Consider the following 55,200-nt stretch of genomic DNA (forward strand, 5'->3'; position numbering starts at 1 on the left):
TGCTGTTGGGGCGTCTTTTGCCTCGCGGTCCATCTGCTCCTCTCCTCGCCCCTTCCCCCCCCCCCCCCCCCCCCCCCCCCCCCCCCCCCCCCGAGCCAGCGGCTCCCGAACCGGATCATGGGGACTGCGGTGCGGCGCTCATGTCTTACGGCGGTGCTGGCGGTGCGGGTGCGCTGGGTACTGCGGGTGGTGCGGTGGTGCGGGCCGCCGTGGGGCTGCGGCTCAGTGCGCCACGGCGCGCGCCATCGAACCATGACGCGGTTGCATCGGAACACCGCGCGCGGTCTCCGGTGCGGACCTGACGCCGGCGGTGGCCGGACGGCCTGCCGGTGCCGGGCTGCGGCGTGGCTGTGCGGCCACACCGTTCTGAACGTCCATCACGGCGTGCGCCACGAGGCCGCCCATGGGGTCGTGCCTGATCAGGTCCCGCAGCCGGGAGCGGGACGAACGTCCCTCGTTCCCCGGATACAGGTGCTTGCCGAGACCGACCGCATGGGCCAGCGCGGCGAGCGCCGCGGTCCGCGGGTCCGGCGGGACGCCGGTGCGGATCGCGTTGTCCAGCCGGGTTCTGATCTCCCGGCTGATATCCGTGTCCGTCGCTTGATAGCGAGTCGTCGGAAGCACCCCGCACATCTGGCCTGCCACGGCATGGACCATGCCGCACCTCTCCAGATGCGAAAGGTAGGTCTGGCGAAGCCCCAGGCGGGGTCCGCCAATCCAGTTGACCGCGCGTACGGGTGCTCCGCGTCGGCGAAGCAGTTCCAACGCACAGTCCAGTGTTGGATCTCCGGTCGGCCGTGGCACCACCACGGCGATACGATCCCCGTCTGGGGCTATCCGTCCGGCCAGCGCCAGCTCCACTAGCTGTGCTCCGGCCAGACCGAGGTCGAGCGACTGCGGCTGCGCGGTGGTACCCGTGGCCGGGTCCAACGCCAACAGCAGAAGCTCCTCCGGAATTGTTCTGCGGCTCTTGCCCATCCATGCCTCCCCGCGTGGATGAATGACAGGGTGACCCCTCTCACATTGGTCTGTCGAGGGCGCGTGACCGGAATATGAGGGAACCGGCAGGTATGTCGTTCTCGTCTACCGCAAGGGTCAAGCCCTCACACAGGACACTGGTACATGGTTCGGACAGCGGTGTCCGGGCGGCGGTTCAAGGGTTTGACGGTTCGTTTCGGCGCGCGGAGGGCGTGCGCCGCATGGAGGAGGCATCGGTGGCGGGCGAGTCCCCCGACAGGTCGAAGCAGCACGAGTCGTCGGCGTCGTCGGCAGAAGCGACGCCGGTGACCCCGGCGTCGGTTCCGAGTCCGGCGCGGGCGGGCGCGCCGGCGTCGACCCAGAGCTCGGCTTCGGCCGACCCCCGTATGGCGATGGCCCGTGAGAGGGCCGCCACGGTACGGGTGGATCAGGCGACGGCGGTGTTCTCCACGAAGGCGCTGCCGGAGACCTCCCGCACGGCGGACGTCTCCCACACGGCGGAGGCATCCCACACGGCGGAGTCCGAGCGGACCTCGGAGTCCGCCGCCGACGCGGGCGCGGTCGGCGCGTCCGGCGGCAGGACCGCCGAGGGCGACACCCGGCTGCGCGCGGCGGTGGCCGCGTGGGTCGCCGGATCGGACGAGCCCGCTCCGGCGGACACGACCGACGCCGACGCCGACGCCGGATCCGCGGGCGGTGACGGACCCGAGGGCGGTGACGGCGCTACGGGCGACGCCGAGGGCACCGACGGGGCCGACGCGGCCACGGACGACGCAGAGTCGACCGGGGACGCCGACGGCGGCGACGGGACCGATGTGACCACGGGCGGCGCAGAGCCGGCCGGGGACACCAGCGACACCGACGGGGCCACGGACGACGCAGAGTCGACCGGGGACGCCGAGGACGGCGCGGGCGACGACGCTGAGGCGGCGTCTGGCGAGGAGCCGGGCGAGCCCTCGACGTCCGAGGGCGCCTCCGACGCCTCCGACGAGGCCCACGCCTCCGACGAGGCCGACGTGGCGCCCGGCGCGGCCGAGGAGGCCGCCGCCGACCTCGACCTCGACACCGACGAGGAGCCTGAGACCGACCAGGAGCCGGAAGCCGACCAGGAGCCGGAAGCCGACGAGGAGCCGCAAGCCGTCACCGGCGAGGCTCCCGTCGCGGACGAGCCCGAGCCCGGCCCGGCGTCAGCGCTGGACGCCGCTCTCGCGTCCCGAGCTGCCTCCCAGGCCGCTTCCCGGGCCGCCTCCAAGGCCACGCCCGCGGACGAGCCCAAGAACGGGCCCGCGGCCGAAGACGAGATCCAGGCCGACCCCGAGGACGAGCCCGAGCTCGCGCCGGACGACGCGCCGGACGACGAGCCGGAAGACCGGCCCGCAGCACCCTCCGCCCGAGCGGCCGTGCCCACGACCGAGTCCGTGCCCGAGTCCGCCACCGGCAAGCTCAAGGCCGCACCCCAGGGCCGACCCGACAGCGACTCGGATTCCGGCTCCGGCGACGAGACCTCGGACACAGAGGCCGACGAGACCTCGGACACAGGGACCGACAGGACCCCGGACGCGGACTCCGCCCCCGAGCCCCCCGTCGATCAGCCCACCGCCGTCTTCAAGGCTCCGCGGCCTCCGGCCGTGGACCAGCCCACCACCATGCTCAAGCTGGGCGGCGCCACCGGGCGCCCGGCCACCGGGAAGCCCGCGGCCGGGCAGGCGGACGCCTCCGCCAAGCCCACTGAGCGGCCCACTGAGCGGCCCACTGAGCGGCCCACTGAGCGGCCCACTGAGCGGCCCGCTGACGAGCGCGGCGCCAAGCCCACCGCCAAGCCCACTGAGCGGCCCGCTGCCGAGCGCGGCGCCAAGCCCGCTGCCAAGCCCGCCGAGCGGCCCGCTGACGAGCCGGACGCCAAGCCCGCCGGTGATCCGGAGCGCACCAGCAGATTCGTCGCCCTCAAGTCGCTCGACCAGTCCGCCGCCCCGGCGCAGCCGAAGCCCGCTTCCGCCCCGGGGACCACCGACAAGCCGGCGGCGGCCACCGCGGCGATCCAGCAGGTCGGCCCCGAGCGCACCACCCAGCTGCCGCTTCCGCCGAAGCCCCCGCTGGACCTGCTGGCCGAGCTGACCAACACGCCGCCGCCGCCGCAGACCCCGGTCCGGACGCTCGTGCGGCGGGTCAAGATCTGGACGCCGCTGGTCCTGCTGCTCGCGGTGATCTTTGCAGTCGCGCAGGCCTTCCGTCCGCTGCCGACGCCGGGTCTCACGCTCAGCGCCGACCAGACGTACACCTTCGGCGGTGGCACCCTCGACCTGCCCTGGCCCGGCCAGGGCCAGTCCGCGATCGAGGTGGACGGCGTGGGCAGCCTCGGGACCGACGGCAAGCAGACCCCGTCCCCCACGGCGAGCGTCGCCAAGATCATGACGGCGTACGTGATCCTTCAGGAGCACCCGCTGAAGGGGAACGAGGACGGCGAGAAGATCACCGTCGACCAGCAGGCCGAGGACGAGTCGAAGCTGCCGGACGAGTCGACGGCGGCGATGTCGAAGGGCCAGCAGTTCACCGAGCGCCAGATGCTCCAGATGCTGATGATCCCGTCCGGCAACAACGTGGCGCGGCTGCTGGCCCGCTGGGACTCCGGCAACGCGAGCTTCGTCGCCAAGATGAACGCCGCGGCCAAGGACCTCGGCATGACGAACTCGACGTACACGGACCCGAGCGGTCTGCAGAAGACGACGGTCAGCACGGCCACCGACCAGATCAAACTGGCCAAGAAGGTCATGAAGAACGACGTGTTCCGCAGCATCGTCGGGATGGCCAGCGCGAAGATCCCCGGGCTGGCCAACCCGATCTACAACAACAACGACCTGCTGGTGCAGCAGGTCGGCGTGATCGGCCTGAAGACCGGTTCGTCGACGCCCGCGGGCGGCAACCTGGTGTGGGCCGCGACCAAGAACGTGGACGGCAAGACGCAGACGATCTACGGCGCGGTGATGAACCAGAACGCCGGCACCGGCAAGGTCTGGGACAGCCTCCACCTGGCGCTCACCAACAGCCAGAAGCTGATCGACAAGGTCCAGAAGAGCCTGATCACCGCCACGGTGGTCAAGAAGGGCCAGGTCGTCGGTTATGTGGACGACCAGCTCGGCGGCCGGACCCCGGTCGTCGCCACCAAGAACATGACGGCGGTCGGCTGGCCCGGTCTGAAGACCGAGCTGAGGATCGGCGAAGGCGGGACGGCGGTGCCGCACACCGGCAAGGCGGGCACGGTCGTCGGCGAGCTGAAGGTCGGCGACGGTTCCAGCGACGCCGTGACGATCCCCGTCGCGCTTCGGTCCGACCTCGCCGAGCCCGGCCTCGGCGCGAAGCTGACCCGCGTCGGCTGAGCGGACACGCACACCGGTGACGTACGCGCGCACACATCGGTGACGTACTGCGGGGAGCGGCACCCGCATCGCGCACTCCGCCGGGCGGCGCCCCACACGGGAGCCGTCCGGCGGCGTGCGTGCTAGCGTCGCGCTAATCGGGGCTGCTCGCGAGCCGCGGGTCCCGGCCCAGAATGGAAAACGGGACACGGGGAGTACCTTGCAGTGGCGACAGCGGAGCCGACACACGCCGACGACGCCGATCCGGACCCGGGAACGGGCCCGCGAATACCGCTGCACGGCAGCACCCGCGAGGCGGTCCGTGACGTAGGCGCAGATGTAGACGTAGACGTGAGCGGAGATGCGGCCGGAGGCGGAGACGTAGCCGGAGCCGGTGGCGACGCCGAGGGTTCCGGTGGGGCCGGACCGCTCGCGGCGTGGGGCGGCGCCAAGGTGCTGGACCTCTTCCGCCGCTATCCCGTCCTTCTCTTCACCGCCCTCGCCGGCGTGCTCCACATTGTGTGGTTCTTCACATTCGCGAACAGTGGCGGCGACCTGGCGGCGCAGGACGCGTGGGCGGAGTTCGTCGGCCGGCACCCGGACTCGGCGTACAACCTCGCCTGGTACGGCGGAATGCACCCGGTCTCGTACAGTGTGGTGTCGCCGTATCTGATGTCGGTGCTCGGCGTCCGCACGACGATGATGATCGCCGGGACGCTCTCGGCCGGCCTGCTGGCGATGATCCTCGTCCGCAGCCGAGCCATCCGGAACCCGATGGCCGCCGCGCTCGCGGGTGTCTTCGCACTGCTCTGCAACGCCATCTCGGGCCGCGTGACGTACGGCCTCGGCACGATGTTCGCGCTCGGCGCCGTCGCCGTCGTCTTCTGCTGGCCGCACCGCTGGCGCTACAAACGCTGGGCGAAGGCGCTGTGCGCGGCGCCGCTCGCCGCGCTCGCGACGGCCGCCTCGCCGGTGGCCGGACTCTTCGTGGGCCTGCTGGCGGTGGCCCTGTTCCTCCAGAAGCGGCGCCCCGGCGCCTACGCGCTCGGTATCGCGCCGGCGGTCGTGGTCGCCCTGTCGGCCTTGCTGTTCCCCTTCTCGGGCACCCAGCCGATGACCTTCTTCTCGGTCATCCTGCCGTTCGCGTGCGCCGGCTCGGTCTACTTCCTGGTCCCCAAGGAGTGGACGACGGTACGGATCACGGCGGCGGTGTACGGCCTCGCGGTGCTCCTCGTCTGGCTGATCAGCTCCCAGATCGGCTCGAACATCACGCGCCTGGCGATGCTCTTCGCGGGCGTCGCGCTGATCGCCGCGCTGCCCTTCACCGTGCCGAAGTCGCGCAAGTGGTACGCCGTCGTCGTCGCCTTCGTCGGGTTCAACGGATGGATCGGCTTCAAGACGGTCGACGACATCGTGCACACCACCCCGGCGGCGTCCTGGGCGCGCGAGCTGGCCCCGCTCGTCAACCAGCTCCAGCAGGTGAACGCCGAGAAGGGCCGCGTCGAGGTGGTCCCCGCCCGCTCGCACCGCGAGGCGTCCGCCCTCGCCCCCTACGTGAACCTCGCCCGCGGCTGGAACCGTCAGGCCGACATGGAGCGCAACCCGCTCTTCTACGACGACACGCTCAACTCCGCGAACTACCACGAGTGGCTGCAACGCTGGGCCGTCCACTACGTCGTGCTGCCCAAGGGCGAACCGGACGGTGACGGCGGCCAGCGCGAACGCGAGCTCGTCCAGCGGGGCATGCCCTATCTCCGGCAGATCTGGGGCGACGCCAACTGGCAGCTCTTCACCGTCACCGACCCCACCCCGCTCGCCGAGCCGCACGCCGTCGTCGACCTGGCCGAGCAGGGCGAGCTGACCATCGAGGTGAAGGAGGCGGGCCGCATCCTCATCCGCATCCCGTACTCGCCGTGGCTGAGCATCGTCGACGCGGACGGCAAGAGCCTGAAGCCGCCGCAGGAGACGAAGGCGTCGAAGGGCCGCCCGGACGGCACCCCGAAGACGTACGACAACCCCAACGGCTGTCTGACGGCGACGCAGGAGACCGCGGCGGGCGACACGTGGACGGAGCTGCTGGCCCCGAAGCCGGGCATCTACCGGCTCGCGGCGCCGTACCAGCTCCCCCGGGGGACACCCTGCCCGGAGGAGCTCCGCTGAGCCCCGCCCGCCGGTGCCGTAGCGGGCACTAGAACCGCTCGAACGGCCCGCAGTACGACAGGCCGGCGTCCTCCGGGCGCTGGTCGCGGAAGAACCGGACGAGCAGGTCGCAGAAGTCCTCGGGCCGCTGGAGATGGGCCAGATGGCCGCACTCCGCGATCGTGGTGAAGCACGCGCCCGGCAGGTCCGCCGCCACGGAGCGGACCAGGTCGGGCGTGGCGAGCGTGTCGTGCTCGCCGGTGAACACGAGATACGGGACGGCGGGGACGGGCGCCCGCCGGTACCACTCGTGGGCCAGCAGCCGCCGGTTCCGCTCGACCGTCACCGCGACATCGCGCGGGGTCTGCGCCGCGAACTGCTGGTACATCAGCCGGGTCAGCGCCGCGTGCTTGCGTACGGTGCGGTCGCCGGGCGGCGGCACGAAGCACCGTACGAACTCCTCGGCCGTCTCCTCGACGCGTCCCTCCTCCAGGAGCCGCACCCATCCCACGAGCGCCTCGGCGAACCAGGCGGGAATGTGGTCCGACACCCCCTGCACGGCGACCCGGCGCAGCAGTTCAGGACACCGCTGGGCGAGCCGGAGCCCGACCGCCCCGCCGTAGCACCCCGCGTAGAGGTTCACCGGGCCGAGCGCCAGCTCGCGCAGCATGTGTCCCGCGCACTCGGCGAGGAAGTCGATCCCGTGCTCGGCGGGCAGGAAGTCCGCGTCCCCGAACCCGGGCAGATCCACCGTGACGACGGTCCCGAGCTCCCCGAGCCACCGCTCGTGCCGCATCCACGAGTACCGCGTCTGGTCCGACCCGCCGAGGACGAGCAGCGGCTCCGTGACGGGGGCGCCGTGCCGGGCGATGCGGGCGGTGTACGCGTAGCCCTCCCACCAGAGCCGGTGCTCCGCCACTTCCGTGGATGCCCCGCCTCCCGACGCCGGGGCGGGAACGTTGACCGAGGAAGCGACAGAAGGCACAGCGAACTCCCGAGAGCGGACGAGACCACCGAATCTCCCACTCGTACACGGCCACCGGGTGTGACGCCCGCAATGTCACACGAAGGTGGGCGCTGCGGCACACCAAGGTGGGTGCGGCACGGCAGCCGCGCCACGCCGTCGCCTCCCGTCACTTCACTTCACGTGATGTCGCTTCGCTTCACTTCACGGGGAACGCCACGTCGCACACCACGTCCTCGGGCCCCGCCGCGTCCCAGTCGGCGAAGTAGATCTCCCGGCACGGGCCGTCGACGGACAGTCCCCGCTCGGCGACCCAGCTCTCGACGGCCTCGAAGGCGGCGAGGATCTGCGGGTGGGCGACCTGGGCCTTGGTGATGCGGACATAGGCGAGGCGCCGGGCCGGCTCGACCCGGACCTCGGCGCCGGTGGCCCGGCCCTGCCGCTGGGCCCAGGCCCGTGCCGCGGCCTCGTCGGCGACCGGCACGCACGCCTCCGCCGGCCCGTCGCTCTCCACGCCGACCTCGGCGTAGTACACGACGAAGGGCGGCCCCGTGACGCTGCCGGCCTCCCGGGCGCCCTCCTCCAGCCGCCCCAGCGAGCCGGGGATCCACACCGGCAGCTCGGGCGCCAGGACGTGCCGCTTCTCGGTCAGCACGACCTGTTCGGGCACCTCGGCGGTCTCGACGACGAACTTCTCGTACATCTCGGAACTCCTCCCGGAAAGACGTCCACGGAGGTAGTCGGCGAGCGCCCGCTGCGAGGCGAACCGCACCTCGGCACCGTCCCAGTACGCGGCCAGCAGCGCGGCCGCGCCGGCACCGCGCGCCTCCACCACGTCCGCGATCCGCGCCAGCGGCATGTCCAGCTGGCGCAGCAGCGCGACGAGCCGGGCCCGTTCGGTCTGCTCGGCGCGGTAGTAGCGGTAACCGCTGGCCTCGTCGACGTACGCCGGGGTCAGCAGCCCCAGCCGGTCGTACAGCCGCAGGGCCTTCGCCGACAGCCGCGCCCGCGAGGCGAACGCGCCGATGGTGAGCAGGTCCTTGTCCACCCTGTCATCCTCCGTCACCGGGCGCCTTCCGCCCGGTGACAGGGACGCTCCCCCTTACCCCAGGGGCAAGGTCAACCGCAGGGGTTCAACCCCTGGGGCAAGGCCGACGGCAGGGCTCAGCCGATCGCCTTCTCGACGGCGGAGACGACCTCGGCCGACTCGGGCTCGGTCTGCGGGGAGAAACGGCCGACGACCGTGCCGTCCCGGCCGATCAGGAACTTCTCGAAGTTCCAGCGGATGTCGCCGGAGTGCCCCTCGGCATCGGCGGTGCCCACCAGACGCTCGTACAGCCCGTGCCGCGCGTCGCCGTTCACCTCGACCTTCTCGGTCATCGGGAAGGTCACGCCGTAGGTCGCGGAGCAGAACTCGGCGATCTCCTCGGAGCTGCCGGGCTCCTGGCCGAGGAACTGGTTGCAGGGCACGCCGAGGACGGTGAAGCCCTGGTCGGCGTAGCGCGCGTGCAGCTGCTCAAGACCGGCGTACTGCGGGGTCAGGCCGCACTTGGAGGCCACGTTCACGATGAGGACGGCCTTGCCCGCGTACTGGGACAGATCGGCGGAGCCCCCCTGGAGGGCCCCGATCTCGACGTCGAGCACAGAGTTGTCAGTAGTCATAAACGGATGCTAACTCCGGTAGGTGACGGGTCCGCCGGTCCCGCCGTTCCGTCCGTCCCGCTGCGCTGTGACAAGCACCTCACCGGCGGCCGTCCGCGAGTACAGCACCGACCGTCCCGCCCGCCGCCGCTCCACGAGCCGCGCGTCCAGCAGCACCCGCAGATGCCGTCCGACCGACCCCAGCCCCTGCCCGGTCACGGCGACGAGCTGACTGGTGGACAGGGGCGAGTCGAGGAGGACGAGGACACTGGCGCGGGCGGTCCCGAGGAGTGCCCCGAGACTCTCCGGCACGACCGCGGCCCGCACGTCGGCCAGCGCTCCCGCGCACGGGTAGACCACGGCGTAGCGGCGGGACTCCTCCCAGCAGACCCAGCCGGCCTTCGGCGTGACGGGCACGAAGACGAGCTGGGCGCCGGAGATCTCGCGCGGCGGGTACTCGTGGAGGTTGACCTGGAGCCGGTTGTCCCCGAGCCAGCGGGTCCCCGGCCGCAGCCCGTCCAGCGCCGCCGCCCAGCCGCCCTGGCCCAGCTGAGCGGTCCGCGCCACCACATCGGCCTCCAGGACGCGCCGCCGCCGTTCCCAGTCAGGACGTACGGACTCCTCCCAGACGGCGGTGAGCAGCGCGGCGGCCCGCTCGGGCAGATCGTCGCGGCCCGTGAGACCGGTGGGCAGCGGGCCGCCCACCGAGCGGGCGAGATGGGCCCGGGCGTCCCGGGGTGAGGCCTCCCGCACCCGGGCGACCTCGGCCTCGAAGGTCTCGTCGCCGTACGGGGTCGGGGTCAGGAAGTCGGCGATCCACGCCCGTCCGAGCCCGCAGCGCACGAGCAGCGCGGTGACGGGGTCGGCGGCCAGCCGTTTCCGGTACGCGGGCAGATGGACGCCCAGCCAGGCGCGCTCACCGGGGTGTGTGGCGGTCCCCGCGTGCAGCATCTTCAGACAGGCGAACGTCTCGGCGAGCGGCGACAGCACGAAACGGCTCCCGGCGAGCGTGTCGGCGTTCACCTGCCACCAGCCCATCCCCGCACCCCTTTCCGTCAGGCTCACCGGACGTTTCGCTCCTGCGCGAAACAATATCGACCGCCCGTACGTCCCTCCAGACTCCGCGCATGCGCAGCTACTCCGAGCTCTTCCGCACGCGGGAGTTCACCCCGCTGTTCCTGTCCTCCTGCTTCAGGACCGCCGCCTCGACGGTGAGCGGTCTGGCCCTCGGCACCCTGGTGTACCGGGCGACCGGCTCGCCGCTGCTCACCGCGCTGAGCATGTTCGGCCCGTCGCTCGCCCAGATGGTCGGCGCGACCACCCTGCTCTCGGCCGCCGACCGGCTGCCGCCGCGCGCGACGGTGGCGGGCATCGCGCTGGCCTTCGGGCTCGGCACGGCGGCCATGGCGGTCCCCGGTCTCCCGGTCTGGACGATCTTCGCCCTTCTCCTGCTCCTCGGCCTGGTCCAGTCCTTCGGCGGCGGGGTCCTGTGGGGCCTGCTGAACGAGATCCTCGCCAAGGAGGGCTATCTGCTGGGGCGTTCGGTGTTCAACATGATGAGCGGGATCGCCCAGATCACCGGATACGCGACCGGTGGCGTCCTCGTGGCCCTGGTGTCCCCGCGCGTCACGCTCCTCCTGGCGGCCGGGCTGTACCTGGCGGCGGCCCTGACCGCCCGGCTCGGCCTGACACCCCGCGCCCCGCGCGCCCCGGGCCGCCCGTCCATCGCCCGGACCTGGAGCACGAACGCCCGCCTCTTCTCCTCACCGGAACGCCGCACCCTCTATCTCCTGCTCTGGGTGCCGAACGGCCTGGTCGTCGGCTGCGAGTCGCTGTACGTGTCGTACGCGCCGAGCCGGGCCGGCGCGCTGTTCGCCTTCGCGGCACTCGGCATGTTCGCCGGGGACGTGACGACCGGCCGCCTGCTGCCGCCCCGGGTGCGCGCCCGCCTGGGCATCCCGTTCCTGCTGCTCCTCGCGACGCCTTACCTGTTCTTCGCCCTCCGTCCGAGCGTGACCGTGGCGGCCGTCCTCGTCGCCGTCGCCTCGATCGGCTTCGGTTCGAGCCTGATCCAGCAGGAACGTCTGGTGGCCCTGATCCCCGACGAGCTCAGTGGCCACGCGCTCGGGCTCCATACGGCGGGCATGCTCACGATGCAGGGCGCGAGCGCGGCACTGGCGGGCGGGATCGCCCAACTCGCCTCGCCCGGAACGGCGATGACGGTGATGGCCGCGGCCTCGATCACCGTGACACTGTCCCTGGCCCCGGCACTGCTCCGCCGCCGTACGGCGCCCCCGGCTCACGAACACCCAAACCTCTCCGCCCCGAGGGAACGGCAGTCTGAGGTGAACTCCCCCTGAAACAGCAAAGGTTGCAGGAGGGCGGCCACAACTCCCGTACCGGATAAGGCCGTGACGCTCTCTACGACCCGGCCGCCGAGGGCCGCCTGTCCGGGAGCCGGGTCTCGGCGGGGCCGAGGGGTGACGGGAGCCGTCAGCGATACAGCCTCTTACGCACCCGTGGAAGCCCCGCCACGCCACCCACGACAGCCATGTACGCCGTGAGCGGCCCGTCGTTCAGCAGGAGCCCCGGCGAGGCGATGACGGCCACGACGAGCAGCCATCCGCAGCCGGCCACCACAAGATCCGCCGCGTCAGCACGCCGCCGCCCGTCTTCCATCACACCCCGACTCCCTGGTCCCTGCCGATGACTGGAGAAGACGTCACCGACAGTGCCCCGGCCGTCGGTCCGGTGGCCGAGGAATTGAGTGAGCGTACGAGGACCACCGCGGGCGCCGGTATGCCTCCGCACGCTCTGGCCGGCACGACTCGGCGGGTGGAACGATCTCGATGCTCGGCACCGGCAGGGGAACGCCTTTGGCCGTCGTGGAGATGTGCGCGGCAGCGAGTGGATGTTTGCTGGTCCGAGAACTGCGTAGGCCACTACGAGCAGTAGGGAGCTGGACATGGCTATGGTGATGTCGATGCACTGGGCGGGAGTCACGCCGGAGCAGTACGACACGGTGCGGGACGCGGTCGACTGGGAAAAGGTCCCGGCGGCGGGTGGTCAGATGCACGTGGCCTGGTTCGACGCCCAGGGACTGCACGTCACCGACGTCTGGGAATCCGAGGAGGCGTTCGAGGCCTTCTTCGCCGAACGGCTCGCCCCCGCGATCCAGAAGGCCGGCATGACCGGCGCGCCCGACACCAGCTTCAGTCCGCTGCACCGGCGCTTCATCGCCCCCGACATCAGCGGCGCCGCGTAGGGAGCGGAGCGAGCGCTTCGCGGTGAGTCGATCGAGGGCGCCGGAGCGGTCACAGCGGGACCGGCTCCTCCGATCCCGCGCCGGCCGGAATGAGCGCGATGCCAGAGCGTCGGACACATTCCGTCAGGACGCGGATTCCGGTCGGCCGGAGGACTGAAACCTGCGGTCGACCATGTGCCGAACGTCCCGCGCCTCGTTTTGGCGCAACTCTGGATCTATGTGCCACGGTTCGACCATGAGCAACGACTACGACCGCATCCGCACAGGCATCGAGTTCATGACCGCCTACGTCTCCGGAAACGACATGATGTCGGCCTACGTCGTCGAGCGGCGACGGGAGGACCCCAAGGCGGACGAGACACTGATGGACGGCTCGGCGGCGTTGTGCGCGCTGCTGTTGCGGAAGATGGCGAAGGACACCGGCCAGACGGAGCACGCGATTCTGCAAGAACTGGCCCGCGGTATCTACCGGCACGAGCAGAAGTCCGAGGACTGACCGGGCGGGCGCTCGGCACGCGGTTCACCGGCGCCCCCCTGGCGGGCGCTCCTCCGGCCAGGCCCGATCGGCCGTGAAGCCCCGTCCTGGACCAGGAGACCTGGAGACAGTGCTCGGTGCTACGGCACTTCGGGAACCGCCTGCGGCGAGAGCGGGAGACGGGCGACGACGCGGGCGCCGTACGGGTGGGGCTCGGCGGTGAGGGTGCCCTGGTGGTGGCCCGCGATGTCACGGGCGATGGCCAGGCCGAGGCCGGCTCCGCCGAGGTCGCGGCTGCGGGCATCGTCCAGGCGCGTGAACCGCTCGAAGATCCGGTCGCGGTCGGCCTCCGGAATGCCGGGCCCGTCGTCGCTCACCTCCAGCACGGCCGTGTGCGTGGCCTGATCGGCGCGCACGGTCAGCTCGACGCGCCGGTCGGCATGGCGTTGCGCGTTGTCGAGCAGGTTGGTGAGGAGTCGGGTGAGCCGGCTGCTGTTGCCCTCGACGGTGACGCCGGGTCGCAGCCCTGCGTCGATCCGGATCCGGTCGCCGTGGCGTGCGGCGAGGGCCGTACGGCAGAGGTCGGCCAGGTCCAGCGGACCGCTCTCGACGGGCTCGGCCGCGTCCAGCCGGGCCAGGAACAGCAGGTCGGCCGCCAGGTCCTGGAGCCGTACGGTGTCCTCCAGGACCTCGCTGACCAGATCCGGCCACAGCGCCGGGTCCGGGTGGGCGAGGGCGACCTCCAGCTGGGTGCGCAGGACGGTGATGGGGCTGCGCAGTTCGTGCGAGGCGTCGGCGATGAACCGGCGCTGGCGGACGACCGCGTCCTCCAGGCGGTCGAGGGTGACGTTCATGGTGCGGGCGAGGCGGGCGACCTCGTCCTGGGAGTCCGGGACCGGCACCCGGCGGTGCAGCGCGTGCCCGGTGATCTCGGCGACCTCGGCCCGGATGGCCTCCACCGGACGCAGCGCCCGGCCGGTCACCCACCAGGTGACCAGGGCGACCGTGGCCAGCAGCAGCGGGGCGCCGATACCCAGCGCGACGGAGGTGATCTCGTCCGCCTGGTCCGCGTCCCGCAGCGAGGTGCCCGCGTACACGGTGACCGTGCCGCTGGGGGTGATGGCGGTGACGGCGACGATCCGCTGGCGGTGTTCGTCGTGGAACGGCTCGCCGGACCAGGTGGCGCGCGACATGCCCTCGTCCGGGCGGAGATGGCCGACGGGCGGGCGGCCGGTGAGGTTCTGGCTGGCGGCCACCACGCGGCCGTCGGCGCCCACGACCTGGATGAAGTCGGCGCCGTGGGCGAGGGGCAGCGGGTCCGGGAGGCTGCCCTGCGCGGCCAGTCGCCCCACGGTGTCCGCCTGCTGGGCGGCTGCGTCCTTGGCGCTGCGCTGGAGGTTGGCGTGCACGATGCCCAGGAGCGCGAAGGAGGCCGCGGTCAGCGCGAGAGCGACGACCGCGGTCGCCCCGAGCGTCGCCCGGGCCCGCACCGATCCCGGCCACAGGCGTCGCGCAAGCCGCACCGCGGCGGGGCGCGGGCGCCGGGTCGAGGCCAGGAGGATCCTGTCGCGACGCGGGAAGGACCACCTAGCCACCGTTGGCCGCCAGCCGGTATCCGGCGCCTCGGACGGTCTCCAGGGCGGATCGGCCGAACGAGGCGTCGATCTTGCGGCGTACGGCGCTGACGTGGACCTCGACGAGATTGAGGTCCGCCTCGAAGGCGGAGTCCCAGACGTGCTGGAGGATCTCGCGCTTGGTCACCACCTCGCCCGCGCGCCGGGCGAGGTACTCCAGAATGGCGAACTCCCTTGTGGTGAGCCGTACTTCGCTGCCCTCGCGGCTGCACGTGCGGCGGGCCGGGTCGATCACCAGGTCGCCGAGTTCCAGGGTCGGAGGGAGCCGGCGGCCGGTGCGGCGGTGGAGCGCGCGGAGCCGGGCGACCAGTACGACGTAGGAGAACGGCTTGGACAGGAAGTCGTCGGCACCGGTGTCCAGCGCCTCGGCCTCGTCGTACTCGCCGTCCTTGGCGGTGAGCATCAGGATCGGCGTCTCGCTCCCGGCCGCGCGCAGCTTGGCGCAGACCCGGTAGCCGTTGAGGCCGGGCAGCATGATGTCGAGCACGATCACGTCGTAGCTCTGCTCCAGGGCGAGCCACAGCCCGTGGTTCCCGTCGTGGGCGACATCGACGGTGAATCCCTCGGCCGTGAGGCCTCGCTGCAGGGCGGCGGCCAACCGCCTCTCGTCCTCGACCACCAGTACGCGCACGGAGTACAGCCTCGCATGCCGCCGGAGCGGTGCCTGAAGACGCCTTCAGGTGCCTTCAGCCTGGCTTCAGCAACGGTGTTCCAAGCTGACCGCAGAAGCCGGCACCGGGCCGGTTGACGCGATCAGGAGCCCGAGCATGTCCCAGCCCGTCCCACCGGAGCAGTCCGAGTCCACGCCGACCGAGCCGTCCCGGAAGCGCCTCCCGCGCCTGCCGCGACTGGGGCGGAGCCGCTGGCTGGCAGTCGGCGTCGGGGTCGTCCTGCTGGGCGGAGCCGTGGTCGGCGCCGCCGCGGTCGCCCACCATGACCGCGGCGAAAGGGGCGACCGCATGCGCATAGAGGCAGTGCCCGGCTGGAAGGGCGGCGAGGGCGGCGAACGCCGCATGCGCGGCGAGGACCGAGGCGAGGGCGGCTTCAAGAACGAGGATTCCAGGACGCGCCGGACCCCCGAGACCGGCCAGAACGGTCAAAGCGGTCTCGCGCCCGCGCCGGTGCCGACCGTGTCGGCCGCCAAGGCGATCGAAGCGGCCGGCAAGGCGGTCCCCGGCGGCAAGCCGGACGCGCTGCGCGTGGTGGTGCAGCAGGGCGGCGGAAGCGGCTGGGAGGTCGAGGTACTGGGCGCCGACGGCGTCCGGCACCTGGTGACCCTCGACGGTGCGACCGGCACGGTGACCGGCAACACGGTCGCGTCCGCCGCCGAGACCGCCGGACGCTGAACAGCGCGACTCCTCTGACACCTCCGGCGAGCCCGGCGACGACTCCCCCCGGACGCGGTGACGCGCGAGCGGCAAGGAGCCGGAACGGCAGAAGGACCGGCCCGAGAGGAACCCCTCCCGATCCGGCCCTTCTGCCTGCGCCCGACAGGATTCGAACCGGCGGCACCCGCTTCAGGGGTTCGATCGATGGGGCGCTATCCCATGCTGCGGAAGAGGGTGCGGTGCCGGAGCGGACCGCTGGGGACCGTGGTCGTGCGTCGCCGTTGATGTCAGGCGTTGATGTCTGGAGCCTCGGCTTGGAAGCTGCCGGCCCTGCGACCAGGTGAGAGGCCGACCTGCCGGGCGAACGTTGGGGCCATGGCCGTCTCGGGCCGGCCTGAGGTGTACGTACAACCATTCCTCCAGGTGGAGGGTCTTGCGCACGCCCGGACTCCACGAGCGGAGCTCCGGCCCACCGTTCCTGTCGTTCCTGGAGAACCATGCACATCCGTAAGGCCGCGGCTGCCACCGTCGGCAGCCTGGCGCTGCTCTCCCTCCTCGCGCCCACCGCGCAGGCGGACACCCACAAGGGCGACATCGCCTTCACGTCGGTGACCTTCAGCAAGACCACCGTCAACGTCGGCATCAGTGAGATCCAGAAGCTGACCGCCTCGGCCACGGTGAAGGACAACTCCGGTATCAAGACCGTGGTCGGTCTCAAACTGGTGAGCCCCGACAGCCGCATCCAGTTCGGGAAGTCGTCGAAGTGCACGCGCCCCACGTCGACGACCATGAAGTGCACCTGGTCGTACGACCTGGACCCCGACAGCGCCGACGACTACTTCGACCTCCGCAACAGCTCGGCCGGCACCTGGCACCTCGACCTGGAGGCCGCCGCCAACGACGGCGACTTCTACACGCTCGACAGCAGCGTCACGATGAAGATCAAGCGCTTTGCCAAGCTGGCGACGACCCAGGCGACACCCGAACCGGTCGCCAAGGGCGGAAAGCTCACGGTGACCGGAGCCCTGACGCGAGCCGACTGGAACACCAACTCCTACGTCGGCTTCGCCGCCCAGAAGGTCGCCCTCCAGTTCAAGAAGTCCGGTACCTCGACGTACACCACCGTCAAGACGGTGACGACCGACAGCGCGGGCAAGCTGAAGACGACGACCACGGCGAACGCATCCGGCACCTGGCGCTGGCACTTCGCGGGAACGGGGACGACCAGCTCGGCGACGGCGGCGGGCGACGGTGTCGCGTTGAAGTAGGCCTCAAAGGGTTCGGCCCTCGAAGCGAAGGCGCGCCCGTTCGAAAAACAAGAAGAACGACACGGCCGCGATCCTTCTCGATGGCGACAGCATCCACGTCGCTCGGCTCCACGTCGCCCGGCTCGGCACGCCCACCCTGCTCACGGCGGCCGGAGTCGCGCCCCGCGTCGTGATGGAGATCCTCGGTCACTCTCGGATCAGCATCACGATGGACGTCTACACGCACGTCGTGCAGGACACCCAGCGCGAGGCCATGAGCCACATGGACCGGCTGCTCAGGAAGCGCCCCGGTCGTCAGTGACCGTCCTCGTTGATGTCAAAACTGGATGTCAAAGGCCCCGGACCATGATCGGTCCGGGGCCTTTTGCCTGGTGCCCCCGGCAGGATTCGAACCCGCGACACCCGCTTTACGAGATTTCCCTGGGTGGTGCCGTGACCTGCGGAAACGTGAGACTCGGTGCGTCCGGCCCGGCGAAAAACCCCTCCGTGAACAGGCTGTCGTCCGGGTAGTGGTGGCGGATTTCATGAGCGGCGCACACGACGAGCGCGGTCTTCCCGAGCCCCTGCCGTGCCGTCCACCGCTACGACGGACACGGACCCGCCGTAGCGGAACGCCGTGGGCTGCCGCATGGCGGAGCGCCAGGGGGACCGCCTGGCCGGCCAGGGGATCGGCAGGGGGCCGCGGAAGACGTGTGGGACAGCCGAGTACGCCATCCAGTAAATGGTTGATCAAGGACCGCTGAGGCCGTCCGAGGCGGTGTTACGCTCCGCGTGCTCTGCGCTTCTGTGCCGCAGCAGCGGGGGACGGACTGCCGGGTGCGCTGGAAAGACGGGCAACCGCCCTGCGTACGACCGGATCCACGCGCGTTGACCCCGCCGCGAGTGTAGGCACTCGACACCGACCGGCCCGGCCCGAAATGAAGACACCTGTGAATCGAATCGTGCACCAACGCGGCTGGCTCGCGCTTCTGCTGGCCGGCGCGGTGGTGGTAGCGCTACCGGCGGCAGCAGACGCCGACGAGACCCCGATCGACCCGGCACTGCCGACGCCCACAGTGCCCGCCGGTCCGAACTGCGGCAGCGACAGCAGCCCGGCCTGGGCCACCGTCTCCAGTCCGCCTCCCGCGGGCATGACCGTCTCCATCGGCGTACCGCGGCCGACGGTGAACGGGGTGACGTATCAGGGAGTCGTCCACGCGTGGGACGTGGACGGTTCACAGGCGGCGGACGGGTCCGTCTCCGGGCTGCCGGTGCTCTCCCAAAGCGTGTACGTCCCGCTGCCCTTGTCGGACGGGCACACCTACGGCTGGCAGGCGTCGACTTACAACGGGACGGCGTACTCGAATCCGTCGACGCCCTGCTACTTCAGGGTGGACGGAAGCACGCCCCTCGCCCCGGTCGTCACCAACCCGGACTTCCCTCCGGTGGGCAGCCCGGGAACGCCCACGAAGGCCGCCGGGCAGCTCACCACGTTCAGCTTCGGCTCCAGCGACTCCCTGCCCAGCGGGTGCGCCGAGGCGGGAGCTTCGGACTGCCAGGCCAGCGGCCTGGACCACTTCGAGTACGCCCTCGACCAGGAGCCCGGCATCGGCGCCGCTCATGCTCCCGCCGACGCGGAGGGGAAGGGGAGTCTGACGACCGCCCTGCCCTGGGGTGTCCACACCCTGAGCGTCGTCGGCGTCGACGCGGCCGGGAACCGGTCGCGGCCGACCGGGTACGAGGTCTCGGTTCCGTGGCAACTCCCACCCCCGAGTGTGCCCACCCTCGCCCTCACCGCCCCGGCGACATCCGGCCGGGCGGCCCAACTGGCCATCTCCGGCCAGCTGTCGGCGGCTCCGTACCCATCTGGTGAGGCCGTCCACGTCGTCAAGAACGACCTGGCCCATCCCGCGGGCGTGACACTGCCCGATGTGCCGTTGTCCGCCGACGGCACCTTCCGCATCGCCGATGTCCCGCAGGCCGGGGGAGCCAACACATACACCGTGACCTACCCGGGTGACTCCGCCCACCAGGCCGTCAACGCGTCCGCGACCGTCCAGGTCTCCCGCAGCGCCACCGCGGTGTCCATCACCACCAACGCTCCGTCGTACGCGTACGGCGCGACCGCAAAGGTCACCGCCCACCTCGGTACGACCTACAACGGCCGCACTCTCGCGGTCTACGCCCAGCCTTACGGCGGCAAGAAGGCGCTGGTCACGACCGGCACGGTGGACAGCCACGGCAACCTGGCCGCGACGTACAAGCTCACCCGCAAGACCACCTTCACCGCAGCTTTCGCCGGTGACTACCGCTACGCCCCTGCCACGGCTTCCAGTACCGCGTCGGCCTACGCCAAGGTGTCCGAGTCGCTGAGCGGCTACTACGGGAGCACCCACTACGGCAGCCTCCTGTACCGGGTCTACCACCACACCGCCAAGGCCAAGCTGAACGCCACGGTCACGCCCGACAAGGCCGGCCAGTGCGTGCGATTCCAGACCCAGCGGTACTACGGCGGCGCCTGGCACACGCAGAGCACCTCCTCCTGCCACACACTCAGCACCACGAGCACCGGCTATGCGACGCTGAGCCTGACCAAGGCGGTCAACAGCAAGTTCCGTATGCGGGCCGATTACGTCCACAGCGGCAAGGACACAGGCAACCTCAGCACTTGGGGCGCATGGCAGTACTTCACCGTCAGGCAGTGACGCACAAGGCGCCGGGTCCCCGCTGAGGGGTTCTCGGCGCCTGGGACCGGAAGTTGACCGACCGCGCCTCGCGCGCAACACACGTGCCACCTGAAGCGGTTCGCTGCGTCTGACCGTAACCGGTCACGTGCTTGCCCGGGTGGCAGCCGGGCGGCTTGACGAGCAACTCGCGGGACGACTGGGTCAAGCCGGCCCGGAAGCCCGTGGGCGTCACAGGCGAGCTGAACCTCCACGACCCTCCGAGACGCAGGCAACAGGTCGGGAGCCGATGACACGCCCGGGACACAGCAGCTCGCGGGCACGCTGATCTATCAGCACATGATCCACGCGGCATTGGTAGCACGCGTGGACACAGAGCAAAGGGCCAGCCCGGGATGGGAACCCATCCTGAGCCGGCCCTTCACCATGTGCCCCCGGCAGGATTCGAACCTGCGACACCCGTTTTAGGAGTTCGATCTACGCCTGCTCCCGGTGCAGTCGTCGGCAGGTCCGGCGGTCGGACAGAGTCGTTGGCGTATGGCCCCGTCCGGCGTCGTTGATGTCAGGCGTGGATGTCAGAGCCTCGGACTCATCGCTCTGACGAGACTGGACCGCGATGGCCGCACCGGCCCTTACGAGGCGCTGAAGAACACCGCACCGGACGAGATGGCTGCCGGGGTCGCGGTGTTCGTCGCTACGGACTGAGCGCCGCCCAGCAGTGATGCTGGGCGGCGCTCTGGTATGCCCGTATCAGATGGTGTCTATTTGCCAGGCGATCATGCCGGTCGATCCCTTGGCCCCGTTGACATCGATGTGTATCCCCTTGTGCACCGTGATCCGTTGCTGGACCACTGACTGATCACACGGCACCGTGGACGCTGTGCCGGCGCTCGCCGGTACGAATGTCAACTGGGCGCTGCCGCTGCCGGAGCACACCAGGTTGAGCCGGTAGGTCTTGCCCTTGCTCAGGTTGGGCTCGGTGTGAATCCCATCGCCCACTCGCTCGACGCCGGCCTCGACCATTGTCCCGCTGTGGACGGAGGCCAGGGCCGCCTGGACCTGCTCGGTGAGCTTCTTCTCGGACGGCCCGGTCGCCGTCCGGGACGCGCTCGGCGCGGACGGCGACGGTGGAGCGCTGTGGGCCTCCCCCTCACCACTGCCGGAGGTGCACGAGGCGAGCAGGAATGCCGAGGCCGCAACGGCGCACGCGGCAAGGTAGGTCCGGGAGTTCGAGTAGGTCATGACGAAGTCTCCCAGTACTTCCACCCGGTCTCCGACGTCGGCAGAGTCGCGGTCCCATGACCGAGTTCCTTGACTCCGCAGGATCCAACCCGTTGGAACTTCTTCCAGGTGACCTTGTAGCCCCATGAGCCGTACTGCAAGTGTCCGTACTTGTTGCGGCCGATGCTGTGGGAGTAGTTGTGTCCGGTGGTGATGGTTGTGCTTCCGCCGACGTGCACGCTCACCGACGTCTTGGCCTTGGCGATGATGGCGTTTGTTTGGAATTCGATCGTGCCGGTTACGTCCACACTGATCGTGCCGGCCTTGGTGACCGATACGTTCATCGTGCCGCCGGGGCCATCCTTGTACTTGGTCCCGTTCCACCATGACGGGATGAAGTAGTTCTTCTTCGACGTGATGCTGTACCAGGAGTATTGGCCGCCAGGGCCGTCGCAGTAGTAGGGCGTCTTCTCCAGTACCGGCTGCTCGGGCTCGTCTTCCCACCCCTGACGGTCGTTGATGTCCGTCGTCTGATCGGCGGATATCGCCGTGTCGTCGGACGGTTCTTCCTCAGCGGTAGCAGCGCCCGCGGTCGCAAAACAGAGAAGCAACGCAGTGGCAGCACCGGTCACAGCGCGCCTTGAACCGATGCCCATGTGACACCTTTCCGGTGGACCGCCCCCGTGGCGATCGAGCACTTGGACACTATGTGAAGATCATGCACGCGACGATCACATGATCGGTTTCCTGAGGGGAACTTGAGGAACCAATAGGCTCCCGACGGCGCATTCCGTCTTGAAGTAAATCCTTAAGTTCAGACTGGTGAAGACTCAACGACTTTGCTGGGTCGGAATTTCGCGATGAAGGATCCGGCCCTCTCGATGCGAACTGTGGTCGCTAAGGTCGCCCGGGCACGTCAGACGGTCACTCAGGGCCGGTGTTGGTCAAGGCTGGTCGTGATGGTCGCTGTACTTCGCGGCTGTACAGCCGCCAGCCTTGCTGGCGACCACCACGGCGTTAGGAGTTCGATCGACGCCCGCTCCTGGTGCCGTCGTCGGCAGGTCCGGCGGTCGTGCGGGAGCGCTGATGTATGCCGCCGTCAGGACTCGTTGATGTCAGCCGTGGATGTCAGAAGTCGTCCTGCTGATGTGAGTCAGCGGCCGATCGGGATCTCGTAGACGATCTCGCAGTGAGCGGCGGGCACGACGATGTCCGCGGTTTCCACGGGTCGCCCTTGGTCGCTGTAGTACGTCCGCCGGATGTGCGTTACGAGGGCGGCTTTCTGGATGCCGAGCAGCGATGCCTCCTCTGCGGTCGCCTGCCGCGGCTCCGGCTGTTCCACGGCATGGCTGACGGTGACGCCGATCGCGGCCATGCGGTTCACGACGCCCGCCCCGGCGTGTGGCCCTCCCTCGGGGAGGACGACGAGAGTGCCGGCGGTGAGGTCGTACGGCTCCCAGCTCGTCGACAGTTGTACGGGTCTGCCGTCCGCCAGGAACTCGTACACCGTCCGGACACACAGCTCGCCCTCGACGACGCCGAGCCGGGTCGCGATCTCCGCTGGAGCCGGCACCTTGGCGTCGGTCCGGCTCTCCCAGTCGCCCTGTCTGCCCAGTGCCTTCATGTCCGTGCGGAACGGGGACCCTTGGGGCTGCTCGCGCGCCGATGAACGCACCACCCGCACCCGCTTCCGGGGCTCGGCGACGTACGTGCCCGATCCGGCACGTCCCTCCAACACTCCTTGGGAAATCAGTAGCTCCTGCGCCCGGCGGACCACGTTCTCGCCCACGCCGCATTCCTGGCCGATCTGGGTGCGGGATGGGAGGCGGTCCCCCGGCTCCCATACGTGCTCCGCGATCCGCCGCCGGAGTTCGTCGGCGATGCGGAGATAGGGCGGCTGCTCAGGCATATGGAAAATCTAGTCCACTAGCTCTAATCTAGTTAACTAGCTTCGCGCAAAGTGATTGCCGGTGACGGAGGCTGCCCTGTGCCCGCTTCGGGAGTTAGCGCGGCGGCCCTCGCCGCCCGGCTGTCCGCCATCGGGCTCCCCGTGCGCCTGGAGGAGCACGCCTTACACACGTCAGTCGAAGCGGAGGTGCCGGAATCGCTCTCCGTCGAGTCCTGGCGGGGGGTCCTGGAAGTGGTGGCCGAGGCAGATCGGTTCGGGCTTCTGGCCACCAGCCTGAACGGCCGCACCCTCTGGGCGGTCGTACGCAAAACGGTCCCCACGACGGGCGATGTCGGGGGACCGGGCCATCAGCGATAGGAGCTGAACAGCGTGCTCAACCGTATCCGCCGCGCCGTCTCCCTCACCAGGGCGCGTCACTCCGCCAAGGGAAGGCACCGCCACCCCTTAACGCCCGTCCACCCGCCGGCCTCCTCCGCATTCCCCATGTCCGCTGACGCGTTGACGGTCATCCTGGGCCGTGCCTCCACCGACGCGGACCACCGTCACTCGCTCGCGGGTGAGGACATCGCCCTCGTCCGCCCGTACGTGCTGGCCTGGGAGAAGCGTGTGCGCCCGCGCTCGGTGATCGTCGTTCCCCATCTGCCGATCAGTGCGTGGTCGGCCCTCGCGGGGGTCCACTGATGCCCTCGATGTCCTCAATGCCGTCTCGCCGGCATCTCCGCAGCGCGGACGCCTCGGCCGTTCCCTACCGCTCGACCGCCTGCCGCATCGGCACGCACCCCGCCTGCGCGGAGTCCTCCCCGGCTTCGGCCCCGGTCGACCTTCCTGTGATCTACGAAGCGTGCGACTGCCCGTGCCACCCGGCAGCCGACCGAATCCCTACCGCGGAGGTGGAGCGATGAACGCATGGGCCCCCGGCGGCGCGCTGGCCGCCAGCATCGAGGTCACCGCGGCCACCGTGCAGCGCGGCGACGTCATCCAAGTCGGCGGCCGAGCCTGCCGGGTGAGAGACCTTTTCCAGCTTTCCCAAGGGGCCAAGCAACTGGTCTTCGAGTCGGGCGAGCTGCTGACCATCCACGCGCGTACCCGGCTCGTCGCCGTGCGGTCGATGAGAAGGCGGTGACCGTGTCCGTGCCCTCTCGTCACCACAACATCGCGGACGACCTCCGCCGCCAGATCGCGACCGGCCGCATCCAGCCCGGTGAACGCCTGCGGTCCGAAGCCGACTTGGCCGACCGGTACAAGGTCAGCACGGTGACGCTACGGAGAGCTCTCTCCGTGCTTCAGGTGGAGGGCCTCGTCGAGAAGATTCACGGCAAGGGCAACTTCGTCCGCCTACCCCTCCGCAAGATCATGTACGTCGGCGGCTGGGGAACCCTGGACCCGTGGACCGCGGCCGAAGCGGCTCTGCGTGTCACCGTTCGCACCACCACGGTTCAAGCGCACGGACAGCTCGCGACCTTGCTCGACGTCCCCGCGGGCAGCCCTCTCGCCGAGTTCTCGTGCCTCAGCCTCGAAGGAGCGTCACCGCACGGACTGGCCCGCATCTACATCCCGCGCGACTTGGCGCAGGCCGGAGTGCTCGGCGAAGAATCCGCGTACGGGGAAGCGGCCACGAGATTCGCCGTGCTCGGTCCTGCGCCGGCCGCTGTCCGGGAGACGGTGTGCGCCCGCCCGCCGACACCCGACGAAGCATCAACCCTTCGGATCGGCTCCACCGTGCCCATCCTCGCCATCACGCGCACCGCGACCGACTTCGCCGGGCGCGTTGCCGAAGCCGCGCTGCTGGCCTTCCCGGGCGACCGCATCGACGCGGTCTTCACCACCCACCACGTGATCGACGAGAGGCAGACGCAAGGATGACGACACAAGACGAACTGCGACTCCTCCCGTGGTCGGGCCCCGGGGGCAACCCCTGCTACCTGAGCACCGACGACCGGGACGGCTTCATGTCCCGCCTGGCGGACAACATCGAGGCGGTTCAACTCGGCACGGCCGCCGAGCTGTTGGAGCGAGCCTCCGAAACGCTCGACGACCAGGGCGCGGACCCAGAGGAGAAGCAACGGCTGGCGAAGGAACTGACCGGGGCCCTGCGAGACGTCCTCCGCGTCGCGATCAGCCGCGGTCACCTGCTGGCGGTGAACGAACCACACGGCACCTGAAGAAGCGTCTGCACAACGGCGCCTGCCGATGACGGCCCTCCCTTCTACACGGGGAGGGGAGCCCGAACATCAATCGGGCTCCCCTCCCCGTCGCGCTGTGCCGACCCGCTCCAGAGCGCATCGCACACCGAAGCGCAGGCGAACCGTTTCCGCGACCGCCTGAACCTCAGCCGACGAAAGTCAGCCACGATGGCGGGTGCGCCGACCGACCAGGCGCGCGTGTGCCGCGCTGCACCCCCGCTGTCCTCAGCCAGGTTGCCGGTGTCGTCGACCAGAGCAATCCGCGACGGCCGACCTATGACAACGGTGCCGGAACCCCATATCGGCAACCTGCGCTGACGATGACTGCTGTCGCCCCTTGGCGCGGTGTCACTGTTCGTCTACTTACTCCAACTCCTGGAAAGTAGACAGACTCCATTTACGAGTAGACGGTGCAGTGGACTGTCTGTCAAGCTTATGGTGTCAACAGGTCGTCCACTGCCGGAGTTTGGGGGAGTTGTGTCTCAGCAGCAGTTCATCTCCGTACCCGTCCCTGCTCAGTACGTCACTCGCGTCTATGCCCTGCTCGCCGAGCTCGATCTGAAGGAGGGTGGGATGAGTAGTCCTCTGCCTGGTGGTACCCAGGGTGCCGAACCCAACGGAGACTGGCCGGTGGTGGAGTGGACCGTCGAGGACTTCAAGTCGCTGATCAGCACGGATCTTCCATCGGTCCGGCGAGTCACGGCTCTGCTGGACGTCCTCGCCGTCGAGCCGGAGCGCTCGTTCAGCACAACCGCCGTAGTGGAGCGACTCAATCTCGACCGCAGCCAGATCAAGGGCGCCCTGGCCGCCTTCACTCGGCACCTGCACGCTCACTACGAGCGCGGCAACTGGCCGATGAAGTGGGAGTGGGGTACAGACCCCGACTCCACCTACCAGGCTGAGGCGTTCTACGGCCTTAACAAGGTCAACGCCGCTCGCTGGCAAGAGGCCCGCACCGCGGCGTAGCGCGTTCAGCAGCGCCGGACCCAGCTTGCGGAGCCTGTCCCGCCGTACTTGTCAGAGCTACCGCTTCGGCCGCACTGACAGCGTGAAGCTGGCATCCAGCACTCCACTGCAAGCGTTGCAACGTCTTCTGCCGAGTGCTCGCCGGGCTGGAAGGTCCTGGCCGTCGGCAGTGCCGGCGGAGTCGGTCTGGGCTCCTCCGAGCACTTCGGGCCGCAGGGCTTGATCAGTGACCTGGAAGAGGCCCGGGACTCGGTCAACGTTCTTCGGACGAGCCTGGACGGTGCTGGCGCGGTACGCGGTGACGCTGGACGAGCACGGGGTTCCGCTGACGCATTGAGCGGTCGGGCCATCAGCTTGGGAAGCTGAGGGCATTCGGGGCTGGTTCGGGCGCTGACCTGGGCGGACGGCGCGCCTGCGGCCTCGTTGGAATGGGCCGCGTTCACCGTGATTCCCCGCTGTTCCCCGCTGGATCTGGTGCGGTTGTGGTGCGAGCTCCCGGGCGTGGCTTTCTGGCAGCCATCAGTCCCAGCCCAACGATGATGACGGTCGGCGCGAGGCTCAACACTTCGGACAGGGCCACGATCGGGAACGGGGCGCTTAGAGCTCGGGGGAGCTTGCCCAGTGCTGCGACACCGAAGACGAGGGGAAGCCAGACTCGGAAGAGGCGGAAGCGAAAGGCGTCTGCTCCGCGGCGTACCCGTTCTTGTTCCATGAGGCGCCAATACATGGCCGCCACGATGAAGAGGGCGCCGATGCCCACGATGACCCAGGTCAGTGCTGCCACGATTCCCCCACCACGCCGTATGCGCCACGCTGCTGATCGCAGGTGCTCTGCCCGATGCTGACACGGGGTGCCCCGGGTACGAGAGCAGTGTGCACGCTTTCCAACTGTGCTGGTGGGGCCTGGGGCTTCGAGCGGGGCCGTTCACCTGCGTTCATGGGCGGCCGGCCGTCTGGGCGGCTACTGCTTCCGGTCCGGTCTGAACGACCGTGAACGGCGCTGAATGAGACGGAAACTGAGACGGACGGACACGCAGGGCTGAGCGTCCGGCCGACCAGATCGCTGGTCTGACAGCTTCGTCCGTACGAGGATGCTGCCATGCGTCATACCGACGAAGAGGACGAGCGGCTCAGGTTGATCCGCCGCTACGTCACGCCCGACCGGCGGTACCTCAAAGTCGGTGGCGCCCTTCTAGGTATGAGTGGGCGCGACCGAACCAAGTTCATGAAGAAGCTGGGCAAGGTTGCCGGTGAGATCAGCCCTCGTGAACTGGGCACGCTGCTCGACGGAGGGTGGCGCGAGCGCAAGACAGCAGCCTGGCTCATCGCCGTTGCCGGCAGAACCGAGTTCCGGGAACGTCTCGGCGAACTCCTGCTCGCCAGTGAAGGGCCCTACGCGGGGCAGGCGTACTGTGTCGCGCTGGCCACCTTCGGCACCTCTGCCGACGTCGCCCCCTTGGCTGCCTATCTCGACTGCTACCTGGCTCGCCCTGACCTTGCCTACGACCAGGAGGCGGCCCTCGGCGCGCTCTTGTTGCTTGACGCCAAGCTCGGTGCTGACCACGCGGCCCGGTTCCTCGCCTCGAACGGACTCTGGCAGCAGTGGATCGACGGGCCGCCCAGCAAGGACCGCGATACCCCCGACAGCTACCGAGAGTTCATCGGTCAGCTCTGCGCTTTCGCTGACGAAGCTGCCAAACACTGTTCGACCCGTAGGCTCGGTTTGACCGCCACTGACGGTTGAGGACATCGACTTACTTCTTTTTGCCCTGGTTCTTGTCGGGGATCTTGGTGAGCTGCGATTTTGCTGCTCAAGGGCGGTGGGCTCATGCGCCTGGTGGTCGTCGTTGGTCGTCTTTGGCTACTGTCGAGCGACCTCGGACGGCCCAGGGACGGCCCAGCTTTGGCGGCTCGACGTACGGTCGGGCACCTCCGATGCGCCCGTCTGAGCCTCAGCCGGCACAGTCAGCACCCCACCACCCTCAGCCACGCCGCGGTGCCGTCGACCAGAGCAAGCTACGGCGGCCGGCCAATGAAGTAGCGGGCCACGGTCTCCCGGTCCATAGCTGGTTGAGACGGGCTGGTTTGCACTCACCAGGCTTTGTCGTACCCCTCCCGTACCGTAGAAGCCGCAGGACCGAGTGGGAGGGGACGTCCGTGACTGACGTAAAGCTCGAGGATCTGATCGAGGAGCTCGATCAGAAGGCGAAGGACGAGTTCGCGTCCACCCCGGACGTGGTGGACAAGGGGCACGACCTTGACGTGTCGGCGCTGCCGATCACCGCTCGGAAATGGCACAAGGTCACCGATGCGGTTGCCGTCGTGGCGGACTTGAAGGGCTCGACGAAGTTGGGCACCGGGAAATGGGCTGCGAGCACCGCCAGCATCTACGAGGCCAGCACAGGTGGAGTCGTCAGGATCTTCGACGAGTTCGAGGCTGACTTCCTGGCGATTCAAGGTGACGGCGCCTTTGCACTCTTCTGGGGGGACCGCCGGTACGAACGCGCGCTGACCGCCGGAATCACAGTCAAGAGATTTAGTCTTGACTTGGTGAAGCGGCTTGAAGCCCGGTGGCCGAACGACTCCGCCCTGCCGAGCACGGGATTCAAAGTCGGCATCGCCTCCAGTCGTCTCCTAGTCAAGCGGGTTGGTACGCCGCGCAACGTCAATCAGCAAGAGCCGGTCTGGGCAGGCAAGGCTGTCAACTATGCGGCCAAAGCGGCACAGTCGGTCGATCGGCACCTCATGGCCGTTACCGGCAGTGTGTGGGACCGTGTCGAGAAGAACGATTACCTGGCTTACACCTGTCCGTGCGGCGAGGGTCCGTCCGACACCCTCTGGGTAGACCACACCATTGATCGGCTCCCTGACGGAGATCCGGAGGCTCAGGGGCGGGTATTGCACTCCTCATGGTGCGCGATCCATGGGGAGGAGTACTGCGCAGCCGTCCTACGCGGTGAGAAAAAACGTGACGATGTCGGTCACTTGAAGCAGGCGGCCGCTTCAGCGCGAATGCGTGAGGCAATCTGGTCGAAGGCGCAGCAGGAACGCGAGGCGCTCCGAGCGCGACGTGCCGGATTCATGTCGTGAGGCCGCAGCAAGGCCCCCCAGCTGGTGGTGAGGCTGAGCAAGGTACCTCTGCCCCGAGTACCCTCCAACCGGAGCACGCGTGGAAGGCGCTAAGCCTGGTCAACGATTGGGTGAAACACGCCGAGACTAAGAGCGTGGCGACTCTAGCCGCTGCTGGAGTCGCCGGCGGGGTCGCCTACAACCTGCTCAAAGACCAGAGAAACCCCGGAATCATCCTTGACCTCGTTGCGGTCGTTGGCTGCCTGGCTATCTTCCTTGCCGGACTGTTTGCCATGGCAGCCCTTGCGCCCCAGCTGAAACCTCCTCTGAGTGGTGAGCTGCGCGCGAAATTGCGCGGCTTGTACGCGGGGCGACATACGCCTCCTAGCGAAGAGGAGACCGAGTCCCTGCAGTCTGAGGCTGAGCGCAGCCCCACCAACCTGCTGTTCTACGGCGATGTCAAGCGTCTATACGAGCACGATGCACCAACGTACGCGCAGGTGTTGGCCGCGCTCACGGGCAACGACCGAGAGATCACTGATCACATCGCTCGTCAGGTTCACGCGAACTCTCTCGTCGCGAATAGGAAGTACCTATGGGCTAACCATGCAATCCGATCTCTGCGTGTAGGTCTAGTCTGCTTGGTCTTGATTGCATTGATCATCGCCACCCGTTAGCCGGACAAGGGTGCGGTCCGGGCGCCGGACGGGCTGGACGACAGGTCCGCGCCGGGCGTGCGAAGCACCACACGACGCGAGCGCGCAATACAAGGAGAAGCCCACCGGTAGCTAGCCGCTGCCTATCGTTGAACGGCGCTGAGCGAGACGGAAACTGAGACGGCCTGGCGCGGGGCCAGGCCGTCACCATCTGGTGCAACCTTCTGATCCGTAGCTCTAGCCAGTTCGGTCAGTGACGGTCATTCCGGTCGCTCCAAGGATTCTGAGGGGCGCCAACGGGCGGGGGCAGTCGATGGGGTTGCGGTACCGCGCTGCTGTACGGCTTGCTTCGCTGCCAGATTCCGGGCGTGAGCTTCGCGGCGTAGTCGGCGTTCGTAGTCGGCGATCTGACGGGCCACGGGGACGCTGGTGGCTGTACGGATCAACCGCTCGTTTTCACGATCCACCAGGAATGGACCGTTGCCTCCCAACCGCGGGCGCTGTCCGCTCTGACCGTCCCGGGCCGCGCCCCAGTAGAAGATCCATCCGAACGACAAGGCCTCCACCCGCAGGATCTGAAGGTCGTACTCGACGCAGCCCCGTTCGTCGTCGATCTTGGCAAGCACCAGTCGGCGCGCGTCCTCTTCGGTCAGCATCATCTGATGATGGCATCGCGTCTCCACGCGCTGGCACGTTCCTGCATACCCGCTTTAGGAGGGCGGACGTGGATGGCGGTGGAGTTCCCCAGGCCGTTCCGGCTGTAGCGGCAGCCCAGGAGAGCGGCGCATCTCGACTGTGGCGGGCCGTCGTTGACCGTGGTTGACCGCACGATGTGGCACGGCTGTGGCACGCGACCGCTTCGTCCCGAAGCAACTCCCGTGGACGCCCAGACCTGGGGCGACTATGCCTCTCACCTGCTGCGATGGTCCACAACTGTGCACGGTTGTCCGCGGCGGTACGTCCGCGTTGTCACGCGGTTGAACAGGCGTCTACGTCATGCTCCGTCCCAACGGTCACGGCACGGTCGTGACCGTTGGATCTAGAAGTCGAGTTCTGGACGGTTGGAATCGAGAAGGTCGGGGTCCTGGCGGCTCAGCGCGTCTTCGAAGGCACCCCAACCCTCGTTGCGGATGAAGGCGGTCTCCGATGCAGTGATAGGGATCAGCCAGACGATGGCGACAGCACTGCCGTTCTCCACGGTGACCGAGAAGAAATCGGCGTCGAAGTAGACAGGCAAGGCTGCGTAGAGGGCTGTCATGGTTCCGCCGGGCAGTGGTGCGGGAAGTGGGACAACGTCACCGCGCAATATTGCCTCGCCACTCGCCACCAACTGCCCAGCGACGTATTCCAGTACGTCGGGGAAGTGCCCGTACCCCTCTGTACGGTTGGCGTACTCGCAGGTCAGCAGTTCCAGGTGGAAGTGGCGGTCTGTAGTCGGTTGCCACAACGGCGTACGAGAAAGGCCGATCGTGGCGAACGCTTGTACACCCGAGAGCTTGCCGTCGCGGAAGTGTGCCACCTGAGGAGTACCTGACGCAGCGCCTGCGGGCGCCGACCAAGCCCCGAGCATGCGCCCGAGTCGGCTCTCAAGGTGGTCTATGAGCTCCGGCACTGGGCACCCCTATCTGACGTTCTTACGCTCGGCCGTAAAGGACGGCCCCTGGACAGTAACGACCGAGACGGGACGTGAGCGAGTCAGGTGTCCCCGAAGCAAGGTGCCGGGCTGGCCGGGAACACTACCGACGCAGTCTTGAACGTTTGGCCTCATCCTTATCAGGTCGATTGCAGGCGGTTGTCGACCTCGATCAACCGGCCGGGCACCTCGGCCAACGGTCTGCCGAAGTACGGCGCTGACCGCCGCTGTCCGGGCCTGTTGGTGTCAGACGTTGGTGTCAGTCGCCGCACGCGATCTTGACAAGGATTGCCTTCTACGGACCACAGCCAGACAGCGGCTGTCTTCTGATTCCGAGCTCCATCGGGAAGGTCGGGCAAGTTGGGCCTAGTTTTGATCGCTCGGCGGGGTCCTGCGGGAGAGGATGCCCGTGCCGTAGTGCGGAGCGATGTCCGGGTGCTCCTCCGGTCGCGGCGCACGTACCTGTGGCGAGAAACGCCCGTTGCACGAGCCAGTAGCTTCGAAGTTGCGCCGTGCCTCAGTCAGGCTGAGCCGGCCGTTCGGGCCGCCTCGGCACTCGTCTGCATCGTGGTCATCCTGACCGTCGTCCTCCCAGAAGCAGACTGGACAGATCTCGTACATTGCACGCTCAGCGAGAGTGACGAAGCCGCAGCAAGGGCAGCGATACGGACCGTTCTCAGCTCGGCCTATGACATCCGCGAACACCATGAATGCATTGTGCTGTGCGATCGCGCTGCCCTGTGGCCAGGGCAGGCGTCCTCGGCTTGTCAGCCCGACGAAACGTGCTCCATGCGCACCCCTTGACCCACCATTCGCCCCAGCTCCCATCCCGTCCGCCGTCGACCCACACACCGTGGAGCGGGCGTGGTTCATGGCGTCCAGGTGGAGCGCCCTGCTGGACGAACGACCTGGACGCCATGGGCCGCGTCTGCTCGGCTCTGCCTGGGGCGACGGTGGACGGGATGGGAGCCCACCACGCTCACCACGATGTGCCCGCGGCCGGGAACGGCGCCCCCTCCCACCCGGTGCCGGCCGATCCCCCGCCGGAGGCATGGTCCGTGACCTTGAGCCGCGTACGTCGGGTACTCGACTCATGACCTCCGGGCCTATCCACAGTGGGCGGGCGTCGGCGCAGCCGGGGCGGAGCGGGCCGAAGGCAGGAGCGGCGCACCGAGCGGAGCCGGGAGCCCGCCCGGCGGAGCGGAGCGGAGCCGGGTGCTTGATGATGGAGAGAAAGTCTTATCCCGCTGGGATGAGGTGCTTGCCGTCGTGGCTGCGTACGTGGGGGCCGTTGCCGTCCAGGGCGTCTAGGAGTCTCACCGCGAAAGCCTCCGACATGCGCTCGCTGACCTCGTCAGGTGTGAGCCATGAGACCGCCAGGGACTCGCTTGAAGTGCGTTCGGTGCCGCCCGAGGGCTTGCAGCGGAAGACCAGGGCCACGATGCCGCGGGTCATGTTCTTGTAGACGCCGGTGAGTTCGTCGACCTCGACGTGGATGCCGGTCTCCTCCAGGACCTCGCGGGCGACGCCGGCCTCGGGGGTCTCGTCGAGTTCGAGGATGCCGCCCGGGAGCTCCCAGGTGCCGTTGTCGGCTCGGCGGATGGCCAGGAGGCGGCCGTCCTCGCGCACCACTACTCCGGCCACGGACACGGAGTGCAGGGGGGACGGTGTGGCTTCCTGTGATTGACTCATGTAAAGGAGCATAGGAGGCAGGGAAGGACTATGGGAACTGCGGCGGGAGGGGTCGGTTCCGGGCCTCGGTACGTACAGATCGCGGACGAGATCGTGCGGCAGATCCGGGCGGGGGATCTGAAGCCCGGTGACATGGTGCCCAGCGAATCGGAGCTGGTGGAGCGCTACGGCGTCGCCGGCGGGACGATTCGTAAGGCCATGGTCGAGGTGCGGGCGAGTGGGCTGGTCGAGACCCGGCACGGCAAGGGTTCGATCGTGAAGGACCGGCCTCCGGTGCGGCATCGTTCCTCTGATCGCTTCCGGCGTTCGCTGCGGCGGGGAGGGCAGGCGGCCTACCTCGCGGAGTCCGCGCAGTCCGGGGCCACGGCCAAGGTCAGCGTCCTGTACATCGGGCCCCTGGAGGCGCCGGAGGATGCCGCCGAACGGCTGGGCGTCCCCGTCGGCACACAGGTGCTGGCCCGTCGGCGTCTCTACTTCCGCAACGGCACGCCGGTCGAGACCGCCACGTCCTACCTGCCTTGGGACGTCGTGAAGGACATCCCCGAGCTGTTCGCCGAGAATCCCGGCGGCGGTGGCATCTATGCCCGACTCGAAGACCACGGGCATGAGTTCGCCGAGTTCGTCGAGACGGTACAGGCGCGGCCGGCCTCCAAGGCGGAGGCTTCGGAGCTGGCGCTGAGCCCGGGTGCGCCGGTGGTTCACCTGATCCGGGAGGCTCGTACGACCGCGGGTCTCGTGGTCGAGGTGTGCGACACCCTCATGGCCGCTGACCAGTTCGTTTTCGAGTACCGGATCCCCGCCGAGGACTGACGCCCACTCAGCATCCCGCAACCCGCCGCGAGTTCCTCTTCGTGGCGGGTTGACTCATGTATAGGAGTGAGGCACTCTTCTTCATGTCACTCCTATACATGAGTGACGGAGTTAGGCATCTATAGAGGAGTGAGTTCTGTGCGTCAGATTCCCGTCGACACCTCCGGTGCGGTCGTGATGGTCGCCAAGTCCCCGCAGGTCAAGGTGCGTGACCGCCGTACCGGTGAGATCGCCACCGACACGGAGACCGGGGGCGAGGCTGATGACCGTGGACGTGATGTTCGCGGCGAACGAGGAGGTGGAGATCCTGTCCATCACCGTGCCGGAGCCGGGCATCTCCGGTGAGCTGGCCATGGGCACGCCGGTCGCGCTCACGGGCCTGATCGCCCGGCCCTGGGAGAACGACTTCAACGGCCAGAGGCGTCACGGGATCGCGTTCCGCGCGGTCGCGGTCACCTCGCTCGTCGGTGCTGCCGCAGGGTCCAAGGCGGCCTGATCGTGGCCGACTTCGTGGTCGTTCTGGTGCTGGTCGTCGCTGCCGTGGGTCTCCTGCGGTGGCGGCGCCCCGCCTGGTACTGGTTGACCTTCGGGGTCACGCTGGCCGTGTTACGGGTCCTGGTCCGCTACGGCTCGGTCATGGACGCGTGCGGGTTGACCGTCCCGCCCTCGCGGTGGCGGCTCGCCCTGGCCCGTGCCGCCAACCGGCCGATGCCGGAGCCGCGTCCGCCGCGCATCCTGCGGCTGCGGCCGACCCGTACAGGCCTGGTCCTGAGACTCAAGCTCCGCCCCGGGCAGGACGCGTTCGATGTCGCCGCCGCCTCGGACCGGCTCCGGCACTCGTTCTCGATGTACGGCGTGACCTCGCGTGAGCTGCGATCCGGTGTCGTAGAGGTGCGGATGACCGGCTACGACGTGCTCAAGCGGGTGCAAATGCCGGCCGAGACCGACCACCGGCCGATGCGGGTACCGGTCGCCCTGCGGGAGGACGGGGCGGTGCACTACCGCGACTACCGGGCCGTACCCCACGCCCTCACCCTCGGCGCCACGGAGTCCGGCAAGTCCGTGTACCAACGCAACCTGGTCGCGGGACTCGCCCCGATGGACGTCGCCCTCGTCGGTATCGACTGCAAGCAGGGGGTCGAGCTGTTTCCGCTGGCCCGACGGTTCTCCGCGTTGGCCGACGATCCCGACACCGCCGCGGAAGTACTCGAAGCGCTCGTTGTCAGGATGGGACACGTCTATCAGCTCATCCGATCCCAGCAGCGGATCACCTCCGACGTGCCGGACGCGGAGATCGCCGCCGACATCTGGGACCTGCCCGACGACTTGCGTCCGGTCCCGGTCGTGGTCCTGGTCGACGAGGTCGCCGAACTCGCCTTGTACGCAAGCAAGGAGGAGGAGAAGCGCCGGGACCGCATCATCACGGCCTTGGTCCGTCTCGCCCAGCTCGGCCGCGCGGCCGGCATCTACCTGGAGATCTGCGGGCAGCGTTTCGGCTCCGAACTCGGCAAGGGCATCACGATGCTTCGCGCCCAGCTCACCGGCCGTACCGCCCATCGCGTGAACGACGAGACCTCGGCCAACATGGCCTTCGGAGATATCTCTCCGGACGCCGTCCTCGCCGCGATCCAGATCCCGGCAGAGACGCGGGGCATCGCCATCGCGGGCGACTCCTCCGGCGGGTGGCACCGCATCCGCGCCCCGCACACCTCGCTCCGCCAGGCCGTGAACATCTGCAACCGGCACGCGGACCGGACCCCGGACCTGCCCGAGCTGGCCCAGTTCCGGCCCGCTCTCCCCAGCACCGCGGCCGAGCCCGTGCCGCTGGTCAAGGCGTCCTCGGTCACCGTCTGATCCCCACCCCACCCCCACGGTCGGCGCGACCGCCTTCGCGCCAAGTCCCTACCCCCGCCATGCCCAAAGAAGGGAGACCCGCCATGTGCCCGAACTGCGAGGACTTCGCCCGGACCGTGCTTCTGCTCGGCCAACTCGCCCTGTACGCCGACATGGCCGGCGCCGACCTCGACTTCGTGGACGCCGTCAGCCCGTCCCTCGCCGTCTCGCTGCCCGAGCCGCCGCCCGGCGTGTTCCCGGACGACTACGACTCCGACGACGGCCCCGCCTATCCGGGCGACGTCTGATGGGCGCCCGTCACGGCCTCCGGGTCGACGCGGTCCTGATTCAAGCCGTGATCGCCGGTGCCCTGTCCTTCGCCCACCTGCACGACCTGGCCGCCGCTGCCGGACAGAACGGCTGGAAGGCATGGGCCTACCCAATCAGTGTCGACCTGCTGCTTGTCGCCGCCTGGCGGAGGTTGCGCAGTGAGGGACCGTCCCGGCTGGCCTGGTGCTGGTTCGTCGTAGCGCTGTTCGCCTCCCTCGGGGCCAACATCGCCACCGCCGGATTCCTCGACCTGGCCGACCCGCCCGCCCTGCTCCGCCTCGGCATCGCCGGATGGCCTGCCCTCGCCTTCCTCGGCGGCACGCTCCTCGCCCACTCGGCGGCCCCGGAGCCGCAGATGGCACCGTCGGCCCCGGTCGCCGCACCGCAGGACACCGAGCACTCGGACGAACAACTGTTGCCGGACACCGAACGCGCATCGGTCGCGGAAACCCTGCCCGAGCCTGCTCCGGTCCCTGTCCCCGCCGGGGAGGTCGCCACTTCTCCGAGCCCTGTCCCGACTCTCGTCCCGGCCTCTGCTCCGCCGATCCCGGCCGTCCTGGTCGACCACGCCCGCAAGGTCGCCGACGAGTACCGCGCTCGTACCGGCTCCTCGATCGACTCCGACACCCTCCGCTCCCGCCTCGGCGTCCCGCCCCACCTCGCCGACGCCATCGCCGCCCACCTCAACTGACCGCGAGGGAGAACAGAGATGACCTCCGACCCGGCTGGCCTGACCGCGGCCGACTGCCTCGACGCGGCACGGGACATGGCGGCGGCCGGACGTCCCTTCCTCGCCCACCTGCTCGCCGAGGAAGCCGCCCGACGCGTCGACGACCCGGTCACCGCCCGGAACATCCGCTCCCGGTACCCCGACCCCACCACCGGAAGGGACTGACCCGACATGTCTGCTCGCGACAACTTCCACTCCCTGATGCGGATCGGCCCCGTGCAGATCGGTACCCACCGTGACCGCAACGGTCGCACCACACACGCCGCCGTCTGCACTGCCGACCGCTGTGGCTGGTCCGCCGACTACTCCAGCCAGACCGCCGCCCAGCTCGCCGCCCGCACCCACCGCTGCACCGTCCGCTGAGGAGACACCCCGTGCAGGTCCCGCTCTGGCTCGCCCTGGTCGCCGTCGGCTACCTCGGCGTCAAGCTCATCCGCCCGCCCTGGTGGCTCATCGCCGTCCTCCTGCTCGGCGGCTACCTCCTCGCCGACAGCGTCCTCGCCCCCGCCATCGACACCGCCGTCAAGTAGCGCACTGCGAAGGAGAACTGCCCATGCTCCGGCCCAAGTGCCCGACCATGCCCCAGCCCACAGGCCTGACCACCCCGCCCGCTGTCATCCAGCCGACCACCATCGCCCCGGGCGCCCCGGTCCCGCAGCCGATCCCCGTCGCCCCCGCGTCGTCCCGCCCGGTCGTCCAACTCACCCCCGGTACCGCGCTCGCGCTCGTGGGCGGTGGAACGGCCGTGGTCCTGGTCGTCGGCGCCGTCCTGGTCTCGCTGCTCCTGGCGGTCGCCATCACCGGCGCCTCGGTCGCCGTCTGCGCGGTCGTCCTGCGCTCCCTGCTCGCCTCCGACGCCAAGCGCCGCTGACCGGCCCCCGGGTGGCTTCGATACCGCCAAGCATCCGCCGCCCGGGAGCCGTCCCCGCCGATCGATCTCGCAACCGGAAGGAAGCCCCAGCATGGCCCACCGGGCCTCACCCGCGACACAGAAGGCACCTACGCCCGCCCCGCCGCTCGACCCGATCACCCTCGGAGACGTCCTCCGGGTGGCCTCGGCCTCCGACTACACCCGCTGGGAAGACCAGATCCGCCACACAGGCGGCTGCGCCGACCCGATCCATCTGACCGGCTGGACCCTCGCCAAGGACAAGACCACCGGCGAGACCCTGCACCACTACTCCACCGAGAACGAACCCGGCGGACGCCTGCGTCTCGCCTGCGGCAACCGCCGCGCCTCCCGCTGCCCCTCCTGCGCCTGGACGTACGCGGGCGATACCTACCACCTGATCCGCGCCGGCCTCGCCGGGGACGACCGCCGAGACATCCCCGCCACCGTGCGCGACCACCCCCGGGTCTTCGCCACCCTCACCGCGCCCTCGTTCGGCCCGGTCCATAACCGCCCCGACCACACCGGCGCCTGCCGCTGCGGCACCGCCCACACTCCCGACGCCCCCGAACTGGGCACCGCCCTCGACTCCGGCACCTACGACTACGCGGGCGCCGTCCTCTTCAACAACCACGCCGGACAGCTCTGGCAGCGCTTCACCACCCGACTCCGCCGGGAACTCGCAGCCCGCGCCGGCCTGCCCCGCCGCGAACTCGCCGATCACCTGCGTGTCTCGTACGGCAAGGTGGCCGAGTTCCAGAAGCGCGGCGCACTCCACTTCCACGCCGTCGTACGCCTCGACGGTCCCGAGGGGCCCGGGACACCGCCACCCTCGTGGGCCACGGTCGACCTGCTCACGGACGCGGTACGTGCCGCCGCTGCGCACTCGTACACATCCGTCTCGGTCCCGGCCGCAGGTGACCAACCGACTCGGACCTTCCGATGGGGAAGACAACTCGACGTCCGCCCGGTCAAGGCCTTCGGCGACGGCTCCGACATCACCGAACAGGCGGTCGCCTCGTACGTGGCCAAGTACGCCACCAAGGCCGCGGAGAACACCGGAACCCTGGACCGCCGCATCGGCGAACTCACCGAACTCGACCGCCACCACGTCCCTGACCACACTCGGCGGCTCATCACAGCCTGCCGCGACCTGGACGGCCTCTATCCGGACCGGCGCCTGTGGGCCTGGGCGCACATGCTCGGCTTCCGCGGGCACTTCTCGTCCAAGTCGCGCACGTACTCCACCACCCTCGGCGCCATCCGCCAGGAACGCGCCGACTACCGGGCCGCGCAGGAGGCCTCCGTCCTCGGCCTCGACGACCGCGAGCCGGACACCGTCCTCGTCCTGACCGACTGGCAGTACGCCGGCCACGGCCACACTCCGGGCGAAGCCGCCCTCGCCGCGACCATCGCCCGCGATCTCCAGACCAACCGCGAGACCGCCCGCGACGCCCTATGCGACGAGCTGGCCAAGGAGGGAGTCGCAGCATGACCACTGCCACCGCCGAACTACTGACCGTGCCGGAGGTCATGACCCGGCTCAAGGTCGGTCGCTCCAAGGTCTACGACCTGATCCGGTCGCGCCGCCTCGTCTCGATCAAGATCGACGGGGCCCGTCGAATCCCTGTCGACGCCGTCACGGACTTCGTCCTCGGCCAGATCGAGGAGGCCGCCTGATGGCCCAGCAACGCAAGCGCAACCCGAACGGCGCGGGAACCATCACGAAGCGCAAGGACGGCCGCTTTCAGTGCGCGGTCTACGTACTTCAGCCGGACGGCACCCGGGCCCGTAAGTTCGCCTACGGCAAGACCTGGGCCGAGTGCGACTCGAAGCGCCGCGAGCTGCTCGACAAGGTCGACCAGGGAGTGCCTGTGCCGACCAAGTCGGCCAAGCTCTCCGAGTGGCTGCCGTACTGGCTGGACAACGTCATCAAGCCCCGGCGGAAGCTCAGTACGTACGACAAGTACGAGACGCACGTCCGGCTCGACCTGGTGCCGCTGCTCGGTGCAAAGCGGCTCGAATCTCTCGGCGTCGCCGACGTCCGTCGCTTCCTCGTCCGACTGGAGAAGGACACCACCGCCGCAACTGCCAAGGAATCGCACCGAGTTCTGCGCTCGGCCCTCTCCTCCGCCTGCCGCGAGGAGCTGATCGCGCGCAACGTCGCCAAGCTCGTCGAGCCGCCCCGCACGGACAACCGGGAGCTGAAGCCCTGGACGCTCGACGAGACACTCGATTTCCTCGCCGCCTCCCGCAGAGATCCGCTCTACGCGGCCTTCGTGCTCGCCATCGCCATGGGGCTCAGGCGGGGCGAAATCATCGGCCTCCGGTGGTCGGATCTGGACCTCGACAACAGGGTCCTCTACGTCCGGCAGCAGACGCAGCGCCGTCGCGGTGTCCTCTACGACGACGATCCCAAGAGCCGTCGGCGCCGTGTCGTCCCGTTGCCCGCGCTGTGCATCGCCCCGCTGCGCTGGCACCGGATGCGGCAGTCGGCCGCTCGTGCCAAGGCAGGGGAGCAGTGGCACGAGTCCGGCTCCGGCTACGTCTTCACCACCCGTACCGGTCGCCAGGTCGAGCCGCGGAACGTCTACCGCTCCTTCACCCGTGTCGCCGAGTCCGCCGGCCTTCGCGTGATCCGGCTGCATGACGCCCGGCTCGGCACGCCCACCCTGCTCACGGCGGCCGGAGTCGCGCCCCGCGTCGTGATGGAGATCCTCGGTCACTCTCGGATCAGCATCACGATGGACGTCTACACGCACGTCGTGCAGGACACCCAGCGCGAGGCCATGAGCCACATGGACCGGCTGCTCAGGAGGCGCCCCGGTCGTCAGTGACCGTCCTCGTTGATGTCAAAACGGGATGTCAAAGGCCCCGGACCATGATCGGTCCGGGGCCTTTTCCCTGGTGCCCCCGGCAGGATTCGAACCTGCGACACCCGCTTTAGGAGAGCGGTGCTCTATCCCCTGAGCTACGAAGGCGGGGATCTGTCGGAAAACGTGTCTGAAAGTCTGCCGGGACCGGCGGACCGCTCAGGCTTGCTTGGCGACAGGTCGTGGTGGCAGCCCGTGAGGGCATAGCCACCGCGGTCAGTGTAGCGGGTGGTGCCTGATCCGAGGGCGGAGAGATGTGCGCACCGGCTCAGGCGGCGGGCGCGTGGGTGATCTTGGCTCGGGCGACGGAGTTGCTCAGCCAGGCGTGGCCGATGTAGATCAGCAGGGCCGCGTCGGCCCCGTAGGCGGGGACCCTCTTGTGGGGGGTAGCTCTGGGCGAAGCGGGAGCGCTGGGACTCGCTGTCCTGGCGGAAGCCCTTGAGGCGGCGGCCTGCGTGGGTGTCCGGCGGTAGCTGCCGCAGGTCCTCGATGTGGTTGAAGCGCTGCCGCTTGGGCGGGGGCGCTCTCCCGGTTCTCCGGGGTTTCGTCGACTCGGATGCGCAGGGTGTGGTTCTTCGCCTGGCAGGGGATGGCCGGCCGGTGGTGGGAGCGGGTCCGCTTCGATTCGCAGCGGTCGAGTTCCTGCGGCAGGGGCGGCGCGGTGCGGGCGGATCTACCCGGTCGTTTCGTCGACGGTCTCGCGGTTCCTCTGTGGGGAGGGCGGGCAGGCGGCGGTGGCCTCGGCGTGACTGAGCTGGTGGCGTTCGGGATGGCTCCGGCTGATCCGAGTGCGCGTCTCGCTCGGCATCGCGTGGTCGAGAGCTGGCTGGATCCACAGGTCCCGGTTGTCGGCGGCGGTTGAATCCTGACCCGGTTTGGGCGGTTGAGTTCTGACCCACCGGGTCTGGTTGCCGGTGTTCAGTCGGTGTCGTGTGTGGCGGTGGGGACGCGTCCGAGTTGGCGTCCGCGCATGCGGTAGGAGTCGCCTTTGAGGGAGTGGACCTCGGCGTGGTGGACGAGGCGGTCGATCATGGCGGCGGCCACGGTTTCGTCGCCGAAGACCTCGCCCCAGCGTCCGAAGGGTTTGTTGCTCGTGACGATCACGCTCGCTCTCTCGTATCTGTTCGAGATCAGATGGAAGAACAGGTTCGCGGCCTCGGATTCGAAGGGGATGTAGCCGACCTCGTCCACAACGATCAGCGGATAGCGGGACAGTTTGGTGAGCTCGGCCTGGAGGTGTCCGGTGTGGTGGGCGGCGGCCAGGCGGTCGACCCACTCGGCGGCGGTGGCGAACGCGACCCGGTGGCCGGCCTGACAGGCGCGGACCGCGAGCCCGATCGCCAGGTGCGTCTTCCCGGTCCCGGGGGGCCCCAGGAAAACGGCGTTCTCCTTCGCGGCGATGAAGTCCAACGTGCCCAGATGTGCGAGCTGTTGGCGAGTCAGGCCGCGCAGATGGGTGACGTCGAGCTCCTCGACCGTCTTGATCGCTGGGAAGCGGGCGGAGCGGATGCGGGCCTCGCCGCCGTGAGACTCGCGGGCGGAGACCTCCCGCTGGAGGCAGGCGACGAGGAACTCAGTGTGCGTCCAGGTCTCCTTCAAGGCGCGTTCGGCCAGCCGCTCGGCGGCGTCCAGCAGAGCCGGGGCCTTCATCGCCCGGGCCAAGAAGGACAGGTCGGCGGCGGTCTGGCGGCCTGTCTGAGGTTTGTCCGGGGCGGTGGTCTTGGCAGCGGCAGGCATCAGGAGACCTCCAGCTCGTCATCTCCGCCGCCGCCCTCGATGAGAGTGAACATGCGGTCATAGGAGTCGAGTTGGCGTTGTTCGACGTCGACAAGGTCGGCCGCGGCGGGGGTGTTCTGCCGACGGGACAGGGCCTGGGACGCTTGGTGGTGGCGGTAGTCGCCGCGCAGAAGGGCGGCGGCGCGGGCATGGACGGGATCGGTGATGGTCTGCTGCTTGGCCCAGCACCGCGGGTGGCGGGCGACTTCCGTCCCGCCGGGGGTGAGGATCACGACGATCTCGTCGGTGTCGGTGCGGACCTGGACTTTCTTGCCGATGGCCAGGGGGTGCACGGAGTAGTCGCAGGTGTCGACGCGGATGTAGTGGTCACGGCCGATGCGGGTCGAAAAACGCCACCAGCGCGGCGGATCGACCGGCGGCAAAGAGAGCATCTGGGCCCGGTCGGCCTCCCACCGGTCGACCGGACGGGCGCCCAGGGTGCGGTGCTGGCGCCGGTTGGCGACGGTCAGCCAGGCGGTCAGCTGGGTGTTGAAGTCATCGGGCCAGTGAAGGTGCGGCCCGGAAGGAAGCTGGTCTCCAGATAGCCATTCGCCCTCTCCACCAGCCCTTTCGCTTCGGGATCGCGGGGTCGGCAGAGATAGATCCGGGTGGCGAGCAGGCCCGCGAACGCGGCGAAGTCGCCGGTCACCTTGCCGCGGCCGATGCCGGCCTCGTTGTCCCAGACCAGCATCCGCGGAACCGCGTTCCAGCCGGTCAGAAGCTTCCAGTGCCCGTCGATCAGGTCGCCGATCCGGCGTTCGTCGCTCCACCGCCACAGCCAGTGGTCGACGAGGAGCTGCGGCGGGCGGTGATCGAGGTGATCCACACGGTCGCGAAGCCCTTGGCCCTCGCCTCGGAGACGCCCCCGTACGGGGTTCCGGCGACCGGCCTGGTCCCCGCGCTGGAGCGGGTCGTCACCGAGGCGTGCGCCGACCTCGGCTACCGGCTGTTCCTGCGCGCGGTGAAGACCTACTTCGTGTCGGTGCCGGCCGACGGGGACGCCTACGGCAAGTGCGTCGCCCTCGGTGAGCGCTTCGGCTACCCGTACTGGGTCGTGCGCGAGGGGCTCAACGACCGGACCGACTGACGCCCAGGCGCGGGGGCGGGCGGACAGACACCACCCGCCCCCGCGTCACACCCCCGGGCCGGGGCCTTGCTCGTCATCCAGGCCGGGGCCCCGTGAGCGCTGGGCGGGTCAGGTGGAGCATGCGGGTCAGCCACTGGTCCCCTGTTTCGGGGAGGGAGTGGAGGGCGAGACGGGGGCCGGAAGGGTGTTGCGGGTGGGGGAGCGGCGGGGTGCTGAGGGAAGGGCTGGGGGGAGGGGAGTCGGTGGGGAGGCGGGGCAGGGTCGTGGTGCCGGTGATCATCGACAGCATCAGGACGGCGGCCGCGCGGACATCGACGTCGGGGAGCAGGGAGCCGTCACTCCGTGCCCGGCTCAGGGTTCTGTGCAGCGCGCCGAGCCAGTTGAGGCGACAGTGGAGTGACGGGTCGTCGGGGGTCCTGATCTCCTGGCCCAGGCGCGCGCCCGCGCGGACGATCACGTCGGTCTCCAGGAGGCCTACGAGGGTGTGGGCCATGGCGGTGGCGATCTCGAAGGCCGGAGTCTCGCGCCGCGTCAGCCTCACGAGTGCGGCGGCCGACGTGGCGCAGGCCTCCGCCTGGACGGCATGGGCGAGATCGGACTTGGCCGCGAAGTGGAAGAACAGGGCGCCCTTGGTGACCTGCGCGCGTTCACTGATCGAGGACAGGGTGGCGCGTTCGTAACCGGCCTGGTCGAACACGGTCGAGGCGGCCCGGATCAGGTTGCGCCTGGTTCGCTCGGACCTCTCCTGCTTCACCACGACGCGACCACCCGGACGCTCCTTGTCGTTCGGCTGCTGTTTGCCCTGCCGCAAGCGACGCTAGGAACCTGCTTTTGGATCTGTCAACGGGGCCGGGTCGCGCAGATCATCTTCACGCCATGGTGGTAATTACCCTATGGGTAGCGCCAGTCAGAGGGGTGAAGGTGATCGTGGAGGGGCAGGAGTAGGAGTTGGGGTAGGGGCAGGACGGAGTGGGGGCTTGGGGGGCTTGAGAGCTCGGTGGCTCTGGTGCTCCTCTCAGCTCAACTGCACCCGGCCGAAGCGGTCCGCGATGTGCAGGTCCGCCTCGATGCGGGTCGCTGTCGCGTGGAGTTCGGGCAGTACGTCGCTGACGCACGCCTCGGTGGTACGGCGACTGCTGTGCATGGCGACGTTCACCGCGGCCACGGCCCGTCCGCCGCGGTCGCGCACCGGAACGGCGATGGACCGCAGGCCCTGCTCCAACTCCTCCTCGACCATGGCGTATCCGGCCTTTCGCACCCGGTCCAGTTCGGCCCTGAACCGCTCCGGGTCCGTGATGGTCAACGGGGTCAACGGGACCAACGAGGTCGATGAGGTCGATGGTGTCGACGGGCGCAACCGGTTCGGCTCACCGTCGTCCCGTACCTCCGGCGCGCTGGTCTCCGGAAGATCGGCCAGGATCACTCGGCCCAGAGAGGTGGCGTACGCGGGCAGCCGGGTGCCGACAGTGACGTTGACGCTCATGATGCGGCGGGTGGAGACGCGCGCGGTGTACTGGATCTCGTCGCCGGTCAGCACCGCGAGCGACACCGAGTCGTGCAGCCGCTGGGAGAGTTCGGTCAGATGCGGGGCCGCGATCTCCGGGAGCGAGGTCCGTGAGAGTGGCGGGAAGCCGAGCCCCAGGACGCGCGGGGTGAGCCGGAAGACGCGGTCGTGCGTGGTGACGTATCCGAGGTGTTCCAGCGTGATGAGGGCGCGGCGAGCGGTCGCGCGGGCGAGTCCGGTCGCCTGGGCGACCGCGGTGAGGGTCAGTTCGGCGCGGCCCTCGCCGAAGGCGGTGATCACGGTCAGCCCCCGGGCCAGCGACTCGACGAACTCCCGCCCCAGTTCCTGCTTGGAGGCGCCGGTCCAGTCGGCGAGCCCTGAGGGGGTGCCGATGTTCCCCGCCGTCCCCGTGCCGGTGCCGACCCGCCCGTCGCTCTCCGCGAAGGGCTCCTTTCGCTCCGGTGTCGGCTCCTGGTCCAGGGCCAACGCCCGTTCCATGTCGGCCACAGCAGTCCGCAGACGCGGCAGCAGCGTGTCCCGCAGGTCGTCGGCGCTGTGCCGGCTCGTGTGGCTCACCACGTTCACCACGCAGGCGATCCGCCCCGCCTGCCGTACGGGCATCGAGACGGCTACCAGGCCCGGTTCGATCAGCTGGTCGTCCAACGCCCAGCCCGCCCTGCCCGCTTCGGCCGCTCGCTGTTCGAAGTCGTCGCCGACGGTGGGGAGTTGGCCGACCGGGATTGCCGTGGCGTCCGCCCCACCCTCGTACGGTCTGCTCCGGGCCGGTACGGCGGGGAAGCCGCGGTCCTCCGGGTCGGCCGCGCGACGCTCCCGCCAGTGTGTCCACTCCTGCTCGCTCCACTCGGAGGCGAACAGGGGCCCCGGCGCGGTGCGTTCGGCGGGGAGCAGGTCGCCGATGCGGAAGCTCAGGGACATCGCGCGGCGCCGGGTCGCCTGATGGATGAAGCGGACGCCGTCCCGGTCGCCGACGACGAGGGACACCGACTCGTCGAGTTCGTCGGCCAGCGCGTCGGCGCGCGCGTCCAGGACGCGGGGAAGCCGGAGTGCGGCGAGATAGGCGTTGCCGAGTTCCATCAGACGGGGGGCCAGTACGGCGTCCCGGCCGTCGAGGCGTACGTATCCCATGCGGGCGAGGGTCGCCGTGATCCGGTCGACCGTGGACCGCGCGAGCCCGGCGGCCCGTTCGAGGCCGCTCAGACTGGACACCCCGTCCGCTTCGGTCAGCCGCCGCAGTACGGCGATCCCGCGGATGAGGGGCATGACCGCCTCGTCGGGCACCTCGGCCCCGGCAACTACGGGTCCGGCCGTCGTGGAGCCGGCGGTCGTGAGTCGGGGCGTCGTGGGTCCGGCGGCGCCCGCCCCGGACCCGTCGCCCGCCCCGGCGCCGGGGGCTGGTGCCCCGGTGCCCGATCCCGTGGCCGGCCCGCCATTCGACGGCGTGACGTTCGGGGGCGTGACGTTCGACGGCGTAGGACTCGACGGCTTGGGGCTCGATGGCATGGGCTCTCCGATGCGGCTCTCAGAAGAGTCACCGTTCGGCGGATCTCAGAAGAGCCACCGTGTGGCGGATCTCAGAAGAGCCACGGTAGTGCTTGCCCGGCCGTCGAAGCAGGTCGGCCGCTTCCTGGCGCGGGCGTAGGCCTGTCGCGCGCCCCCTCTCCGCGTGCGCCCTTCGCCCTTCGCCGTCCGCCGACCAGCCCGTCCGGCTTGTCATTCGGCTGTGTCCGTCGCGGCTGTCCGTCCGTCGCCAGGCGGCTCGGCCGGTCGCCCGGCGGCCGGTCCCGCGGTCAGCGGCGCGTCACGTACACCCGGTACTTCCCCCCGGAGTCCGCCGACGCGACCTGGACGGTGAGCCCGGCCTTCGCGTCCTTGAAGGTCTCACCGGGGGAGTACGGCGCGTCGGAGAGTTCGGCCTGGACGTTGGGAGAACGGGTGCAGCCTCCGCTGTCGCGGTGGGAGTCGAACACCGTGACGGGCCCGTTTCCGGTGTCCACGTCCGCGTCGACCTTGTAGACGAGGATGCCGGGATGGCAGACCGCGGAGTCGTTGCCCGCGTGGGTGCGCAGCTCCAGGACGTATCCGCTCTGTGCGCTGGTGGGTATGACGACCAGCTTGGGGCCGCCGCGCACGGCCAGCGGGGTCAGCGTGTACTCGCTGGTGCCGTGCGCCGCCGCACAGCTGACCTGGGAGGTGTCGAGCCAGCCGAGCTTCCACTTGTGCCAGCCGAGGAGGTCGTTGTCGGCCCCCCAGTCCTCGCTCATGATGTCCCAGTGCCCGACCGCGCCGCCGCCGTCCTGGGTGTAGAGGTCGGGCAGGCCGAAGGTGTGGCCGTTCTCGTGCGGCAGTACGCGGTAGCCCGTGTCGGCGTAGGAGCCCGAGCCGTCGTCCTGGCGGCTGTAGACGAAGGACGCGTTGGCGACAGGGACGCCGTCGGCGACCGGTGCCTCGGTGTTGCCGGCGAAGGTCACGGACAGCACGGTGTCCAGCGCGGAGGGCCCGGCATTCGGTGTGACCAGCACGTTCAGGATGTCGTACGAGCGGAAGTCGACCTCGGGATCGGCCGCGGCCACGATGTCCTGGACCAGTTCGCGGTACCCGGGGTCGAAGGGCGCGCCCCGTTCTATGCCGTACTCCTTGAAGGGCTTCGGCATCCGCAGCCAGTGCCGGACGGGGGCCTCGGGGCGGTAGTCGAGGCGGCCGTAGGAGGCGGTGCGGAACCATTCCTGCGTCTTCGGGAAGAACTCGCTGTACCGGTCGAGCGCGCTGCCCTTTCCGGGCGCGTCGGAGAAGTCGACCATCAGGGTCAGGGCCCGGAGGGTGCCGGTGGAGCGGGCGTATCCGGGCGCGGTCGGAATGCCTTCCCCCATCTGGACGCCGGACGGGCCGTTGATCATGCAGGGGCCGAGCGCCCTGGAGCGGGCCAGCGCGGTGGAGCCCGCCGTGGCTGAGCCGACCGTCAGGTGTCCGGTACCGGCGGAGGTGCTGACCGCCAGCGTCAGAACGGTCACCGTGACGAGCGCGGCCACACGGCGCGGGCGTATCCGGCGGCTGGACGGCTGCATGCGGTGGCCCTTCGCTCCACGGCAGCCACCGGTCTCCGACTGCACCCTTTCGATCACCCTGAGTCGCCGACGCGCCGGGCGCGCGCTGGGTGGGCCCGATCGGGTTTATCTCCGGAAGGACCTGAAACGGCCTCCGCCCGGGAGGGCGCGGCGCCGTCGCGAGGGCTCCGGGAGGCCGGACGGAAGGCTGGGGGAGGCGGGACGGGCGGCTGGGGGGCGCGGGACGGAAGGCCGGACGGACAGCCGGGGGGCGCGGGACGGAAGGCGGACGGACGGCCGGGGGGAGAGGTGGGGGACGCTGGATTACCGCTTTCGGCGGTGGTGTGACACAGGTCACATATTTCTCTCCCTGGCCGGGAAATAACCGGGGATCGTTTCCCCGTTTAGCCATACGTCCGAGCGAAACGGGGAACGAGTCCCCGGATCGCATTCAAGCTCCGAGATGCTTCGAGGAGTACGCCGTGGAGACCGCAACCCCCGTGCAGCGTCGAGTGGCCCGGCCCCGTGCCGACGCCCTGCGCAACCGGGAGCGGATCGTCGCCGCCGCCCGCGAGATGTTCGTCGAGTTCGGTGCCGAGGTGCCGTTCGACGAGATCGCCCGCAGGGCAGGTGTCGGCAACGCCACGCTGTACCGCAACTTCCCCGACCGCGACGCCCTCGCCCGCGAGGTCGTGTGCTCGGTGATGGACCGCACCTCGGAGTGGGTCGAGGAGGCGCTCGCCGTGGGCGGTGACGCCTTCGAGTCGCTGAGCGGCTTCGTGCACTTCGCCGCCGACGAGCGCATCGGCGCCCTGTGCCCGATGCTCTCCGAGAGCTTCGACCAGAACCATCCCGACCTGGTCGCCGCGCGCGACCGGATCACCGACCTGCTGCAGCAGCTGATGGCCCGCGCGCGCGAGGCCGGACAGCTGCGCCCCGACGTCGAGTTGGGCGATGTGATGATCGCCGTCAGTCAGCTCACCAGGCCGCTGCCCGGCACCGCGTGCCAGGGCATCGACCGCTTCGTGCACCGTCATCTGCAGCTGTTCCTGGACGGTATGCGGGCTCCGGCCCGCTCCGAACTGCCCGGAGTGGCCGCCAACCTGGAGGAACTGCGACGAGTGTGACCGACGCGTCAGGCGCGGTGACCGATCGGCCGACGACGGTCGACCCACCGACGGCCGATCGACCGCCTGCCGGCGCCTCGGCCTGCCGATGGACCGACAGCTCGACCGACAGCTGGACCGACAGTTGGAGTGACCGGTCGATCGGCCACCGATGAGCCCGGCGCCGGGCGCCAGTCAGAACTCGTAACCCGAACTCGTACTCAAAACTCGCCACGCATCGCCCGTACAGCTCGTGCGGCTCGTACATCTCGTCCGCGTCGTGCACGTCGTGCGGCTCGTACTCGTCACACGCGCGAGGCGCACTCGTCATCAGGGACGAGCCGCGCCGAGCCGTTCCCGGCCGTCAACGTCGACGAGCCGTCCCCTTTCGCTGAATTTTTCGCTACGAAGTCCCGGAGTGGGTACCCCCATGTCTGAAGCAGGAACCATCAAGGCCGTCCCGGACCCAGCGTCCGACGCGCACAGCAACCGCTGGAAGGCGCTCGTCTTCATCGCGCTGGCCCAGCTGATGGTGGTGCTCGACGCCACCATCGTGAACATCGCGCTGCCGTCCGCCCAGCAGGACCTGGGTATTTCGGACGGCAACCGGCAGTGGGTCGTCACGGCCTATGCCCTCGCCTTCGGCGGTCTGCTCCTCTTCGGCGGCCGTATCGCCGACCTGTGGGGCCGCAAGCGGGCGTTCGTCGTGGGTCTGGTCGGCTTCGCCGCGGCCTCCGCGCTCGGTGGCGCGTCGCAGAGCGGCGGGATGATGTTCGGCGCCCGCGCGCTTCAGGGCGTGTTCGGCGCGCTGCTGGCGCCCGCCGCGCTCTCGCTGCTCGCCGTGATGTTCACCGACGCCAAGGAGCGCGCCAAGGCCTTCGGCATCTACGGTGCGATCGCCGGTGGCGGTGGCGCAGTCGGCTTCATCCTCGGCGGTGTCCTCACCGAGTACATGAACTGGCGCTGGACCTTCTTCGTGAACATCCCGTTCGCGATCATCGCGGCCGCGGGCGCGTACTTCGTCATCCGTGAGCCGAAGGGCGGCCGCAACCGTTCGCCGCTCGACATCCCGGGTGTGGTCCTGTCCACCCTCGGACTGGTCTCCCTGGTCTACGGTTTCACCCGCGCCGCGTCCGACGGCTGGGGCGACTCCGTGACCGTCGGCCTGTTCGTGGCCGCCGCGCTGCTGCTGGCCGCGTTCGTGCTCACCGAGTCCAAGGTCAAGGCCCCGCTGCTGCCCCTGCGTGTCGTCACCGACCGCAACCGCGGTGGCGTCTACCTCTCCCTCGGTCTCGCGATCATCGCGATGTTCGGCACGTTCCTCTTCCTGACCTACTACCTGCAGATCGTGAAGGGCTACTCGCCGATCTCCACCGGCTTCGCCTTCCTGCCGATGGTCGCGGGCATGATCACGGGCTCCACGCAGATCGGTGCCCGTCTGATGACCCGGGTCGCGCCGCGGCTGCTGATGGGCCCCGGCTTCCTGGCCGCCGGGCTCGGCATGCTGCTCCTCACACAGCTGGAGATCGGCTCGTCGTACGCCACCGTGGTGCTGCCGGGGCTGCTGCTCCTCGGCCTCGGCATGGGTACGGCGTTCATGCCGGCCATGTCCCTGGCCACGTACGGCATCGAGCCGCGTGACGCCGGTGTCGCCTCCGCGATGGTCAACACCTCGCAGCAGGTCGGCGGCGCGATCGGAACGGCCCTGCTGAACACGATCGCCGCCTCCGCGACCACCGTCTACATCAAGGACCACATGGCGGGCGCCGGCACCAAGGCCCAGCAGCAGCTCGTCCAGGCGGAGGGCATGGTGCACGGCTACAGCAACGCGATCTGGTTCGCCGTCGGCATCCTCGTGATCGCCGCGGCAATCGCCTTCACCCTCATCAACACCGGCCGTCCGGGCGCCTCGACGGTCGTCGGCTCCGGCACCGGCGAAGGCGCGGAGGACGAGCTGAAGGTACCGGTCATCGCGCACTGACGACACTCGCTCACTCCGGTACTTCGAGCACTTCGAGTACGAACGCGGGGTGGGGACGCCTCGTCCGTACGAGTCACGAGTCCGGGCACTGCCCCGGCTCCCAGCACAGGGAGCCGGGGCAGTCCCTTGTCCGGGGGTCCGGGCTCCCTGCGCGATCACGGTCTGGCGCAGCCCCTCCCTGTGCGATCAGGGCGATCAGGGGCCTTGCGCAGCCGCTCCCTGTGCGAATTGCGAAGAGGGGGTCGGGGTCCAGCGGGGCCTAGCGCAGCCAGGGCAGATCCGCGCCCGCGTCCTTCGGCTGGAGCCCCTCGGCGATGATCCGCATGGCCTCGCCGAAGGCCTTCTGCTGGTCCGGGCCGAGCCGGTCGAACAGGGCCTGGCGTACGGCGGCCACATGGCCCGGCGCCGTGCGCCGCAGGACTTCGTAGCCTTCGTCGGTCAGGACCGCGAACTGCCCCCGCTTGTCGGACGGGCAGTCCTCGCGGCGTACCCAGCCGCTCTTCTCCAGGCGTGCGATGGCGTGCGACAGCCGGGAGCGGGTGATCTTCGCGTTCATGGCCAGTTCGGTCATCCGCAGCCGGCGGCGCGGTGCGTCGGCCAGCTGCACGAGCAGGCCGTAGTAGATGTGCGGCATGCCCGCGTCGCGCTGGAGCTGGCGGTCGAGGTGGTCCTCCAGGAGGGTCGTGGCGTGCATGTACGCGCGCCAGATGCGCTGTTCCTCGTCGGTGAGCCAGCGCGGCTCTTCAGCGGGGGCGGGTGCCGTGTTCATGTACTCCACTGTACGAGCCCCTTCTTGAAACTTAAACAATCCAGTCGTAGTCTCGTCCCACCGGAGAACTTGAGACTTTAAGCAACTGCTTCAACTGCTTCAAAGGTCAAGTACTGCCGCCGTAGGATTGAACTCTCTGGAGGGAGCCGCCATGTCCGCCGCCACCGAGGAGCGCCCCGCGCCGGAGCGCATGCCCGCCCTCTATCTCAGTCATGGTGCCCCGCCGCTCGCCGACGACCCGGTCTGGCCCGGCCAGCTCGCCGCCTGGTCCGCCGGCCTGCCCCGCCCCAAGGCGATTCTCATGGTCTCCGCCCACTGGGAGGAGGCCCCGCTCGCGCTCGGCGCGACCGAGGCGGTCCCCCTCGTGTACGACTTCTGGGGCTTCCCCGAGCACTACTACCAGGTGACGTATGCCGCCCCCGGCGCTCCCCGGCTCGCCGAGTCCGTACGGAAGCTGCTGCGCGCGCCCGGTACGCCGGTGCAGGACATCCCGGACCGCGGACTCGATCACGGCGCGTACGTCCCGCTGGTGGAGATGTTCCCCGAGGCGGACATCCCGGTGCTCCAGATCTCCATGCCGACGCTCGACCCGGTCCGGCTGTTCGAGATCGGCCGGAAGCTGGCACCGCTGCGTGACGAGGGCGTGCTGATCGTCGGCTCCGGCTTCTTCACCCACAATCTCGCGGCCCTGCGGCACACCGGCGGGGGAGTCCCCACCTGGTCGAGCGAGTTCGACGACTGGGGGCACCGCGCGCTGGAGGCCGGTGACGTGGACGCGCTGCTCGACTTCGAGCGCAAGTCCCCGGCCGGCCGTCTCGCCCACCCTCGTACCGAGCACTTCGCCCCGCTCTTCGTGACCATGGGCGCGGCGGACGCTTCCGGAGAACTCGACGCGCAGCACTCCGTGATCGACGGATTCTGGCTGGGGATGGCGAAGCGGTCGGTGCAGTTCGGCTGAGCGCCCGGCGTTCCTGACCAGGGGTGAACCGGACGGCGCCTCACGTGAACGGACCCCTGGGTTGTGGGTTCCGCCGACGGCACCCCTGGAGGGCGGTCCTACCGGGTGAGTTCCCTCTCGTACCAGGCGACGTCCCAGTAGCGGCCGAACTTGCGGCCGACCTCCCGGTAGGTGCCGACGTGCTGGAACCCGAAGCGTTCGTGCAGGCGCACGGACGCTTCGTTGGGCAGTGCGATACCCGCGTAGGCCCGGTGCAGGTCCTCGGTGGCGAGCGCCGCGAACAGGGCTTCGTAGAGGAACGTGCCGACACCCCGGCGCGTGGCGTCCGGGGCGACGTAGACCGTGACCTCGACGGAGGTCGCGTAGGCGGGCTTCACGCGAAAAGCGCTGGACGTGGCGTATCCAAGAATCGCCTGTGAATCCGTGTCCGTGGCAACCATCAGGCGGTGCGGTCCGTCTTCAGGGTGGGAGAGCAGCCACGGACGACGTTCTTCCGGCGTGAAGACGTCGGTGTCGAATGTGATGGGCGTCTCACGTACGTAGTGGTTGTAGAGGTCCGTGAGCGCGCAGAGGTCGGCTGCGGCTCCCGGCCTGACCTGCACATCTGTACGTTCTGACCGCATCAGTCCTCCCGTGTGGTGCGACAGGGTACTGCACGATCAGAAAAATCAAGGTGCGGGTTGGGAATTCTGTCCTGATTCCAGTCGTTGTTTCCATCAGATGCCGGGCACCCGGGAGGGTGAAACCGATGTCCAGGACCACCCGCAAGCCCACCACGCAAGGGAGCACGCATGGCAACCCGTGCCGTCGCCCGTCGTAAGTCCGCCACCGGCGGGACCGCCGACGCGGCACGCAGTGTTCGCGCCGGAGGCGGCGAAATCGCCGATCGCGACCTGGTCGGCATGTACCTCGACGAGATCGCGCGAACACCGCTGCTCGACGCCGCCAAGGAAGTCGAGTTGTCCCAGGTCATCGAGGCGGGTGTGTTCGCGCGGCAGATTCTCGACGGCGAGGCGGAGGCCAAGGCGGACGCGTCCCGTGAGGAGCTGGAGGCGCTGTTCGCCGACAGCGAGCGCGCGAAGGACGTGTTCATCCGCTCGAACCTCCGGCTGGTCGTGGCCGTGGCGCGCCGTTACCCGCGCAGCGGCCTGCCCCTGCTCGACCTGATCCAGGAGGGGAACGCCGGGCTGGTGCGCGCGGTCGAGAAGTTCGACTACCGCAAGGGCTTCAAGTTCTCGACGTACGCCACCTGGTGGATCCGGCAGGCCATCACCCGTTCCATCGCCGACCAGTCGCGCACGATCCGCCTCCCCGTCCATCTGGTCGAGGAGCTGGGCAGGATCCGCCGAGTGCAGCGCGAGTTCAACCGTGAGAACGGGCGGGAGCCCGAGCACACGGAGATAGCCACCGAGCTCGGTTCGACGCCGGAGCGCGTGGGCGACGTACTGGACTGGGCCCGCGACCCGGTCTCGCTGAACATGGCGGTGGACGACGAGGGCGAGACCCAGTTCGGCGACCTGCTGGAGGACACCTCGGCCGTGTCGCCCGAGCAGTCGGTCCTGACGCTGCTGCGCAGCGAGGAGCTGGACGACCTGATCGGCCACCTCGACCAGCGCACCGCCTCCATCATCAAGATGCGGTACGGCATCGAGGACGGCCGGGAGCGCACGCTCACGGAGGTCGGCAAGGAGCACGGGCTCACGCGCGAGCGCATCCGCCAGATCGAGAAGCACGCCCTGCTCGAACTGAAGAAGCTGGCACGCGACACCGGATTCGACGCGGCGGCGTAGCGGCGGAGACGCGGCGGCCCAGCTGCCAGGCCTACGCCTGCGGCGGCCCAGTGGCCGAGGGTTGCGCGGGGCGCATGGGGCGAGGCGGGTGAGCTGGGTGAGTGGGCCGTACGGGTTCATTCACCGCGAGGGCGCGAGACCCGTCCCGCCCGCTCCGCACACGGGCCCGGCCGCCACGTTGGCCACAAGTCGACCAGACATGGCCATGCAAGGCCGCTTCAACCTGCTGGGCTCTGGGAACAAGACTTCCGGGTCCACGCTTCAGGGCCCCGTCCCGGGCGGATGTACACCGCCCCCGAGAACCGAGTCCCGACGCACACCCCCCCCCGCGCCGGGACTCTCCCAGAGCCGAGCTTCGGCGCCTCCCCCCCCTGGCGCCGAAGCTCGGCTCCACTTTTGTGCCGGGGGCGGTTCTGTTCCAGGGGCGAGCCGGCGATTCGAGTCCAGGGTTCGCGTGGATCGAGTCGGTGGGCGCCGGTTCCCGCATGTGGGGCGGCTCAGGCCCTCGGGCCGGTCTCCGCCTTCGGGCTGGTCCTCGGGCAGTGTTCGAGCCGGTTCGAGCCGGTCTTCGAGGGGGCCGAAGGGGAGGGGGAAAGCGGGGCCTGCGCGGTGGGGTTTCCGGGCAGGATGGGGCGGGCCACCCCGAACCTGAACCCCGGGGTGAC

The 55,200-nt window shown here is 69.4% G+C and carries 56 protein-coding genes, 1 tRNA gene and 2 pseudogenes; 35 read left to right on the top strand and 24 right to left on the bottom strand.

The window, feature by feature from the left end:
• Positions 1-222 precede the first annotated feature (222 nt).
• Positions 223-978, bottom strand: a complete 756-nt coding sequence (locus tag ACZ6KY_RS20100; protein WP_266759779.1) for a GOLPH3/VPS74 family protein — start codon at positions 976-978, stop codon at positions 223-225.
• Between the two features lie 392 nt (positions 979-1,370).
• On the opposite strand from ACZ6KY_RS20100, the gene ACZ6KY_RS20105 reads away from it, so the two are divergent.
• The gene (locus ACZ6KY_RS20105) at positions 1,371-4,352 is read left to right on the top strand and encodes a D-alanyl-D-alanine carboxypeptidase (RefSeq protein ID WP_469311621.1); all 2,982 of its coding nucleotides are present in this window, start codon (positions 1,371-1,373) and stop codon (positions 4,350-4,352) included.
• 204 nt (positions 4,353-4,556) lie between these two features.
• The gene (locus ACZ6KY_RS20110; RefSeq protein WP_469311622.1) at positions 4,557-6,491 is read left to right on the top strand and encodes an MFS transporter; all 1,935 of its coding nucleotides are present in this window, start codon (positions 4,557-4,559) and stop codon (positions 6,489-6,491) included.
• 28 nt (positions 6,492-6,519) lie between these two features.
• Here the strand turns inward: ACZ6KY_RS20110 and ACZ6KY_RS20115 are convergent, their stop codons facing one another.
• The 4 genes from ACZ6KY_RS20115 to ACZ6KY_RS20130 form a co-directional block, all read right to left on the bottom strand.
• Positions 6,520-7,455 (bottom strand): alpha/beta fold hydrolase, encoded by a 936-nt coding sequence (locus ACZ6KY_RS20115; RefSeq protein WP_469311623.1) that lies wholly within the window; start codon positions 7,453-7,455, stop codon positions 6,520-6,522.
• 178 nt (positions 7,456-7,633) lie between these two features.
• Positions 7,634-8,500, bottom strand: a complete 867-nt coding sequence (locus ACZ6KY_RS20120; protein WP_469311624.1) for a MerR family transcriptional regulator — start codon at positions 8,498-8,500, stop codon at positions 7,634-7,636.
• A gap of 98 nt (positions 8,501-8,598) precedes the next feature.
• A complete protein-coding gene (locus ACZ6KY_RS20125; RefSeq protein WP_469311625.1) occupies positions 8,599-9,096 on the bottom strand; it encodes a glutathione peroxidase in 498 nt (165 codons plus the stop codon).
• A 9-nt stretch (positions 9,097-9,105) separates the two neighbouring features.
• Positions 9,106-10,113, bottom strand: coding sequence for an ArsR/SmtB family transcription factor (locus ACZ6KY_RS20130; protein WP_469311683.1), 1,008 nt, complete (start codon positions 10,111-10,113; stop codon positions 9,106-9,108).
• A gap of 89 nt (positions 10,114-10,202) precedes the next feature.
• On the opposite strand from ACZ6KY_RS20130, the gene ACZ6KY_RS20135 reads away from it, so the two are divergent.
• On the top strand, positions 10,203-11,435 hold the full coding sequence (locus tag ACZ6KY_RS20135; protein WP_469311626.1) for an MFS transporter: 1,233 nt from the start codon (positions 10,203-10,205) through the stop codon (positions 11,433-11,435).
• A gap of 133 nt (positions 11,436-11,568) precedes the next feature.
• Here the strand turns inward: ACZ6KY_RS20135 and ACZ6KY_RS20140 are convergent, their stop codons facing one another.
• On the bottom strand, positions 11,569-11,754 hold the full coding sequence (locus ACZ6KY_RS20140; protein ID WP_469311627.1) for a hypothetical protein: 186 nt from the start codon (positions 11,752-11,754) through the stop codon (positions 11,569-11,571).
• 286 nt (positions 11,755-12,040) lie between these two features.
• Here ACZ6KY_RS20140 and ACZ6KY_RS20145 point away from each other — a divergent pair, with 286 nt between their 5' ends.
• Both ACZ6KY_RS20145 and ACZ6KY_RS20150 read left to right on the top strand, forming a co-directional pair.
• Positions 12,041-12,340 carry a hypothetical protein gene (locus ACZ6KY_RS20145; protein ID WP_469311628.1) on the top strand — a complete coding sequence of 100 codons (300 nt, stop codon included), beginning with the start codon at positions 12,041-12,043 and terminating at the stop codon, positions 12,338-12,340.
• 235 nt (positions 12,341-12,575) lie between these two features.
• Complete coding sequence (locus tag ACZ6KY_RS20150) at positions 12,576-12,836, top strand: hypothetical protein (protein WP_469311629.1); 261 nt, start codon at positions 12,576-12,578, stop codon at positions 12,834-12,836.
• A 119-nt stretch (positions 12,837-12,955) separates the two neighbouring features.
• Here the strand turns inward: ACZ6KY_RS20150 and ACZ6KY_RS20155 are convergent, their stop codons facing one another.
• Together ACZ6KY_RS20155 and ACZ6KY_RS20160 are read right to left on the bottom strand one after the other, a co-directional pair.
• Positions 12,956-14,305: a sensor histidine kinase gene (locus ACZ6KY_RS20155; protein WP_469311630.1), complete on the bottom strand. Its 1,350-nt coding sequence runs from the start codon at positions 14,303-14,305 to the stop codon at positions 12,956-12,958.
• 97 nt (positions 14,306-14,402) lie between these two features.
• A complete protein-coding gene (locus ACZ6KY_RS20160) occupies positions 14,403-15,080 on the bottom strand; it encodes a response regulator transcription factor (RefSeq protein WP_469311631.1) in 678 nt (225 codons plus the stop codon).
• A 136-nt stretch (positions 15,081-15,216) separates the two neighbouring features.
• Between ACZ6KY_RS20160 and ACZ6KY_RS20165 the strand changes: the two genes are divergently transcribed.
• The 4 genes and pseudogenes from ACZ6KY_RS20165 to ACZ6KY_RS20180 all read left to right on the top strand — a co-directional run bounded on the left by ACZ6KY_RS20165 (position 15,217) and on the right by ACZ6KY_RS20180 (position 19,729).
• The gene (locus tag ACZ6KY_RS20165; RefSeq protein WP_469311632.1) at positions 15,217-15,795 is read left to right on the top strand and encodes a PepSY domain-containing protein; all 579 of its coding nucleotides are present in this window, start codon (positions 15,217-15,219) and stop codon (positions 15,793-15,795) included.
• A 479-nt stretch (positions 15,796-16,274) separates the two neighbouring features.
• A complete protein-coding gene (locus ACZ6KY_RS20170) occupies positions 16,275-17,045 on the top strand; it encodes a calcium-binding protein (RefSeq protein WP_469311633.1) in 771 nt (256 codons plus the stop codon).
• Between the two features lie 91 nt (positions 17,046-17,136).
• Positions 17,137-17,346: pseudogene (locus ACZ6KY_RS20175) on the top strand (site-specific integrase); the annotation flags it as partial.
• A gap of 628 nt (positions 17,347-17,974) precedes the next feature.
• Entirely contained in the window at positions 17,975-19,729 is a 1,755-nt protein-coding gene (locus ACZ6KY_RS20180) for a hypothetical protein (RefSeq protein ID WP_469311634.1), read from the top strand.
• A 729-nt stretch (positions 19,730-20,458) separates the two neighbouring features.
• Here the strand turns inward: ACZ6KY_RS20180 and ACZ6KY_RS20185 are convergent.
• From ACZ6KY_RS20185 to ACZ6KY_RS20195, 3 genes are all read right to left on the bottom strand, one after another.
• A complete protein-coding gene (locus ACZ6KY_RS20185; RefSeq protein WP_469311635.1) occupies positions 20,459-20,950 on the bottom strand; it encodes a hypothetical protein in 492 nt (163 codons plus the stop codon).
• Positions 20,947-21,585 (bottom strand): hypothetical protein, encoded by a 639-nt coding sequence (locus ACZ6KY_RS20190; protein WP_469311636.1) that lies wholly within the window; start codon positions 21,583-21,585, stop codon positions 20,947-20,949. The genes ACZ6KY_RS20185 and ACZ6KY_RS20190 overlap by 4 nt, the downstream gene beginning before the upstream one ends.
• A gap of 497 nt (positions 21,586-22,082) precedes the next feature.
• Complete coding sequence (locus ACZ6KY_RS20195) at positions 22,083-22,838, bottom strand: GntR family transcriptional regulator (protein WP_469311637.1); 756 nt, start codon at positions 22,836-22,838, stop codon at positions 22,083-22,085.
• Positions 22,839-22,916: 78 nt separating this feature from the next.
• Here ACZ6KY_RS20195 and ACZ6KY_RS20200 point away from each other — a divergent pair, with 78 nt between their 5' ends.
• The 9 genes from ACZ6KY_RS20200 to ACZ6KY_RS20240 all read left to right on the top strand — a co-directional run bounded on the left by ACZ6KY_RS20200 (position 22,917) and on the right by ACZ6KY_RS20240 (position 29,733).
• On the top strand, positions 22,917-23,195 hold the full coding sequence (locus ACZ6KY_RS20200) for a hypothetical protein (protein WP_469311638.1): 279 nt from the start codon (positions 22,917-22,919) through the stop codon (positions 23,193-23,195).
• Between the two features lie 126 nt (positions 23,196-23,321).
• Entirely contained in the window at positions 23,322-23,519 is a 198-nt protein-coding gene (locus ACZ6KY_RS20205; protein WP_469311639.1) for a hypothetical protein, read from the top strand.
• A gap of 217 nt (positions 23,520-23,736) precedes the next feature.
• Positions 23,737-23,961, top strand: a complete 225-nt coding sequence (locus ACZ6KY_RS20210; protein ID WP_469311640.1) for a hypothetical protein — start codon at positions 23,737-23,739, stop codon at positions 23,959-23,961.
• Positions 23,958-24,701 carry a GntR family transcriptional regulator gene (locus ACZ6KY_RS20215; RefSeq protein ID WP_469311641.1) on the top strand — a complete coding sequence of 248 codons (744 nt, stop codon included), beginning with the start codon at positions 23,958-23,960 and terminating at the stop codon, positions 24,699-24,701. The genes ACZ6KY_RS20210 and ACZ6KY_RS20215 overlap by 4 nt, the downstream gene beginning before the upstream one ends.
• On the top strand, positions 24,698-25,000 hold the full coding sequence (locus ACZ6KY_RS20220) for a hypothetical protein (protein ID WP_469311642.1): 303 nt from the start codon (positions 24,698-24,700) through the stop codon (positions 24,998-25,000). The genes ACZ6KY_RS20215 and ACZ6KY_RS20220 overlap by 4 nt, the downstream gene beginning before the upstream one ends.
• A 594-nt stretch (positions 25,001-25,594) precedes the next feature.
• Positions 25,595-25,987 carry a hypothetical protein gene (locus ACZ6KY_RS20225; protein ID WP_469311643.1) on the top strand — a complete coding sequence of 131 codons (393 nt, stop codon included), beginning with the start codon at positions 25,595-25,597 and terminating at the stop codon, positions 25,985-25,987.
• A 1,099-nt stretch (positions 25,988-27,086) separates the two neighbouring features.
• Entirely contained in the window at positions 27,087-27,731 is a 645-nt protein-coding gene (locus ACZ6KY_RS20230) for a DUF6000 family protein (RefSeq protein ID WP_469311644.1), read from the top strand.
• Between the two features lie 413 nt (positions 27,732-28,144).
• The gene (locus ACZ6KY_RS20235; RefSeq protein WP_469311645.1) at positions 28,145-29,077 is read left to right on the top strand and encodes a hypothetical protein; all 933 of its coding nucleotides are present in this window, start codon (positions 28,145-28,147) and stop codon (positions 29,075-29,077) included.
• Positions 29,074-29,733, top strand: a complete 660-nt coding sequence (locus ACZ6KY_RS20240; protein ID WP_469311646.1) for a Pycsar system effector family protein — start codon at positions 29,074-29,076, stop codon at positions 29,731-29,733. The genes ACZ6KY_RS20235 and ACZ6KY_RS20240 overlap by 4 nt, the downstream gene beginning before the upstream one ends.
• 239 nt (positions 29,734-29,972) lie before the next feature.
• On the opposite strand, the gene ACZ6KY_RS20245 is transcribed toward ACZ6KY_RS20240, so the two are convergent.
• The 4 genes from ACZ6KY_RS20245 to ACZ6KY_RS20260 all read right to left on the bottom strand — a co-directional run bounded on the left by ACZ6KY_RS20245 (position 29,973) and on the right by ACZ6KY_RS20260 (position 33,049).
• On the bottom strand, positions 29,973-30,371 hold the full coding sequence (locus tag ACZ6KY_RS20245; protein WP_469311647.1) for a hypothetical protein: 399 nt from the start codon (positions 30,369-30,371) through the stop codon (positions 29,973-29,975).
• Between the two features lie 380 nt (positions 30,372-30,751).
• A complete protein-coding gene (locus tag ACZ6KY_RS20250) occupies positions 30,752-31,231 on the bottom strand; it encodes a suppressor of fused domain protein (protein WP_469311648.1) in 480 nt (159 codons plus the stop codon).
• 480 nt (positions 31,232-31,711) lie between these two features.
• Positions 31,712-32,440 (bottom strand): CPCC family cysteine-rich protein, encoded by a 729-nt coding sequence (locus tag ACZ6KY_RS20255; protein WP_469311649.1) that lies wholly within the window; start codon positions 32,438-32,440, stop codon positions 31,712-31,714.
• 144 nt (positions 32,441-32,584) lie between these two features.
• Positions 32,585-33,049: an NUDIX hydrolase gene (locus tag ACZ6KY_RS20260; protein WP_469311650.1), complete on the bottom strand. Its 465-nt coding sequence runs from the start codon at positions 33,047-33,049 to the stop codon at positions 32,585-32,587.
• An 18-nt stretch (positions 33,050-33,067) separates the two neighbouring features.
• On the opposite strand from ACZ6KY_RS20260, the gene ACZ6KY_RS20265 reads away from it, so the two are divergent.
• The 12 genes and pseudogenes from ACZ6KY_RS20265 to ACZ6KY_RS20320 all read left to right on the top strand — a co-directional run bounded on the left by ACZ6KY_RS20265 (position 33,068) and on the right by ACZ6KY_RS20320 (position 40,466).
• Entirely contained in the window at positions 33,068-33,847 is a 780-nt protein-coding gene (locus tag ACZ6KY_RS20265; RefSeq protein WP_469311651.1) for a GntR family transcriptional regulator, read from the top strand.
• A gap of 138 nt (positions 33,848-33,985) precedes the next feature.
• A pseudogene (locus ACZ6KY_RS20270) lies at positions 33,986-34,343 on the top strand (SCO3933 family regulatory protein).
• A gap of 2 nt (positions 34,344-34,345) precedes the next feature.
• Positions 34,346-35,701 carry an FtsK/SpoIIIE domain-containing protein gene (locus tag ACZ6KY_RS20275; RefSeq protein WP_469311652.1) on the top strand — a complete coding sequence of 452 codons (1,356 nt, stop codon included), beginning with the start codon at positions 34,346-34,348 and terminating at the stop codon, positions 35,699-35,701.
• Positions 35,702-35,784: 83 nt separating this feature from the next.
• On the top strand, positions 35,785-35,988 hold the full coding sequence (locus tag ACZ6KY_RS20280) for a hypothetical protein (RefSeq protein ID WP_469311653.1): 204 nt from the start codon (positions 35,785-35,787) through the stop codon (positions 35,986-35,988).
• Positions 35,988-36,701: a DUF2637 domain-containing protein gene (locus ACZ6KY_RS20285; protein ID WP_469311654.1), complete on the top strand. Its 714-nt coding sequence runs from the start codon at positions 35,988-35,990 to the stop codon at positions 36,699-36,701. The genes ACZ6KY_RS20280 and ACZ6KY_RS20285 overlap by 1 nt, the downstream gene beginning before the upstream one ends.
• 18 nt (positions 36,702-36,719) lie before the next feature.
• Entirely contained in the window at positions 36,720-36,905 is a 186-nt protein-coding gene (locus ACZ6KY_RS20290; protein WP_469311655.1) for a hypothetical protein, read from the top strand.
• 6 nt (positions 36,906-36,911) lie between these two features.
• Positions 36,912-37,103, top strand: coding sequence for a mobile element transfer protein (locus ACZ6KY_RS20295; protein ID WP_266614473.1), 192 nt, complete (start codon positions 36,912-36,914; stop codon positions 37,101-37,103).
• Positions 37,104-37,114: 11 nt separating this feature from the next.
• Positions 37,115-37,270: a hypothetical protein gene (locus tag ACZ6KY_RS20300; RefSeq protein WP_328555009.1), complete on the top strand. Its 156-nt coding sequence runs from the start codon at positions 37,115-37,117 to the stop codon at positions 37,268-37,270.
• 23 nt (positions 37,271-37,293) lie between these two features.
• Entirely contained in the window at positions 37,294-37,611 is a 318-nt protein-coding gene (locus ACZ6KY_RS20305; RefSeq protein WP_469311656.1) for a SpdD-like protein, read from the top strand.
• A gap of 91 nt (positions 37,612-37,702) precedes the next feature.
• Positions 37,703-39,124 (top strand): replication initiator protein RepSA, encoded by a 1,422-nt coding sequence (gene repSA / locus ACZ6KY_RS20310; protein WP_469311657.1) that lies wholly within the window; start codon positions 37,703-37,705, stop codon positions 39,122-39,124.
• Positions 39,121-39,309 carry a helix-turn-helix domain-containing protein gene (locus ACZ6KY_RS20315; RefSeq protein WP_266614465.1) on the top strand — a complete coding sequence of 63 codons (189 nt, stop codon included), beginning with the start codon at positions 39,121-39,123 and terminating at the stop codon, positions 39,307-39,309. The genes repSA and ACZ6KY_RS20315 overlap by 4 nt, the downstream gene beginning before the upstream one ends.
• Positions 39,309-40,466, top strand: coding sequence for a tyrosine-type recombinase/integrase (locus tag ACZ6KY_RS20320; RefSeq protein ID WP_469311658.1), 1,158 nt, complete (start codon positions 39,309-39,311; stop codon positions 40,464-40,466). Before ACZ6KY_RS20315 ends, ACZ6KY_RS20320 begins: the two co-directional genes overlap by 1 nt.
• Before the next feature lie 68 nt (positions 40,467-40,534).
• Here the strand turns inward: ACZ6KY_RS20320 and ACZ6KY_RS20325 are convergent.
• The 4 genes from ACZ6KY_RS20325 to ACZ6KY_RS20340 form a co-directional block, all read right to left on the bottom strand.
• Positions 40,535-40,610 (bottom strand) — tRNA-Arg (locus tag ACZ6KY_RS20325).
• An 810-nt stretch (positions 40,611-41,420) separates the two neighbouring features.
• Positions 41,421-42,239, bottom strand: a complete 819-nt coding sequence (gene istB, locus ACZ6KY_RS20330; RefSeq protein WP_469311659.1) for an IS21-like element helper ATPase IstB — start codon at positions 42,237-42,239, stop codon at positions 41,421-41,423.
• On the bottom strand, positions 42,239-42,670 hold the full coding sequence (locus tag ACZ6KY_RS20335) for a Mu transposase domain-containing protein (protein ID WP_469311660.1): 432 nt from the start codon (positions 42,668-42,670) through the stop codon (positions 42,239-42,241). Before ACZ6KY_RS20335 ends, istB begins: the two co-directional genes overlap by 1 nt.
• Before the next feature lie 86 nt (positions 42,671-42,756).
• Complete coding sequence (locus ACZ6KY_RS20340) at positions 42,757-43,104, bottom strand: hypothetical protein (protein ID WP_469311661.1); 348 nt, start codon at positions 43,102-43,104, stop codon at positions 42,757-42,759.
• Between ACZ6KY_RS20340 and ACZ6KY_RS20345 the strand changes: the two genes are divergently transcribed.
• Complete coding sequence (locus ACZ6KY_RS20345) at positions 43,087-43,365, top strand: hypothetical protein (protein WP_469311662.1); 279 nt, start codon at positions 43,087-43,089, stop codon at positions 43,363-43,365. The two genes, ACZ6KY_RS20340 and ACZ6KY_RS20345, sit on opposite strands and share 18 nt — an antisense overlap.
• 73 nt (positions 43,366-43,438) lie before the next feature.
• Here the strand turns inward: ACZ6KY_RS20345 and ACZ6KY_RS20350 are convergent, their stop codons facing one another.
• The 3 genes from ACZ6KY_RS20350 to ACZ6KY_RS20360 all read right to left on the bottom strand — a co-directional run bounded on the left by ACZ6KY_RS20350 (position 43,439) and on the right by ACZ6KY_RS20360 (position 47,952).
• Positions 43,439-44,176, bottom strand: coding sequence for a ScbR family autoregulator-binding transcription factor (locus ACZ6KY_RS20350; protein WP_469311663.1), 738 nt, complete (start codon positions 44,174-44,176; stop codon positions 43,439-43,441).
• Between the two features lie 204 nt (positions 44,177-44,380).
• Positions 44,381-46,150: an IclR family transcriptional regulator domain-containing protein gene (locus tag ACZ6KY_RS20355; RefSeq protein WP_469311664.1), complete on the bottom strand. Its 1,770-nt coding sequence runs from the start codon at positions 46,148-46,150 to the stop codon at positions 44,381-44,383.
• Between the two features lie 527 nt (positions 46,151-46,677).
• Positions 46,678-47,952: a M6 family metalloprotease domain-containing protein gene (locus ACZ6KY_RS20360; protein ID WP_469311665.1), complete on the bottom strand. Its 1,275-nt coding sequence runs from the start codon at positions 47,950-47,952 to the stop codon at positions 46,678-46,680.
• Positions 47,953-48,413: 461 nt separating this feature from the next.
• Here ACZ6KY_RS20360 and ACZ6KY_RS20365 point away from each other — a divergent pair, with 461 nt between their 5' ends.
• Entirely contained in the window at positions 48,414-49,058 is a 645-nt protein-coding gene (locus tag ACZ6KY_RS20365; protein WP_469311666.1) for a TetR/AcrR family transcriptional regulator, read from the top strand.
• 409 nt (positions 49,059-49,467) lie between these two features.
• Positions 49,468-51,018: an MFS transporter gene (locus ACZ6KY_RS20370; RefSeq protein WP_469311667.1), complete on the top strand. Its 1,551-nt coding sequence runs from the start codon at positions 49,468-49,470 to the stop codon at positions 51,016-51,018.
• Positions 51,019-51,277: 259 nt separating this feature from the next.
• Here the strand turns inward: ACZ6KY_RS20370 and ACZ6KY_RS20375 are convergent, their stop codons facing one another.
• A complete protein-coding gene (locus ACZ6KY_RS20375; protein WP_469311668.1) occupies positions 51,278-51,787 on the bottom strand; it encodes a MarR family winged helix-turn-helix transcriptional regulator in 510 nt (169 codons plus the stop codon).
• Positions 51,788-51,938: 151 nt separating this feature from the next.
• On the opposite strand from ACZ6KY_RS20375, the gene ACZ6KY_RS20380 reads away from it, so the two are divergent.
• Positions 51,939-52,745, top strand: coding sequence for a dioxygenase family protein (locus ACZ6KY_RS20380; RefSeq protein WP_469311669.1), 807 nt, complete (start codon positions 51,939-51,941; stop codon positions 52,743-52,745).
• A 98-nt stretch (positions 52,746-52,843) separates the two neighbouring features.
• Here ACZ6KY_RS20380 and ACZ6KY_RS20385 read toward each other — a convergent pair whose 3' ends face one another.
• On the bottom strand, positions 52,844-53,368 hold the full coding sequence (locus tag ACZ6KY_RS20385) for a GNAT family N-acetyltransferase (RefSeq protein WP_469311670.1): 525 nt from the start codon (positions 53,366-53,368) through the stop codon (positions 52,844-52,846).
• Between the two features lie 168 nt (positions 53,369-53,536).
• Between ACZ6KY_RS20385 and ACZ6KY_RS20390 the strand changes: the two genes are divergently transcribed.
• A complete protein-coding gene (locus tag ACZ6KY_RS20390) occupies positions 53,537-54,535 on the top strand; it encodes a sigma-70 family RNA polymerase sigma factor (RefSeq protein ID WP_469311671.1) in 999 nt (332 codons plus the stop codon).
• The last annotated feature ends 665 nt before the right edge of the window (positions 54,536-55,200 follow it).

The sequence above is a fragment of the Streptomyces sp. NPDC042002 genome (assembly GCF_055588305.1).

Excerpts from the sequence above, each read along its gene's own strand:
- ACZ6KY_RS20380 (WP_469311669.1), top strand. The coding sequence starts at position 51,939 with ATGTCCGCCGCCACCGAGGAGCGCCCCGCGCCGGAGCGCATGCCCGCC.
- ACZ6KY_RS20295 (WP_266614473.1), top strand. The coding sequence starts at position 36,912 with ATGTCTGCTCGCGACAACTTCCACTCCCTGATGCGGATCGGCCCCGTG.
- ACZ6KY_RS20390 (WP_469311671.1), top strand. The coding sequence starts at position 53,537 with ATGGCAACCCGTGCCGTCGCCCGTCGTAAGTCCGCCACCGGCGGGACC.
- ACZ6KY_RS20140 (WP_469311627.1), bottom strand. The coding sequence starts at position 11,754 with ATGGAAGACGGGCGGCGGCGTGCTGACGCGGCGGATCTTGTGGTGGCC.
- ACZ6KY_RS20305 (WP_469311656.1), top strand. The coding sequence starts at position 37,294 with ATGCTCCGGCCCAAGTGCCCGACCATGCCCCAGCCCACAGGCCTGACC.
- ACZ6KY_RS20280 (WP_469311653.1), top strand. The coding sequence starts at position 35,785 with ATGTGCCCGAACTGCGAGGACTTCGCCCGGACCGTGCTTCTGCTCGGC.
- ACZ6KY_RS20225 (WP_469311643.1), top strand. The coding sequence starts at position 25,595 with ATGAGTAGTCCTCTGCCTGGTGGTACCCAGGGTGCCGAACCCAACGGA.
- ACZ6KY_RS20210 (WP_469311640.1), top strand. The coding sequence starts at position 23,737 with ATGAACGCATGGGCCCCCGGCGGCGCGCTGGCCGCCAGCATCGAGGTC.
- ACZ6KY_RS20135 (WP_469311626.1), top strand. The coding sequence starts at position 10,203 with ATGCGCAGCTACTCCGAGCTCTTCCGCACGCGGGAGTTCACCCCGCTG.
- ACZ6KY_RS20255 (WP_469311649.1), bottom strand. The coding sequence starts at position 32,440 with ATGAGTCGAGTACCCGACGTACGCGGCTCAAGGTCACGGACCATGCCT.
- ACZ6KY_RS20290 (WP_469311655.1), top strand. The coding sequence starts at position 36,720 with ATGACCTCCGACCCGGCTGGCCTGACCGCGGCCGACTGCCTCGACGCG.
- ACZ6KY_RS20230 (WP_469311644.1), top strand. The coding sequence starts at position 27,087 with ATGCGTCATACCGACGAAGAGGACGAGCGGCTCAGGTTGATCCGCCGC.
- ACZ6KY_RS20170 (WP_469311633.1), top strand. The coding sequence starts at position 16,275 with ATGCACATCCGTAAGGCCGCGGCTGCCACCGTCGGCAGCCTGGCGCTG.
- ACZ6KY_RS20335 (WP_469311660.1), bottom strand. The coding sequence starts at position 42,670 with ATGCTCTCTTTGCCGCCGGTCGATCCGCCGCGCTGGTGGCGTTTTTCG.
- ACZ6KY_RS20195 (WP_469311637.1), bottom strand. The coding sequence starts at position 22,838 with ATGCCTGAGCAGCCGCCCTATCTCCGCATCGCCGACGAACTCCGGCGG.
- ACZ6KY_RS20385 (WP_469311670.1), bottom strand. The coding sequence starts at position 53,368 with ATGCGGTCAGAACGTACAGATGTGCAGGTCAGGCCGGGAGCCGCAGCC.
- ACZ6KY_RS20165 (WP_469311632.1), top strand. The coding sequence starts at position 15,217 with ATGTCCCAGCCCGTCCCACCGGAGCAGTCCGAGTCCACGCCGACCGAG.
- ACZ6KY_RS20245 (WP_469311647.1), bottom strand. The coding sequence starts at position 30,371 with ATGATGCTGACCGAAGAGGACGCGCGCCGACTGGTGCTTGCCAAGATC.
- ACZ6KY_RS20150 (WP_469311629.1), top strand. The coding sequence starts at position 12,576 with ATGAGCAACGACTACGACCGCATCCGCACAGGCATCGAGTTCATGACC.
- ACZ6KY_RS20220 (WP_469311642.1), top strand. The coding sequence starts at position 24,698 with ATGACGACACAAGACGAACTGCGACTCCTCCCGTGGTCGGGCCCCGGG.
- ACZ6KY_RS20375 (WP_469311668.1), bottom strand. The coding sequence starts at position 51,787 with ATGAACACGGCACCCGCCCCCGCTGAAGAGCCGCGCTGGCTCACCGAC.
- ACZ6KY_RS20360 (WP_469311665.1), bottom strand. The coding sequence starts at position 47,952 with ATGCAGCCGTCCAGCCGCCGGATACGCCCGCGCCGTGTGGCCGCGCTC.
- ACZ6KY_RS20190 (WP_469311636.1), bottom strand. The coding sequence starts at position 21,585 with ATGGGCATCGGTTCAAGGCGCGCTGTGACCGGTGCTGCCACTGCGTTG.
- ACZ6KY_RS20320 (WP_469311658.1), top strand. The coding sequence starts at position 39,309 with ATGGCCCAGCAACGCAAGCGCAACCCGAACGGCGCGGGAACCATCACG.
- ACZ6KY_RS20130 (WP_469311683.1), bottom strand. The coding sequence starts at position 10,113 with ATGGGCTGGTGGCAGGTGAACGCCGACACGCTCGCCGGGAGCCGTTTC.
- ACZ6KY_RS20105 (WP_469311621.1), top strand. The coding sequence starts at position 1,371 with ATGGCCCGTGAGAGGGCCGCCACGGTACGGGTGGATCAGGCGACGGCG.
- ACZ6KY_RS20355 (WP_469311664.1), bottom strand. The coding sequence starts at position 46,150 with ATGCCCCTCATCCGCGGGATCGCCGTACTGCGGCGGCTGACCGAAGCG.
- repSA (WP_469311657.1), top strand. The coding sequence starts at position 37,703 with ATGGCCCACCGGGCCTCACCCGCGACACAGAAGGCACCTACGCCCGCC.
- ACZ6KY_RS20370 (WP_469311667.1), top strand. The coding sequence starts at position 49,468 with ATGTCTGAAGCAGGAACCATCAAGGCCGTCCCGGACCCAGCGTCCGAC.
- ACZ6KY_RS20285 (WP_469311654.1), top strand. The coding sequence starts at position 35,988 with ATGGGCGCCCGTCACGGCCTCCGGGTCGACGCGGTCCTGATTCAAGCC.
- ACZ6KY_RS20185 (WP_469311635.1), bottom strand. The coding sequence starts at position 20,950 with ATGACCTACTCGAACTCCCGGACCTACCTTGCCGCGTGCGCCGTTGCG.
- ACZ6KY_RS20125 (WP_469311625.1), bottom strand. The coding sequence starts at position 9,096 with ATGACTACTGACAACTCTGTGCTCGACGTCGAGATCGGGGCCCTCCAG.
- ACZ6KY_RS20265 (WP_469311651.1), top strand. The coding sequence starts at position 33,068 with ATGGGAACTGCGGCGGGAGGGGTCGGTTCCGGGCCTCGGTACGTACAG.
- ACZ6KY_RS20315 (WP_266614465.1), top strand. The coding sequence starts at position 39,121 with ATGACCACTGCCACCGCCGAACTACTGACCGTGCCGGAGGTCATGACC.
- ACZ6KY_RS20205 (WP_469311639.1), top strand. The coding sequence starts at position 23,322 with ATGTCCGCTGACGCGTTGACGGTCATCCTGGGCCGTGCCTCCACCGAC.
- ACZ6KY_RS20145 (WP_469311628.1), top strand. The coding sequence starts at position 12,041 with ATGGCTATGGTGATGTCGATGCACTGGGCGGGAGTCACGCCGGAGCAG.
- ACZ6KY_RS20100 (WP_266759779.1), bottom strand. The coding sequence starts at position 978 with ATGGGCAAGAGCCGCAGAACAATTCCGGAGGAGCTTCTGCTGTTGGCG.
- ACZ6KY_RS20260 (WP_469311650.1), bottom strand. The coding sequence starts at position 33,049 with ATGCTCCTTTACATGAGTCAATCACAGGAAGCCACACCGTCCCCCCTG.
- istB (WP_469311659.1), bottom strand. The coding sequence starts at position 42,239 with ATGCCTGCCGCTGCCAAGACCACCGCCCCGGACAAACCTCAGACAGGC.